General features: G+C 40.3%; 23 protein-coding genes. 11 read left to right on the top strand and 12 right to left on the bottom strand.

Annotation, left to right across the window (positions count from 1 at the left end; translation table 11 throughout):
• Nucleotides 1-148: 148 nt before the first annotated feature.
• Nucleotides 149-2,503, bottom strand: a complete 2,355-nt coding sequence (locus tag ACE1CC_RS05535) for a CHASE2 domain-containing protein (RefSeq protein WP_413269473.1) — start codon at nucleotides 2,501-2,503, stop codon at nucleotides 149-151.
• Nucleotides 2,504-2,508: 5 nt separating this feature from the next.
• A complete protein-coding gene (locus ACE1CC_RS05530; protein WP_413269472.1) occupies nucleotides 2,509-3,783 on the bottom strand; it encodes a DUF1822 family protein in 1,275 nt (424 codons plus the stop codon).
• 615 nt (nucleotides 3,784-4,398) lie between these two features.
• Between ACE1CC_RS05530 and ACE1CC_RS05525 the strand changes: the two genes are divergently transcribed.
• Entirely contained in the window at nucleotides 4,399-5,181 is a 783-nt protein-coding gene (locus ACE1CC_RS05525; RefSeq protein WP_413269471.1) for a DUF928 domain-containing protein, read from the top strand.
• Between the two features lie 4 nt (nucleotides 5,182-5,185).
• On the opposite strand, the gene ACE1CC_RS05520 is transcribed toward ACE1CC_RS05525, so the two are convergent.
• The 5 genes from ACE1CC_RS05520 to ACE1CC_RS05500 form a co-directional block, all read right to left on the bottom strand.
• Entirely contained in the window at nucleotides 5,186-10,171 is a 4,986-nt protein-coding gene (locus tag ACE1CC_RS05520; RefSeq protein WP_413269470.1) for a two-partner secretion domain-containing protein, read from the bottom strand.
• A 144-nt stretch (nucleotides 10,172-10,315) separates the two neighbouring features.
• Entirely contained in the window at nucleotides 10,316-12,805 is a 2,490-nt protein-coding gene (locus tag ACE1CC_RS05515) for a two-partner secretion domain-containing protein (protein WP_413269469.1), read from the bottom strand.
• A gap of 1,125 nt (nucleotides 12,806-13,930) precedes the next feature.
• Nucleotides 13,931-15,304 (bottom strand): pyridoxal phosphate-dependent decarboxylase family protein, encoded by a 1,374-nt coding sequence (locus tag ACE1CC_RS05510; RefSeq protein ID WP_413269468.1) that lies wholly within the window; start codon nucleotides 15,302-15,304, stop codon nucleotides 13,931-13,933.
• Nucleotides 15,305-15,407: 103 nt separating this feature from the next.
• A complete protein-coding gene (locus ACE1CC_RS05505; protein ID WP_413269467.1) occupies nucleotides 15,408-18,125 on the bottom strand; it encodes a CHAT domain-containing protein in 2,718 nt (905 codons plus the stop codon).
• Between the two features lie 397 nt (nucleotides 18,126-18,522).
• The gene (locus ACE1CC_RS05500) at nucleotides 18,523-22,953 is read right to left on the bottom strand and encodes a two-partner secretion domain-containing protein (RefSeq protein WP_413269466.1); all 4,431 of its coding nucleotides are present in this window, start codon (nucleotides 22,951-22,953) and stop codon (nucleotides 18,523-18,525) included.
• 229 nt (nucleotides 22,954-23,182) lie between these two features.
• On the opposite strand from ACE1CC_RS05500, the gene ACE1CC_RS05495 reads away from it, so the two are divergent.
• The 5 genes from ACE1CC_RS05495 (at nucleotide 23,183) to ACE1CC_RS05475 (ending at nucleotide 31,526) form a co-directional block, all read left to right on the top strand.
• The gene (locus ACE1CC_RS05495; protein ID WP_413269465.1) at nucleotides 23,183-24,748 is read left to right on the top strand and encodes a hypothetical protein; all 1,566 of its coding nucleotides are present in this window, start codon (nucleotides 23,183-23,185) and stop codon (nucleotides 24,746-24,748) included.
• A 217-nt stretch (nucleotides 24,749-24,965) separates the two neighbouring features.
• Entirely contained in the window at nucleotides 24,966-26,513 is a 1,548-nt protein-coding gene (locus tag ACE1CC_RS05490) for a protein kinase domain-containing protein (protein WP_413269464.1), read from the top strand.
• A 338-nt stretch (nucleotides 26,514-26,851) separates the two neighbouring features.
• Complete coding sequence (locus ACE1CC_RS05485) at nucleotides 26,852-27,094, top strand: hypothetical protein (protein ID WP_413269463.1); 243 nt, start codon at nucleotides 26,852-26,854, stop codon at nucleotides 27,092-27,094.
• Between the two features lie 172 nt (nucleotides 27,095-27,266).
• Entirely contained in the window at nucleotides 27,267-27,962 is a 696-nt protein-coding gene (locus ACE1CC_RS05480; RefSeq protein WP_413269462.1) for an NHLP leader peptide family RiPP precursor, read from the top strand.
• A gap of 231 nt (nucleotides 27,963-28,193) precedes the next feature.
• Entirely contained in the window at nucleotides 28,194-31,526 is a 3,333-nt protein-coding gene (locus tag ACE1CC_RS05475; protein WP_413269461.1) for a type 2 lanthipeptide synthetase LanM family protein, read from the top strand.
• 643 nt (nucleotides 31,527-32,169) lie between these two features.
• Here the strand turns inward: ACE1CC_RS05475 and ACE1CC_RS05470 are convergent.
• From ACE1CC_RS05470 to ACE1CC_RS05450, 5 genes are all read right to left on the bottom strand, one after another.
• The gene (locus tag ACE1CC_RS05470) at nucleotides 32,170-35,079 is read right to left on the bottom strand and encodes an NHLP bacteriocin export ABC transporter permease/ATPase subunit (RefSeq protein WP_413269460.1); all 2,910 of its coding nucleotides are present in this window, start codon (nucleotides 35,077-35,079) and stop codon (nucleotides 32,170-32,172) included.
• A 9-nt stretch (nucleotides 35,080-35,088) separates the two neighbouring features.
• Nucleotides 35,089-37,308, bottom strand: a complete 2,220-nt coding sequence (locus tag ACE1CC_RS05465) for an NHLP family bacteriocin export ABC transporter peptidase/permease/ATPase subunit (protein WP_413269459.1) — start codon at nucleotides 37,306-37,308, stop codon at nucleotides 35,089-35,091.
• Between the two features lie 108 nt (nucleotides 37,309-37,416).
• A complete protein-coding gene (locus ACE1CC_RS05460; protein ID WP_413269458.1) occupies nucleotides 37,417-39,036 on the bottom strand; it encodes an NHLP bacteriocin system secretion protein in 1,620 nt (539 codons plus the stop codon).
• Nucleotides 39,037-39,107: 71 nt separating this feature from the next.
• The gene (locus tag ACE1CC_RS05455) at nucleotides 39,108-40,025 is read right to left on the bottom strand and encodes a c-type heme family protein (RefSeq protein ID WP_413269457.1); all 918 of its coding nucleotides are present in this window, start codon (nucleotides 40,023-40,025) and stop codon (nucleotides 39,108-39,110) included.
• A gap of 60 nt (nucleotides 40,026-40,085) precedes the next feature.
• Entirely contained in the window at nucleotides 40,086-40,847 is a 762-nt protein-coding gene (locus ACE1CC_RS05450; RefSeq protein WP_413269456.1) for a MinD/ParA family ATP-binding protein, read from the bottom strand.
• 433 nt (nucleotides 40,848-41,280) lie between these two features.
• On the opposite strand from ACE1CC_RS05450, the gene ACE1CC_RS05445 reads away from it, so the two are divergent.
• From ACE1CC_RS05445 to ACE1CC_RS05425, 5 genes are all read left to right on the top strand, one after another.
• The gene (locus ACE1CC_RS05445) at nucleotides 41,281-42,762 is read left to right on the top strand and encodes a cache domain-containing sensor histidine kinase (protein ID WP_413269455.1); all 1,482 of its coding nucleotides are present in this window, start codon (nucleotides 41,281-41,283) and stop codon (nucleotides 42,760-42,762) included.
• 254 nt (nucleotides 42,763-43,016) lie between these two features.
• A complete protein-coding gene (locus ACE1CC_RS05440; protein ID WP_413269454.1) occupies nucleotides 43,017-43,778 on the top strand; it encodes a MinD/ParA family ATP-binding protein in 762 nt (253 codons plus the stop codon).
• A 77-nt stretch (nucleotides 43,779-43,855) separates the two neighbouring features.
• Nucleotides 43,856-45,124 carry a DUF7005 family protein gene (locus ACE1CC_RS05435; protein ID WP_413269453.1) on the top strand — a complete coding sequence of 423 codons (1,269 nt, stop codon included), beginning with the start codon at nucleotides 43,856-43,858 and terminating at the stop codon, nucleotides 45,122-45,124.
• Nucleotides 45,125-45,198: 74 nt separating this feature from the next.
• Nucleotides 45,199-46,455 carry a cyclic nucleotide-binding domain-containing protein gene (locus tag ACE1CC_RS05430; RefSeq protein ID WP_413269452.1) on the top strand — a complete coding sequence of 419 codons (1,257 nt, stop codon included), beginning with the start codon at nucleotides 45,199-45,201 and terminating at the stop codon, nucleotides 46,453-46,455.
• Nucleotides 46,456-46,879: 424 nt separating this feature from the next.
• Nucleotides 46,880-48,340: a Mu transposase C-terminal domain-containing protein gene (locus ACE1CC_RS05425; RefSeq protein ID WP_413269451.1), complete on the top strand. Its 1,461-nt coding sequence runs from the start codon at nucleotides 46,880-46,882 to the stop codon at nucleotides 48,338-48,340.
• Nucleotides 48,341-48,741 lie beyond the last annotated feature (401 nt).

The following is a 48,741-nucleotide window of genomic DNA, read 5'->3' as shown; positions in this document are numbered from 1 at the left end:
GGAATCTTTGACTTTATTGAATGAACAAACTGCTCAATTAATGTCATTAAGTCCACATAAACGACCTTATTATCAGCGAGGTCGAAGAGCCGAGATGCTTATCCGGTCTACCTTTTAGCCATAGTTGTCACCCCGTCAGGCAGTGAAGCTAAAAATTTCTCGAATAAAACCTGTAAGCCAACAGAAAAGTAGTTACAGTCAATAAAGCCAAAGCTGATGGAATCAAGGGAACCCAACCTCCTAGCATCAATAAGCCAAGGCATGATCCATATAAAAAGCAAAGAGTAAGTGTTAACGCAACCCCCAACCCCAACACCGACCTATTGCACCAAGCCAGAACACCTCCAATCAAAGACCAACACCAAACCCAAAGAAACTCGCCACCTTTAGACCAAACCCATAATAAAGGTCTGCGATCGAGAACCGCACTAATTATTTGACTTACCTTATGCGCTTGTACTACCACTCCTGGCATTGGTTTGTGGGGCCATTGACTTGGACTGTAAGGCGTATCCCAATAGTCGTGGAAGCTTTCCGCAGTCGTACCGATCAAAACAATCCGATCCTTCACTAAATGAGAAGTTAACTTATTGTTTAAAACATCCTTGAGAGTAACTATTGGAGCAACAGAAGTAGCTGAACGCCAGTTGAGTAAAACTTGATGACCATCACTATCTATCCCGTGATAACCACCGCTATCAGATTCTAAATTTTCAAAGACAATATTGCCAAATTGCCAGTTTTTTTCGGGAGTTAATTTAGCTTTTATTCCATAAGAAGCCAAATAACGAGTAGCCAGCTGAAAACTGAGAGATTTATCTGTACTGCAAGGAGAAGCTGGAGCCATTGCTAGTAAATGGCGACGCAAAATACCATCAGGATCAGGTACAACATCGCTAAAACCTAAGCGTTGTGTCGGAACTTCTGGAGGTGATGCCACACCAGAATTTTTTTCGTCTTCACTCGCTTTGCAAATAGCAATAAAACGATCGCTCTTTTTCATCCAACTAGCTAAATTTGGATAATCTGCTTTTACAGGAGCTTCGCGATAAATATCCAAACCAATGACTCGCGGTTGAAATTGTTCTAATTTTGCAATTAGCTGAGCCAAAGAACGATCTGATAAGGATGCTCCTCCTCTTTCTTGGGGAGATTGCGAGCGCACATCAGCTTCTGTCACCGTAACAATTAAAATCCTTGGATCTGGTTTTTCCTGGGGTCGCGATCGCATTAAAATATCAAAAAATTGTAATTCCCAAAATTGTAAAATTCCCTGCGATATCACTAGTATTATTCCCGAAGTTACTGCAATTGTTGTCATCAAAATCGCGCCTATAATTTGTTTATTTGGTAAAATTTTGTTATAAATATTACTTGTTTCCTTAACTTTTTCTGACCAAATAAGGGGAGATTCGGCTGGATTTTGACAAATCACTGGCAGCCAACTAGCACAGGGAAAATCACTTTCTAAACCTTGCAATCTTTCCCCCGCCTCTCGCACTGCTAAATAGAAAGATTCTCCTTCAGAAAACGCTTCGAGGAAATGTTTTAAGAATTCTTGAGCCACCAAATCTGGTACTGGCTCTCGCATGACAATCATTTGGGGAATGTGCAAAGAAATTAGTTGGCAAGCTAATCCTAATCCTTCGCAGGAGTTAAAAATTGCTAAACTCAGACCACGTTTAATTGCTGCTCTCAAACTATTTTTTAATTGAGTAATGGTTAAACTATCATTTTGGTTAATATAAAACTTTCCGGTTTCTCCATCAGCGTGTGTCGAACTATGTCCGGCAAAAAAAAGAATATCCCAACCTTTTTTATCCCAAAGCCAGCGATCTAACTCTCGACGTTGTGGCTCTACCAAAAAGATTGTTTCTGCTCCCGGTAATTGTTCTAGCATTTCCCGGTCTTTTTGCACATCAATTCCTTGACTATTACCCAAAATTGCTAAAATTCTGATTACTTTGTTAGAAGGTTTCTTTAATGATTTAATTGGTTCGTATTCTGGCGCACTTAAACAAACTACTGCATGAGGGTAATCCTCGAAAAAATTCCATAAATGCCAAGGGAGACGACGAGTGCGATCGTCTTCAGATTGGAGGACAACTTTAATTTCGTCCGTAGTTGCTAATTTTGTCCGTAATTTTTGATCTATCTTGCGAAATGATTCAGATTTAAGCCAACAATTAATACTATTTTGTAAATCATTACATAAAATACCAAATTCTATAATAGAAACATTAGTTATATCTTCTTCATCTATTTCTATTGCTTCATCAATTTCATGATTACGCCAACATCCGCTAGGATAAAGAGACTCATAAATTAATTTATAGAGCAACTGCCAACGCTTATAGAGCGCTATCAATTCTGGTGATGCGGGTAAACTCCCTGTTAATTGAAGTGCTGTAGAATTATCATCTTCAGACAACTGAACTGTAACAGAAGGAAAACCTCTGTTTAAATCTCCTTTTCCTAAATTCAATCCGACTAATTTACCCATAACTATCAGCCTAGAGAAGTTCTCAAAAATACAAAATCTTCTTTGATGCTGACATTACCTAACGCCACTTGAATAGAAAAACTTTTTCCCTGCGAAGCTTTAAATCTTTTCAATTGAATATAGTTATCATGACTCCTTGACTGAACTTCTTGTAACATTACTCCCAGTTCAGATAGCAGACTCAATTTGATATTAGGTGGTAGGTAACTTTCTCCGTTTCCCGGGTACAGTTGGACTCGGATACCAACCTTTTCATCTATCTCTTGGGTCATAGCAACTAATAGCATTACCGCTGCACCTTTTAGTTCCATTCCCAAGTCAATCAACTTAGCACCCTTAACAGGAACTTGGCTCAATACAGAATCATTTCTAAACTGAAAGGCTAGAGTTATTGGCTCTGTATTTAACAGTGTATCAATAGATTGCCAACCTGCCACAAAGATATTTTGAAGCCATAAACTTAAATTATGTATTTTTGGCTTGTTGGCTTGGTTTTGTAGAGAAATTGGGTTTTCGACATTATGGTATGAGCTCTGTTGATTTAAAAGCCTTCTTCGATATAACTGTTGGCGAGTTTCGTCATTAGCTATAATTGCCGCCCATTGTTCAAATGTTACGCTAAGTCGAGGTGAGTAATTAATTTGCTGACTCAATTGTTCCAGCAATGTTTCTGTTTGTAATGCTTCCAGGGTTGGTAATGTCTTAATTTCTAATTTTTTAGCAGTAAACATTTCTTGTGCTACCCACATTACGTTGAGGTCTTCTATTAAATCTTCTTTACCTAAAGAGTAAGTGCGATCGATCCGATCGTATATTCCTTGCTTTTTAATTTGTTCGTGGGTAGCATACCCCGACACTTGCATCCACTGTTCATCTAAATTTAGTTGAACAGCTAAATAATAGTTGGCTGCCCAATTAGGAATATCCACCCATTCTTGAGGAATACGAAATTCGGAAGAGTAGCTTTTGTCGGTGGGTATTAGTACTAATTGAGTTTTACCCAAACTTAGCTTTGTACCATTTACTACTTCCCAAAAACTTGGTAAACTAGCCTCATCCGACCAAAGTTTTAAATTTTCTTTTACTTCAGGATCTTCTCCAACCCAATTTAGAAAACTATTAAGGCATAAATAATTCAAATAAGCATTCCAACGAACAGCAGCATTAGAATATTCCTGTTGTTGTATTTGCTGCCACGCTTTTTCTTGTTTTTCAGGTAATAGCTCTATCCATATTTGTTTAGGATAAAGTGCCATTAATTCATCTAACTTAAGTATCATTTATCTTTTTCCCTTGCTCAACTTGACTTTCTTTGTCGATTAAAATCAGCCTTTGTACAATATTAGCTAATTTAGATTCTTATATGAATAGGATAATTACTGAAATATGAATTCCTATTTTCCTTATTGAATGCCCTTTAAACAGAATAATTAAAATTTTTGTATAAGGTAAAAACCTGATACAACAAAAAAATTTTATCCTCTACTAGGAAGAGCTAAATTTAGTGTTTTTCTCGTTTAACGTTACCTCCTTAAGACGTTGAAGTGATTTTTACAAGTTACCTTTCTGAAAATAAGGATCAATCTCGATCACCAATTTACCATTGCCAAACAGTTTGTAATGTCACATTTCAGACCGGAGGATGGGCTTTGGCGCTTAGAATACTATTTATCTATGGGTCGGGCAAGAGGACAATTATGCAGTGTTCTTGACTAACTGTTAGTTTAGTTTAACATCAGGGTATTTACGTAAGGTGGAACTACGAGGATGAGAAAAGCTGAGAGAGAATTATGCCGATTGCAGGAAGTGCATTGTGCATAATGCGATCGCACTTGCACCCAGTATAAAGATATAGATGGGTTTTAGCTTTAGCCTTGCCTTGCTTCTGTTAAACAATGAACAAAGAACAATACTGCTTAATCAAACTTTGCTTTACCTTTACTTTGACGTTCCTGGGTTTAATCAACTATTCCCTACTAGGACTAGCACAGCCCACTTCATCTACTGAGCGAAACTCTGAGCAGATACAAATTCGCTTTCCACAACAGAGTTCAGATGGGTCAAGCCGAGGAAGACCAGGAGGCAGAGGTGGAACAGGAAGTCGTGGCGATTGTCCTCCTGTAGATGTGCAATTAACTGCTTTAATACCAAGTAGTAATTTGGGGTCTTCTGTGGAAGCTCATCCAACTTTATGGTTTTACATTCCTTATAAGTCTAGCGAGGTAGCTGGCGCAGAATTTTCTTTGCAAGATGAACAAAATAACGATATTTACCGGACAAATTTCACCTTACCTACAACCCCTGGTACAGTCAGTTTAAGTCTGGCACAAGCACCGCCATTAGAGATCAATAAAAAGTATCAGTGGTACGTCAAAGTTTATTGTAGCCAGCAGAAATTATCTGCTCCAGTTTTTATTCGCTCTTGGGTGCAACGGGTGGCGCTTACACCTGAACTAGAGAAGCAGTTAAAGACAGCTACTACACCGCGAGAACGGATTGCGTTTTATGCTCAAAATGGAATTTGGTATTCTGCTTTGACAGAGTTGGCAAAACTCCGCGCAGCCCAACCGCAAAATACCACTATTAATAACGATTGGGCTAGTTTATTGCGAGATGTAGGTTTGGAGAATCTAATTCAACAACCTGTTTCTGGAGAAGTAAACTTACAGAAAAAATAACTGTTTAAGGGCATGATGGTTTAATAAAAGAAGTACTGTTAGTAATAACAGAAGGTGTAGAAGTTATCAGCACTACTTGACCTTTGTTATCTCTCACCCAACCAGTTGCTTCCACAATTTCACTGTTTTTTTCGGTAGTGAGTAGTGGATAATTGGTAGTAGGTGGAATGCTTCTTTGTGTTTGTGTATCTGAGCTTTTCTGTTCTTGGGTATCTCCTACCCAATACACCGATATTGTATTGTTAGGACGGAGCGGTTCATTGGGTAAGGGAGGCAAACCGCCCCGTCCAGTGACAGTAAATGAATTTCCTTGAGCAGCAGGACAACCTGTGGCAATTAATTGGGTAGGATCGACAAAATCGACGGATAATTCTAATAATCCAGAATTCGGATCAACATCGGGTGTGTTAAGCGTGATGCTACCTTCGAGTTGGGGTCCGCCCTTTTGGGAAATGGCGGTAATGTCGCTACTAAGTAGGCGTGTGGGATCTAATGGCTCATCAGGGTTTAGTAGTCTCTGTAGTTCCTCCCTTGTCCTTGTTTTTGCGCCAAAGATGGCTTGAGCATCTATATTTATCCGACCTCCTCTGCCTTCTTCAGCGTTTGCACTAATATCACTGTTTTCCAAGGCGGCTAATACACCATTGTTCAAGGTGATGTTACCGCCCTCGACGGTTCCAGAAGCATCAGTAGTAATTCTACTTTCTCGGCGTAAGATCAGGGAGCGCGATCGCAGTTCAATATTACCCTGACCTCCTTTAGTATTAGCACTTAGGGTTGCCTTATTGCTCAAAAGGATCGACCTAGCTGTGGTATTTATGTTGCCTGCTTCCCCTGTTCCTTGACTATTAACAGATATTTGAGCGCCATTACGAGTAATTAACTCTCCAGTAGTGATAAAGATGCCTCCTCCCCTACCTGTAGATTTTGTTTCTGTGCCAGCAAAAAAACCACTGGCGGCACCTGTTTCTTTGATGGCATTAGCAACAAATGAAGAAATAGGAGCGGGAAATTTAGCAATGCGGCTATTGTAATTTGGATCGCTACCAGAAATAATTACCCGGTCTTTTGCATTAACAAAGATATTACCTGCTTTTCCTTGAGCAAAAGTTGTGGTTATCAGTTGTCCACCGTTGAGTGCTTCAAATGAGGTGGCATTCACTTTAATATTGCCACCTTGCCCATCACCTTTACTACGGGCGCTCAAAGCTGCCCCATCTGCGATGCGGAATGTTCTAGCATTAACGGTAATGTCGCCAGCTTGAAAAGCGGTGTCGGTACTGGTAAATAATCCGCTGGGTAATCCACTTTCGGGAACACTGCCACTGATATCAACCAGAGCAGCCCTAATCGTGATACTACCTGCTTCACCCTGTCCCTGGCTACTGATTTTGACAATAGCGCCATCTTTGAGTATAAAAGAACCAGTATCAACAATTAGGTTGCCACCTTTCCCTATTCCGTTTGGCAGCACGCCTAAAGTAATTCTGGTTGATTCCCCAGTCTCAGCAGTCTCTCCTCCAATCAGCAAAATTGTACCTGTAACATTTAGTTTGACATCTCCCCCCTGTCCTTTTCCGGTAGGGTCTACATCCCCTATAAGTGCAGCATTTGAACTCATAGAGAACTGTTGTGCTTTGATGTTCATGCTGCCTGCATTGCCTTTTCCTGCTGTATTGACGCGCAGTTGGGCACCATTGGTTAAATTAAGCGACTCAGTTGTGATGTTGATACCACTACCATTGCCTTCTGCTCCCCTTGCCACCGAGCTTTCGGCACGACCACCATTAAAGGTGACGCTATCTTGGGCGTTAATTGTGATGCTGCCTGCATTCCCTGTTCCTTCGACGCTAACAAGCAGATTGGCATTCGTGACAGAAAGCGAACCAGTTGTGATGTTGATATTGCCACCATTACCTACTGCTTTGTCTGCTACCCTACTGGAGGCACTACCACCATTAAAGTTGATACTATCCCGAGCATTAATTGTGATGTTGCCTGCTTTTCCTGTCCCTTCGACAAGCACAAGCAGCGAGGCTTTGGTGATAGAAAGCGACCCAGTTGTGATGTTGATACTACTCCCTTCGCCCACTGCTTTTGGCCTGATTATGGCTTCCAGTACAGCGCCGTTGCTTAAGGAAAGCGACTCAGCTTTGATGTTGATGCTACCGCCCTTGCCTACACCACCGTCTTGACCTACAACTCCCGGCCCTAAACCGCTTAGAACTGAGCTGTTATCTATGGAAACTTGATCGCGGACAGTAATATTTACATTCCCAGCATTACCACGCCCAGAGAGCTGCGAATCAGAGTCGTTTCCACGAACGAAAGTTTGTATTTGAGCGCCATTGGTTACTAACAGCGATTCTGCCTGAATGTTAATATCACCACCATTACCCACTGCTCCTTCTTCTACAGTACTGGCAATTAATGAGTTGTTTAGGGAAATGTGATCGCTAGCCTTAATTATGATACTGCCTGCATTCCCTTGGTTTTCGGTGCTAGTAAATAATCCAGCATCATTTTTAGCAGAAAGCGACCTAGTTTGGATATTGATGTTACCACCCTGGCCTTTCGCTCCTGATTCTACAGAGCTATAAGCACCAGCATTATCAAAGGAAACTATATCGCTGGCAATAATATTCACATCTCCTGCATTCCCCTTGCCACGAGTCCGGGATTCTAGTAAAGCACCATTGGTCACTTCAAGGGAGGCTGCTTTAATATTCACATCGCCTGCATTACCTTTGCCTGTTTCTTCTACATTGGTTAGTGCTGCTGTTGTACCGTTATTACTCTCCCCATCAAAATAAACTTTTCCACTAGCAGTGATGTTGATACTGCCCCCCTTTCCTTCGCCGCTAATACCAGCATTCAGTCTTGACCCATTTTTGAGAGTAATAGACTTAGCAGTGATATTGATATCTCCTCCATTACCTTTTCCAGTCACATTGGTAAAGGCAAGACCATCTGTATCAAAATAAATCGAATTTCCTGCATTAATGGTTATCTTCCCAGCATCACCCGTTCCATTGGCACTAGCTGCTAAGCGAGAGTTATCTGTAATAAAAACATCGTTAGCCGTAATGTTAATATTTCCCGAATTCCCTTCACCTTCGGTGCGAGAAAATAGTCGCACTCCATTTTTGAGCGTAATCAACTCAGCGCTGATATTGATGTCACCGCCTTTACCTTTTCCAGTCACATCAGTAAAGGCGGCACCATCTGTAGTAAAGGAAACAGTATTGCGAGCATTAATGGTTATCTTCCCAGCATCACCCGTTCCGTTGCCGCTGGCTGCTAAGTGAGAGCCACCTGTAACAAAAACATCGTTAGCCGTGATGTTAATATTCCCGGAATTTCCATCACTTTTTGTCCGGGAAAATAGCTTAGCTTCATTATTTACTAAAATTGAAAGGGCTGTAATGTTGATGTTGCCACCATTCCCCTTAGCTGTTGATTCTACAGAGCTATATGCACCAGCATCATCAAAGGAAACGGTATCGCTGGCAATAATATTCACATCTCCCGCATTCCCCTTTCCACGAGTCCGGGATTCTAGTAAAGCTTTATTGGTCACTTCCAGTGATACCGCTTTGATATTCACATCGCCTGCATTGCCTTTGCCTGTTTCTTCTACATTAGTTAATGCCGCTGTGGGATTGCCATTCACACCATCAAAGGAGACATTACCACTAGCAGTAATATTTACGCTGCCCCCGTTTCCTGTTCCACTGATGTTGGCATTTAATCGCGCCCCATTGTTTGCAAAAAGAGACTTCGTTGTGATATTGATGTTGCCACCATCGCCTTTTGCTCCTTCTTTGACCGAAGTGTATGCGCTACTACCATTAAATGAGACAGTATCTCTGGCAATGATGGTGACGCTTCCTGCCTTGCCTTGTCCAAAAGTACTAGCATCTAGTTGAGCATTGTTTGTTAAATAAAGAGACTCGCCTGCGATGTTGATGCTACCGCTATTCCCGATCGCATCTGGATTAACCTTATTTTCAATCCGACTTGAATCAATTGTTATAGCTTCGATCGCATCCAGCGATATTCTCCCCGCTATACTCTCAGTTGTTCCTTTGCCCGTTGCTATACCAGTACTCAGAAGACTGTCTTGCGAAATATCTATACTTCTCCCACTGATAGTAATACTACCGCCACCAGCAGCTAATACATTAATTCCAGCTTTATTGGCGATCGATATATCTGCACGCGCCATGCCATCGGGGAAACTCAAGCTACCATCTGCATTCAGTCCTACTGTTGTCTCTCCTGCTGCTGCCCCTAACTGAATTCTACCACCCGGACTTTGTAAAATCCCACCATCAATGACTAGATTCCCGCCTACAAAAGTTAAAGTTTTTCCTGGGTTTACCTCTAAGGGATTCAAAGAGCTATCAAAACTTTCCGTCACGCCATTCAAACCAAATTCCTGGCCTTTCCCTTGGATGCGAATGTCTCCCGAATTCTTTCCATACTGTAAACCAATGGGTACATTAATACTCAGCAAGGGTGTACCTTGAGGATTGGTAGCACTAAATTCTACGCCATCTGCAAACTTAAAGCTATTAGCTGTACTTGCCAAAAATGAGCCGCCTATGTTCAACCTAGCATTAGGCCCAAAAATAATTCCGTTAGGATTAATCAAAAATAGATTAGCTATGCCGTTAGCTTTTATTAATCCATCAATATTAGAAACCGATCCCCCGGTCACTCGGCTAAAAATATTTTGGATATTAGTAGCATTATTAAAAAATGCACTGCCATTAGTAGGAACAGAGAAGGACTTAAAACTGTGAAACAGATTTGTACCTGCGGTGGTTCCTCCTTCAATTACGCTGTTATTTCCCTGTTGGATCACTGTGGAATTAATTGGTAAGGTAGCATCTGGTACGATTTGTGCTGCCGTTGGTTTGGAACTATATAGAAAAAACAGCGTGCTACCGCTACACAGCCAAAATGGACATAGGCGCAGTTTCATAAGCTTTAGATGCAACCGTAAGCTTTTTTAGTTTTTCCAGTATACAAAAATAAATAGGATAAGTTAAGCGATCGCATTTTGGCTTAAGAAGTGATAATAAAAAACAATATAAGTTAGAGCCAAACCTTTTCCGCTTAGTACTATTTAAGGACATAATGGCGAAGTGAATATACTAGGGTTAGTAATAACAGTAGGTGTAGAAGTTATCAGTAGGACTTCACCTCTGTTATTTCTTATCCAACTAGTGGCTTCTACAATTTCACTGTTGTCAATTGAAGTGGGTAGTTGATAATTGGTGGTAGATGAAATATTCCTCTGACTCTCAGAGTTACCTGTCACCCAATCAACCGATATAGTATTATTAGGGCGGAGAGGTTCATTGGGTAATGGTGGTAAACCGCCACGTCCAGTAACCATAAATGAATTGCCTCTATTAGCAGCACAACCTTGGGCAATCAAGCGCGTAGAATCAACAAGATTAACTGGTAATTTTATTAATCCAGCACTAGGGTCAATATCTGGCGTGTTAATTTGCACGCTACCATTTAACGCAGAATTTCTACCAAAGGCAGTAATGTCACTTAAGGATGTATTTTGATTGCGAAATTGAGTACCAAAAATACCGGAACTATTAATAGTAACTTTACCACCACGTCGGTCAAGAGAATTAGCACTAATATCGCTATTTTCTGTTGGAAAAGCAACGAGTAAAGGAGTAGTAATATTAATATTGCCACCATCGCCATTACTAGAAGCTGTAGCAGATATTGAACTATTGCCACGCATCAATAGTAAATTCCTTGCCCGTAATTCAATATTGCCACCAGTACCGGATGCGGTTACTGCTGTAATACTACCGCCATTATCTAAAAAAATGTAATTTGCATTAACCCGTAAGGTTCCACCATTACCTAAACCTCGATTATTAACTTGAACTTTGGCATTTTCTCTAAGTCTTAATACAGGCGTATTAATAGTCACATTTCCAGAGAAGCCACTCGCTACAGAAGGAACTCCTAAAAGCTCTGGATAAGGGTGAATTCCAGCCGATGCACCAAGGTAATTGATCCAAGGATGTTCTGGTTCAATATTATTTATATCACCTATCTCTACAAATTCTCTAGCGTTAATTACCACACCACCAGCATTACCAGTAGCGTAGGCAGAACTAGTGATTCCTCCATTCCGAATTACTAACCTAGAAGTATTAACTGTAATTGTTCTGCTGTTTCCCTCACCGAGAGAATCACTAGCAAAACCACTAGGTAAAAAAGGATATGATGTTGTTCCAAGCAGTTCTATATCAGTTGCATTTACTGTTACATTGCCTCCATCTCCACTGCCTAAAGTTACAGATGCTACCAGTCCTCCATTGACAGCAGTTAAACGCTGTGTTGATACCGTAACATTTCCGGCATTTCCAGAATTATAAGCGATCGATACAAGCACGCTAGAATTAAAAGTAGAAGTAGGTGAATGCCCACTCAATAGGATAGAATCTGCTGAAACATTCAGATTACCCGCCTTACCAGAATTATAAGAATGAGTATCTATGGACTGTCCATCCAAAATCGTCAACTCTCTAGTAGAAACAACGATATCTGCTCCGTTTCCGCTACCAATAGTTTCAGCGAGTACGCTAACACTTTGAGCTCTACTAGGTGGATTAATCCCGCTTAGTTTCACAGATTGAGCAGCATTGATGTTGATAGCTCCTCCTTGCTGTGATTCTTGATTTTGAATCCAAATTAATGAGGCATCATTTAGAAATAAATTATTAGCCTGAATTTGAATGATACCACCACCACTGGCATCTGCTAACGACCGTTGAGACAGATGAATATCTCTAAAGTTTTGTACGCCTTGATAATCGAAAGTAAAACCTTGAGGAATTAAATTAATCCTAACCTCTCCCCCATCAACGCTACCTAATTCAATCCGTCCTTGTTCAGCCATAAGAACACCGCCTACAGAGTTTATATTGCCGCCAACTAAGGCTAAAGTTTTTCCAGGTAGTACTTGCAGTCCTGTTAAATTATCACCCCTAGTAATATACGAAAAAATAGGGTCAGGATCGGATAAATCGTATCCCGTACCTTGCACTTGAATACTGGCAGGATGCTGTCCAAATTGTAAGCCAATGGGAACATTAATTGTTAGTAAAGATGAGGTTTGGGGATTAGTGGCGCTGAATTGAAAACCATCTGCAAAGTTGATACTGTTAGCTGTGGTAGCTAAAAATGAACCGCCAATATTTAATCTGGCATTCAGTCCAAAAATAATACCATTAGGGTTGAGTAGAAATAAGTTAGCAGTACCATTAGCTTTGATTATCCCATCAATATTGGATATCGACCTACCTGTAACGCGGCTGAAAATATTCTGAATATTACTGGCGTTGTTGAAGAAGGCAGTGCCACCTGTAGGGATGGAAAATGACTCAAAGCTGTGGAACAAATTTGTGCCTGCGGTTGTTCCTCCCTCTATTACATTGGTATTTCCCTGTTGTCTTACACTGGAGTTAACTGGTAGGGTAGCATCTGGAATAATTTGTGCTGCCGTTGGGATGGAGCTATCTAGAAAAAACAGTATACTACTGTTAATAAAGCAGAATACACATAGAGGTAATTTCATAGGTTTTAGATGCAACCGCAAGCTTTTTTAGCCTTTCCAGTATACAAGAATCAATGGGATGGGTTTATACGATCGCACACCACAAACACAACTTATATCCTTTTCAAGGTAATCTGATAAAATATTTCCAAAGATAGATACGTAATTTTTAGATTAATGAAATTTTAGATGGGTGCGCTCGCATTTTACCTTAAGAACTGAAAAGGAAAACAAGATTCAGTTATCAGGCAAAAGTTTTAGACTTTACTTTGCGACTGGTGTCAGCGCAAGCTATTTCCTAGCCTATACCTATAAATAACAAAAAGACCGTTACTTGTTACAGTAACGGCCTTGTTTAGGAACTTTACCCTTAGTAGAGTCAATAGGTAGCCTGAGTTTTGAGACTTTGCTAACCCTTGGTAAACCTGCTAATTTTGTAATCGCAGTTCAGTCTACTAAAGAGGTCTTTAGGAGAATTTGACCCTAATCTAGCGAGTATGCTAGTTTTTGGTCAGCACCCAATACTATCTGGGGCCGCACCAAGGGGCTTGAGGATTGCAGTACCATTCAGTATCGGTGCTAACGATGGAATGATTGGAGTTGCCTGGAACTGTAGTAGCTTTGGCTGGATTGTTAATCCAAACGACTGTGGATGCTCCTGCCGCGCAAATCGCAGCAGACACAATGGCAGATCCGAGGATTTTATGAACAGACATATTAGTCTCCTTCACATTGATTTGATTGAGTTAAGAGTAAAGACTCTTCTACTTATCTAATGGGTAAGAGTCCTATCTCTTTATGCAGTTTCTTGGTGTTTGTTTATTGGATTTCCCCTACTTGTGGTGGAAAACCCTGGTTTTAGAGGCTGGGGACTAGGGACTAGGGGCTGGGAAGCTTTGAGGAGTAAGCACTTCATTAATTAGTTAGCTTTACTTATCACCATGAGTACGGGAGAGCCAACTTATATTCTTTTTAAATATTTGATAAAAATCTTTCTAAAGATAGGTATGTAATTTTTAGATTAATAAAATCTATAATGGGTGCGATCGTATTTTAGCTTAAGAACTGAAAAGGAAAAACAAGATAAGTTAGAGCTAATCTTAACTTATCTTGTCGAGCAATTCTTACCAAAAACAAAAACTAAAGTTAAGCAGCTTCCAATTCACAGGAACAATATTTCTCAGCAACTCGCAGCATAACTGCTAAACTTTTTTCTACGTCAGCATCCGTTGTTGCCCAAGACGAAACACAAATTCGCATAGCCGTCTGCCCTTGCCAAACTGTACCACCACACCAACAAGTTCCCTCAGCTTGAAGATCGGCAATAATTCGATTAGTTGTTTGTGCATCTCCAAAGGAGACTAAAACTTGATTTAACTCCACATCGTTAAGAATTTTGTAACCAGCAGCTTTCAACTCTTTGGCAAAGTGTCTGGCATGGCGACAGGTACGTTCAATTAAATCTGCCAAACCAGAACGACCGAGCGATCGCAAAACTGCCCACACTTCAACGCCACGCGCACGTCTGGATAATTCAGGAGTATAGTCTGAAGGGTTGCGCTGGTTGCTGAGAGTGGGTAAATAGTCGGCAGTAATCGCCATTGCCGCTTGCAAGGCATGAGCATCACGAACAAACGCTAACCCACAGTCATGGGGTACGTTTAACCACTTGTGAGCATCTGTTGCCCAAGAATCTGCCTTTTCCACACCAGCAGTAAGATGTGCCAACGATGGAGCAGCAGAAGCCCAAAGTCCAAACGCACCATCTACATGAACCCAGGCTCCCATAACTTTGGCGCGATCGCAAATCTCGCCCACTGGATCGCACGCACCTGTATTTACATTTCCGACTTGTGTACAAATAATCGCTGGGTGAGTTAGAAATGGGATGGCTTCAGGACGCATCCGCCCTTGCCTGTCAACGGGTATTTTGACAACTCGATTTCGACCTAACCCCAATAATCCCAAGGCTTTGAACAAACTTGGGTGTGCTTCTTCACTGACTGCAACTGTAATGGGTGGCGCACCAAACAGCCCTTCTGCTTCAACATTCCAACCTTCTTGTTGTAGTATGGCGTGGCGGGCAGCGGCTAGTGCGGTAAAGTTAGCCATAGTTGCTCCCGTAACGAAAGCACCACCACACTGGGCGGGAAGATGTAAAATGTCAAGGAGCCAGCGCAGAGCTACCTGCTCTATAAAAGCTGTACCTGGAGTAACGCGATAAAGTACAGAATTTTGATCCCATGCAGCGGCTAGCCAGTTGGCTGCTAAGGCGACAGGCAAGGAACCACCTGTTACCATTCCGAAGAAGCGAGAGCCTGCCATTGCCATTGATGCGGGTGAGCCAACTTTATCGAGTAGTTGCAAGACGAGTTTGGGATCGACAGATTCATCGGGCAAAGGTTCATCAAATTCGGTGAGGTTTGCGATCGCTGCCTCTGTTGGTGCTACCTTACGAGTATCTAACCCTTCTAAATAGCGAATTGCGTATTCAGTCGTTGTTCCCAAAAGTTTTCGCATATTCTCTTCTTTGCATAACTTTCTTCTATTTGTTTAATGGGTACAGCCTGATTTGATTTATGCAGTTATCGCATAGCTTAAAACTATTTTGTTCAATTTTTAGTTACAACCAATTACCCACCAAAACGTAAGGAGCCCAGAAATAGGGGATTTCATACTCAGTCAATAAAGTGAGTTGTGCGCGGCGTAGTGCTTCAGCTTTGGTTACTTGGGCGTTGGCGAATTCCTGGTAAAATTGGCTCATCAATTCAGAGGTTGATCGATCATCCACTGACCACAAGGTTGCTAGTGTACTCCTTGCCCCCGCACGCACAGCTATTCCAGCTAGTCCTAAAGCTGCGCGTCTGTCACCTGCGGCTGTTTGACAAGCACTTAAAACTAGTAGTTCGATCGCTCTTGACTCACTAGGATCGCGCAGCCGCAGCAAATTATCAAAATTTCTTACTTTTAAAAGTTCGTTCCAAGTAAGAATAAAAGTCTGATCGGCATTAGAAGAAAACTGACCATGAGTTGCCAAATGTACTACCGAAAAGGGAACTGAATTAATCTGATTTTTTAGGTCATTTTCAGTGAAAGTTTGATTAATAAGTTGCTGACTGCGAGGTACTTCAGATTTAATCTCCTCCAATTCCAGTTTGACATTTTCTAGTGAAGCAAAGTTTTTCCCTTCAATTTGCCGTTCTTCACTTACTCCGCCTATTAAAGCATATAGCTGTCCCCGTTTTAAAGGTTTTGGGTCAACAAGTTGTAACCCTGGAGCCACAGCAATAGCATATTTTTGAATCAAATATTTTTGGCTTTTATTATCGTATAAAACCGCCATTGGAATATTCCGTAAGTAACCATCTAGGACAAATACTAAAGTTTTTATTTGCCTTTTTCCTAATTCATTAATCATCGGTTCGATTAACCAGCTATACACCTGTCCTGATATCTTTTTTACCTGATTAATTTGGTCTGGCTCTTTTAAGAATTGTTGTAACTTTTCCAGGGTACTTTCAAGTTCAATTTGGGATTTATAAGTTGTAAAATGACGCAGTTCGCTATCTCTTGGCAATTTTAAGATGATTTCTAAACGATCTTTCAAAATAATTGGGTAAAGAACCGCTGCTGTTGGGTCAGTTTTATCAACTATTTCGTCAATTTCTTGAGGTTTAGCTTGTAAACAAGCTTCTCGGAAAAAGTTTTCTAATTCACTTAATTGTAATGCCTCAATTACATCACGAGCTTGCTTTAAATTGTTTTGATTAACTAGATTATTATTATCAGATTTTAGCAGTAAATCAACTAATTGCCGATAAACAGGTTCGACATTATCTCGAAAGGAAAACTGCACATCTGGATTCAGTGCAACTAAGTCGCTACGTAAAGATTTGAGGGTGTTTACTGCTTCTGTGTAAGATGCGATCCCACCTCTAACATCCCCCTGGCTTTTCAATATATATCCTAACTGCCATTGCCACAAATAAGCAATATCTTCTGCTTTATTTTCTTGCGCTAATATAAGAGCTTTCCGGGTAGTTTCCTCAGCATAATTAAAGTTTTGATTCTCCAAGTAAAGTCCACCCAATGCACCAAGAGCATAAGCTTCTAAACGATAATCTTTAATACTATTTGCTTGTTGAATAGCAACTGCATAATTCTGAGCGATTTCTTTCCACGAAGGTACGTCAGCGCCAGTAGCTTGCTTGAAACATATAAGTTTTTGAGCTAAGTTAATTTGAGCAGAAATAGTCGAATGAGATAAAGGAGCATTAGATAATTTTGATTGAATTTCAGCCGATAATTTTTGGGCTTCCAGCCATTTGTTGAGTTGAATTAATACGCTTAAATGATTTAGCTGTGCTTGAGTTTTTGTAAATATTGAGGTATAATTATTAACAGCTTGTTCGTAAGATTGAGCAGCTTGCTGATAAAATTTTAAAGCGTCACCAGAGGCTGGTCTATTAATGCAGCCTAATGGCGTAGACTGTTCTTGAAGTATGTTGTTTTCGGTTGTTATCGATCGCTTTCCCAAAGCAACTTGAGTGTTTCCTAAACTAAGCAGTGTAGCACTTATTTCTGAAGGAGATTTTAGTTTTTCTGCAATGTTTCTGCTTTGCTGCAAAAATTTGAGGGAATTATCTAAATCACCGATTAATTGCAGCACATCTCCAAGACTACGCAAAGCAATTGCTTTAGTAATAGAATCAGGTTGGGTTTCAAGGGTTTTATTAACTCCTTCTAAAGTTGTTCTTGCTTGACGGTACATTCCCAAAGCTTGCTGTGCTTGAGCTATGTTTATCTGGCTACGGATTTGCCCATTTTTATCACCGAGGCGATCGTAAATATTATCAGTTTGTTTCCAAGTTTCTAAAGCTTGTTGAGCTTTTCCTAATTCTAATTGTAAATTGCCTTGAATATCTAAGGTTTGAGCTAAAACGAGTTCTGATTTCTGAACTTTAAGTTCGGAATTGGTTAATAGTTTTAAGCTTTCGGTAATATAAGAGTAAGCTTTTTCTAACTGTCCTAGTTGTTTGAAGGTGAGGGATAGATTGCTTAGTGCGATCGCTTCTCCCAATCTATCACCTTTAGCTCGAAAAGCGTCTACTGCTTGCTGCAAAACCGTTACTGCTTCAGTAAAATTTCCTACATCATAAAGTTTTCGACTTTGCTGAATTAACACTTGAGGATTTGCTTGGCTTTGAATAAATTGAGGAAAAGCTGGAATTTGAATCAACCCACAAGCGATAAAAAATGTGACTAAAAAAGCTAGTATTACTTTTATACTTTGGCGACGATGCCAACCCATTTTCCGAAAAAATTTAAAAATGTTTTTCATTTTTCAAAAAAGTTTCAAATATTTTTGGATCTCCCGGATTTATGGTGATAAAAAAATCTTATTTAGGGCTTGCTCAAAAAGTCTGTTGGTGAGGGTAGGGACACGGCATCATTAATATTTGCAACTCCTGCGTTATCTTTTGAATGCCGTGTCCCTACAATTTCTCCCAAAGGGGCAAGGTTTTTGCACTAAAAGATTGCGATAACCTTGCATTTATTGTGGGCAAAAAATGGGTAAAACCTTTGCATACCTTACCTTTTAGCTTTTTGAAGCAAGCCCTAAATAAATTCCCGTGCCTTTTCTTGAATGCCGTAGGCTATACGCACCGTTTCCCTAGTTTGTAACATTTATGAACATTTTTCCCCATTAACTCGAAAGAGCCTTAAGTTATTAACCATTATTGCGCTTCTACTGTTGTCGGGCAAGTGGCGGGAGTTAGCCAACTACCGTTTGGAATATTAGGTGCAGAAGTTATGAGTACCACTTGACCTTTGTTGTCTCTTACCCAACCAGTAGCCTCGACAATTTCAGATTTATTTTGGGTAGTGGGTAGTTGGTAATTAGTAGGAGATGAAATCATTTTTTGCGCCTGAGTATCTGAGTTTATCTGTTCTTGACTATTGCCTACCCAATCAACCGATACAGTATTATTAGGACGCAATGGTTCATTGGGTAACGGTGGCAAACCGCCACGTCCGGTAATAGCAAATGAATTGCCTTGTGCAGCCGGACAACCAGTAGCAATTAATTGAGTCGGATCGAGTAAATTAACTGATAATTCTAATAAACCAGAACTAGGGTCAATATCAGGCGTATTGACAGTAATGATTCCTTGTAGTTGTGGGCCTCCTTGTTGAGAAATCGCTGTAATATCGCTAGTGAGTAGTAATCTAGGGTTTAAGGAATTGGGATCTTTGGTATTAAGTAAAAACTGTAAATCTTCCCTGGTACGAGGTAGAGAACCAAAGATAGCGTCAGCGTTGATAGAGATTTTACCGCCTTGACTTTGTTCGGAATTAGCAGTGATGTCGCTGTTTTTGAGGGCGGCTAAGATGTTGGTGTTGAGAGTAATGTTACCGCCAGTGATTTCATTGCCAGTAGCGTTAGTGGTGATAGTACTACCGTCACGCAACTGCAAGAATTGGGAAGTTACCGAGATGTCGCCACCGCTATTTCCGCCAGAGGCATTGGTGGTGATGCTGCTGTTGCGTAAGGTGATGGTAGGGGCAAACAGTTGGATGCTACCACCGCCTGATGTAGTATTTGCATTCACAGAAGCTTGATTAGAAAGCTCAATAGAATTAGCAGAAACTTGCAGAGTGCCTGCTTTTCCAGCACCAGCACTAGAAACACTGACTGTTGCCTGATCTTTAATAGTCAACCGTCCGGTTTCAATCGTCAAGTTACCCCCTTTTCCGGTTGTTGGGCCTGGTAGTATGGCAAGAGGCTCTGTATTAGCTACTGCTGAAGCACTCAAACTGCTAGTAGACTTACCAGAAGAACCATCGATACCGATACCACTCACATCCACAGCAACGCTGGCTTTGATGCTGAGATTTCCCGCCTTCCCTTGCCCAAGTGTATCAGTACTTATCTGTGCGCCATCTTTGACAATCAACTGTCGAGTGTCAATCGTCAAATTTCCTCCATCTCCTATTGAGCTTGTAGTGGTAGCCAAGCCGCTGCCACTACCTTTAGCGCTACCTATAGTAGAAGTGCCAATCACTTCAACAGCATCTCTAGCTGTAATTGTCAGATTTCCTGACTTCCCTTGTCCACCTGTAGCAGTGACAATCGCTGCCCCATCTTTGACAATCAACCGTCCGGTTTCAATAGCCAAATTGCCCCCATCTCCGGTTGAGTAGGATGTAGCTCCAGTAATCAAAAAACTAAAAAAACGGCCTAAACCTTTCTCAGAGCTTTCGCCTATTACTTCAATGGTATGCCTAGCTTTAACTGTAAGATTTCCCGCCTTCCCTTGCCCACGAGTAGCAGTGGCTATCTGTGCTCCATCTTTGAGGGTTAACCATCCGGTGTCAATCGTTATATTGCCCGCATCTCCTGTGGCTTCTGGTAAAACCTCAGTAGATATATAACTGGTGACGTTGAGAATCGGATTGTTAGGTGATTTGCCCATCATTTCCACTGACTGTGCAGCACGCACAGTGATGTCTCCTCCTGAATTACTGCCCTCGGTGAAGTTCAAAATGTTAGAACCATCATTAACGCTAATCCGCCGTCCTTGCAATTGGATACTTCCTCCACCACTACCACTGGCATCTAGCAAGGCTGCCGCTTTTAAGCTAATATCTTGGAAATTCTGTACTCCTGCATATCCCAACTGCCAAATACTCCCCTGAATTGATGTTGGAGTCAGAGTGACAAAATTCCCTGGTGTTACACTTCCCAGTTCAATTCGTCCAAAAGGAGCAATTAAAATTCCTCCCTCCAGTTTCACCTCACCACCAACCAGAGCTAAGGTTTGATTGACTAACACCCCTAAACCAACAGGCGGATAATCAATAATACTGAGTCCTAGCGCATTTAAATCAGCAGTTATATTATGACCAGTTCCTTGCACAGTTATCGAGGCATTAGGCTGAGGAGTATTAGCGGCAAATTGCAAACCAATCGGTAGGTTAATTGCTAGTGGAGATGGGGGATTTGGATTAGTAGCACTGAAAAAGCTGCCATCAGCAAATTTAATACTATTAGCAGTAGTGACCAAAAATGAACCGCCAATGTTCAATCTGGCGTTTTGTCCCAAAATAATCCCATTCGGATTGAGCAAAAAGATGTTGGCTGTGCCATTAGCTTGAAGGAAACCATTAATATGAGAAACAGACTCACCAGTGACACGACTAATAATGTTTTTGATATCTAGAGCATTATTAAAGTACGCCGTAGTGGTTGTTGGTACAGAAAACTCGACAAAGCTATGGAACAGATTGCTACCAATTTGAGTTCCTCCCTCAACCACGTTGATGTTATTTGCTTCTTGTCTAATAGTGGAGTTGATGGGTAAAGTTTGGTCGGGAACAATTTGTGACTTGATAATAGTTGGCAGAAATTCTGAGCTAATAATAGTTAATTTTCCCACTTTTCCCTGACCCAAACTACGCAATATAGGCAATGTTCCTTCAAAGCGCCCAGTTTCAATGGTTACATTGCCCCCAGCCCCAGTAGAATTAACTGAAGTTAATCCTAATATGCCTCCCCCTGGATTAACTTTCACAAAATCCGATGCCCGAATGATTAAATCACCTGCATTAGCAACACCTTTTGTATTAGTTAAGATTTCTGTATTACCTTGAAAAGTTAACTGCCCGGTTTCGATAATCAAGTTACCACCAGTTTGAGTGGTTGCCGTATTGGTAAATAAATAACTGGGTTGAGCGATTCCTCTGAGTTCTACAGATTGGTTAGCTTTAATAATTAAACTTCCCGAACTTGCTTCACTAGCTGAAGAGGACACCTTTACACCATCTCCAACAATTAACTTTCCGGTGATCAGCTGAATATTTTCCGCAAATATATTAGCGCCTTTGTCAAGGGAAATGGTATCCCTAGCATAGATAATCACACTGCTTCCATCTCCCTTGCTGCCGCTAGAGTTTGGCAGTAGTGATCCGTTAAAGAGTGAAAACGACCCAGTAGTGATCTTGATATTGCCAGCATAGCTGCCAAATGTATCAAAGGAAACACTCTCGCGAACGTTGATGTTGATATCGCCTCCTTTTCCCTTGCTGTAAGCAGTAGCATCTAGGCTTCCACCGTTATTGAAAGAAACTGAATCAGCAGTGATGTTGATATTGCCGCTATTTCCTTCAAAATAATTGGCATTGTTTTCAATGAGACTAGATGCAATTGTCATCGCTTCAGTAATATTGAGGATAATATCTCCGGCTTTTGCATCAACTGACCCTTGTCCTCCTGCTATCCCCGCACTGAGCAAACTATATCCTGAAATATCCAAATTTCTGGCGCTGATAGTAATACTCCCACCACCACTAGCCAGCACGTTGATTCCGGCTTTATTGATCAAGGATATATCTGCTCGCGTCACATCCATTGGGAAAGTCAAACTCCCATCACTATTGAGTTTTACTGTTCCTTCTCCCGACACTCCACCTATCTCGACTCGACCACCAGGAGCTTGTAAAAGTCCACCATCAATGACAACATTGCCACCTACTAAAGTTAAGCTCTTTCCTGGCAAAACTTCTAAGGAATTCAACGAGCTATCAAAACTGCCCCCTGCTCCAGGTACACCAAATTCCTGACCTTTTCCTTGGACGCGAATTTCTCCAGCATTTTTTCCATATTGCAAACCAATGGGTACATTTATACTCAGCAAAGCTGTATTTTGTGGATTAGTAGCACTAAACTCTACCCCATCAGCAAACTTAAAACTATTCGCTGTACTCGCCAAAAATGAGCCACCAATATTTAATTTAGCATTCGGCCCAAAAATAATTCCATTAGGATTAATTAAAAATAAATTAGCTGTCCCATTAGCACGAATCAATCCATCAATATTAGATATTGACCGACCTGTTACTCGACTAAAAATATTTTGAATATTACTAGCGTTGTTAAAGAAAGCCTCGCCACCAGTAGGGACAGAAAACCGCTCAAAACTGTGGAACAGATTAACACCTGCGGCTGTCCCTCCCTCAATAATTGTTGTATTTCCTTTGGGAGTAGCGATACTGTTGACTGGTAGCGTAGTATCTGGGACAATTTGTGCTACTGCTAGGTGGGAATCCAAAAGATACATTAGAATACTACTATTAAACAGCCAAAAACAGAGTAGATGCAGCTTCATAAAATCTCCTCACTGTAAAGCCTTTTCTAAAAACAATAAAAATTTTTATACAATGACTGTACGGAAAACAGGATTATTTTTTGCCTTTTATCTTTTAACCTAACTGTCCCATCTAAAACTAAACTTAAGTATAGCTGCGAAAAAACAAATATGTTTATAATGTTTTATTAACTATGCCCAAAAAAGCTGAAACTTTTAAGCAAAATTCTTTAATAAAAAGGAGACTTCCATGAAAAAACGGGAAGATATTGTCCAAAAGTTCTCGACTTTCCTCAGCTTTGGCGATTATAACAGTAGGGGAAAATCCTTCTGGCAAGCAGATCCCCAATTAGAACGCCAGATAAAACGTTTAACCCAGTCAGATCCAGGAGCTAAAGAAGAATTTTGGGCAAAATACTTCCTAAAAACGCTCAGAGAGGTATCCCAGACGGAAAGTAGCAGAGCAGCAAGTATTTCGTCGCTCAGATTTTCTGTTACTCCTCTCCCTCTTCCCTCTCCCTCTGAAACAGTCACGAGTCCCCAAACTTTGAAAATTCCTCCTTTAATAACAGCAAGACATTTATCAGCTTATTTACAGGAAGCTTGCCTTTGGGCAGCCCAAAAAAGTCATCTTAAATATCAGTTTCTCCGTTACAAATATCCTATAGAAGAATATTTTCAAATAGCTTCTTCATTTGCTAATCTACCAGACAAACTCCTAAAAAGTTTTAATCTCGATCACCCGCGTTCTAACATTGAAGGCTATGCTAAAATAGCAATCTTCCGTTTTATAAGAGATAAAATTTACCAACATGATGTAGAAGCAAAAAGCAGAAAATTTAGCGATTATGGTTTATTGAAAGATTTAACTGCAAAAGAATTAAAAGAAGCTTTAGCATCTCAAGGAATTAATCAACAAAAAATTGACTTATATAGACTCGCTTGGCAATGCTTTAATGAAATTTACCAACCTCAACAAGAGTGTAGCACCCGTAAATTAGAACCTCCTACTCAAGAAATTTTAAACCAAATTGCGGATTATTACAATCAGCGGCTTAATCAGCTAGATTTACCAAAGCTAGCAGCTAATGAAGACAAAGTTCAAGAAATATTGGAATTTTGTATAAAAGCAGCGCGAAATTATCGAACAAAGCAGTTTCTTCCTCTTGAAGAGTACGATAATATATCCGACACCACTCCTACTCCTTGGGATATTGCGGTTTACGAAGAAGAAAATCAACAGGTGCAGTTACTCGTTGCTAAAGTGTTTGCAACTATACCCGAAGCTGGGCAAGTTATGCTGATACTTTGGCAAGGTTTAGACTTAACTCAAAGTGAAATTGCTACAGTAATTAAAGCTAAATATCCTGAATTACAAAAGCAGTATCAAGTAGCTCGACATTTAGCGAGATATACTAAGAATATTTTAAAAGATTTTGTTGATGAATGGAATCTAGCTAATCCGAGTTGTGCGATCGCTGATGAACAAGATTTAGCGAAAATTAAAGAAGCTTTAGATGAGTGCTTGCAGTCCCATTGTAAGCGATCGATCGACTCAATCCTTGAACAAGCTAGTCAGGAAGTTAACATTGCAGACAAATCATTAGTTTTGAGCAACACACTAAATATGAATCAACCAACCACAACTGAAGTGTCTCCTGAAGCTTTAAACGCAAAACAATCATTAACAAAAGCTTTTATCTCTAAACTAGAAACAGAATTAAATCTTCCAATAGATGCAATTTTACCAATGTTTAACAAGGTAGTTGTTTATGTAGAAGAATGGCTAGTTTATGCTCAATTAAGTCTAAGATAAAATGAATTTAGATCCCCGACTTCTTCAAGAAGTCGGGGATCTGAGCAGCAAGTTTTGCTTAAATTAGTGCCATTAGGGTAAAATTTAGGTATTATATTGTCATTACTGGAATAGCGCTCTAGAAAAGCACAGATGGCGAGAATGAAAAAAGTTCTTTTTAGCCAAACTAGTGTTGTACGCTGTTTTTGTAGCCTAATCATCAAAGAGCAAGGCAGTCATGCTACCAGAAATTACTCCGGGAACTGCGATCGGCGATCGATATCAGATTCAAAAAGTTATTGGACAGGGAAGCTTCGGACGAACATATTTAGCATCTGACACTCAGCGTTTTGGTGATGCTTGTGTTCTCAAAGAGTTTGTACCTTCAAGCAAAGCAGAATATACAATTCAAAAAGCGCGTCAGCTATTTGAGCGAGAAGCCAAAGTATTGTACCAAATTGATCATCCCCAAATCCCTAAATTTTTAGCTTGGTTTGCTGCCAATGAGCGGTTGTTTCTCGTACAAGAATATATTAATGGAAAAACTTACTCTCAAATTTTATCAGAACGTCAACAACAAGGTCAGCTATTTTCGGAAGCAGAAGTCACTCAATGGCTAAAAGATTTATTACCAGTTTTAGAATATTTGCATAAGCTCAATATTATTCATCGGGATATATCTTTAGAAAATATGATGCTTCCTCATAACAAATCTCAAGCTGTACTGATAGATTTTGGCTTAGTTAAAGAAGCAATTACTAAGATTGAATTTGGTGCAGGCAATACTCAACAACATTATTCCCAAGCTTCGATTGTGGGAAAATACGGTTATGCTCCACCAGAACAAATTCGTTTGGGACAATGCTATCCTTGTAGCGATATTTATGCTTTGGGTGTTTGCGCTGTAGTACTTTTGACAGGAAAAAAACCGGAATTATTAGTGGATGAATCTTTGGAGTGGCAGTGGCATTCTTACGTTAATATCAGTGACAGTCTGACTCAAATACTAGATAAAATGTTGGCGGAGAAACCCAAACAACGCTATCAATCAGCAAGAGAAGTTCTTACCGACATTGAGCCTTTAATTTTACCTCGAAGAACAAATGAAGCTTTGTCACTGAAAAAAGTAGAAATTAACATTAACAAAGCTCAGAAAGAGCGCGAGGTTATTGAAATCACTGAGTCAGAAGAGTTTAAGCTATTGGAGCAACGGGCGAATCAACTGAGAAAGAAAAGAGAAACTTCTGAATCTGAAGAGACAAAAATTTCTCAGGTCAATGATGCAGTAGAGGTTGTTTTTGAACCTCAAACAAAACCAAAAAGTTATGAGATTTGGCAGCCTGAATTTTTAGAGCATTGTCGTCAAGAATTAATTCGTTGTATGGGACCAATGGCTAGTTTGATTATCGAAGAAACTTTGGCTCAATCTCCACATTTAACGCCTGTGCAATTGGTGGAAGCACTGATAGCAGAAATTCCTAATCCTCAAAGAGCCGAAGATTTTAGAAAGCGTATTCAAATTTCTATTAAGCCTGAGAAAGTTCTCTCTTCTGAGAATCCTGTAAATACTCGCTCTGTTCTTTTGTACCCAAAATTTTTAGAACACTGTCAGCAAGAAATGAGCCTTTGTGTCGGGCCAATGGGTATGTTTGTATTAGAAGAGATTTTAGCTCAATTTCCTTATTTGACTCCTGTGGAACTAGTGGAAGCGTTAGCAGCGGAGATTCCTGACGCGAGGCGGGCTGAAGAGTTTAGAAAAAACATTAAAACTCATTTTCCAGCTTAGTCTCGTAGCCAAAGAAAACATAATCTCTCTTGATGGAAAAAGTAAATATATAATCCATCTTTGGACAGATGCGTGAATTTATTCAAGGTTTACGGTAATAGTTTTGTATTTTTGGAATTTTTAGCGGTAAGTTTTCTAACTGCTGCATAAAGCGATCGCAGTCGTACCCATTAGATAAGTAGAAGAGTTGGTTATTGCCAAATTCAATTTGCAAATGGCTGCATAAAACGATCGCACTCTTACCCATTAGATAAGTAAGAGAGTTGATTGACCGAAGTTTTGGTGACAATACAACTCGAAAAAACAAACTTACAGACTATAAAAGGAGAAAACATATCATGGAAAGCAACAATTCATTTATTCCAGATATGAAAAGAACCATAGTTGAGCCGAAAAGCGCAACCAACCAAGAATTAAACGAGTCAGAACTTGATGCGATCGCAGGTGGCTGTAGCAGCGTGACATCAGATACCTCAGATAAGACTACTGCTAGTGGCCTTCGTATTATAAACGCTGCTAACTCACCAGGGCTAGATTTTGATCCCTATGGCATTACTGGTCTTTTTCGGAAAATTGCTTAGCACCCCAGATTTTAAGCCTCAATTTGCCCAGCACCAGCATAAAGCGATCGCAATCGTACCCATTACATAAGTAGAAGAGTTGGTTGCCTGAAGTTTTGGTAGCAACGCACTTGGAAAAAAGAGATCGGATCTCAAAGGAAATCCGAATTATATCTACATAGGAGATTGAACAATGGTTGAAATTAAAGCACAGCTAATTAAATTAGCCTTACAAGACTCAGAGTTTCGTAATCGCTTGATTGTTGACCCCAAGGGGGCGATAGCAAAAGCAGGATTGGATGTTCCGACTGAAACCCAAATTACTGTGATGAAGGAAACACCAAATCATCACTATCTGGTGCTGCCACCTTTGGAACTCCTGGAAGGAAAATTGGAAGAAGACTTTTCACATGAACAGCTGAAAATCAATGAAGAAGTGCAAACGCCTGCAAGTTTTTCCTCTACAGATCCAACCGGACACATACTGGAAACTCAAGTTCAGTTGCTCACACGGATATTACGTGATTCAGAGTTTCGCAATCGTTTAATTGCCGATCCCAAGGGGGTGATGGCTGAAAAGGGATTGAATGTTCCTGCTGATGTTCAAGTCACTGTATTGCAGGAAACTCCAAGCCATTACTATCTGGTGCTGCCAGCCTTTGATTTCCCAGAATTAGAAGCTGGTAGAGAGTTGTCGGATGAAGAACTGGAATTTGTTGCAGGAGGAATGAGCAATGAAGCTTTCGACTTGCTAATGTCAACTGTTTCACTTGCGTCTGACATAGCAGCGGTAGCAAACCCATTTACTGCAATACCAGCCTTCTATTGCATGGTTTACGACGTAGGAGAGAGAGTGGCGCATTGGAAGAACGCACAAACGCCGAAGTAACTTCCTTAAAAGTTATATTCTCAAACACTGTATTTCTTTTAATTTGAGTTAGTGACAGCAATACATTATGTTGCCATTAACTCATTTTACTAGTAACTCTACTTTAATTTTGTGCCTTAATTATTCAGAATAATTGCGAATAAGCGAGATCTCTGGTTTTATAAATGCACTATTTAATAGTATGTATATAAGTGTTACAAACTCTACATATAAGGAATTTATCGAACTGAAATGAACACAGATCAAGTCTATATTTCTACAATTGACTTACATAGCATCGTTGCTAAAGCCAGCACCCTCTACGAACGGCTAAATGCAGAAATATTTTCACCGTCCCTTGAAGTTGATGAACAACTGATGCGATCTCGTCTTGATGATTGGTGTCAAACAGTTACCAAAGGAAATTTTCAGCGTTTTCAGCAATACCTGGATTGGGATGGATTGACCTTAGAAACAGCTAAACAGGCGATCGCTCCTGTTTACTTACTACAGGATGCTCCCTTACCTAATTGGGCAAAAACGCTCAGTGCAGTTCTCCAGATAATCCCTGCAACTCTTGTATCGGAAACAAATGAAAAAACTACGGCAATACGCCGTTTCTTAAGTTTGCACATACCTCTACCTTTTGAAGAAATAATTACTCCATTTGTCATTTTTGCTCAAAAAGAATTAGCTATAAAGGCAGGAGATTCTTACCATAAATTAACGGATGAAGCTCACGCCGTCTGCGAACGTGCTTTACTTTGTCAGCTAATAGATATAGCTGCACAACCATTACAGCTAACTTTTTACAATTGGCAAATTGCTCATCAATCTTCTTTCGCCCGTTTTGTCACCCTAACTCAAGAGCAGGAAAGCAAAAGTTTTTATCTTCAGTTTATCCAGGAAATGTTGCAATGTAAACTAGTTGCTTTTTTTCTAGAATATGCTGCTTTAGCAAGATTGCTAGCTACTGCAACAGAGCTTTGGGTACAATCTCAATACGAATTTCTTCAGCAATTAAATGCCGACTGGTCAAAGATTGAGGCTACCTTTAGCAACGGTGTTTCCCTCAATCAAGTTACAAATATAAGACCTCTTTTATCAGACCCTCATCAAGGTAGACGTTCTGTAATAGCACTTCAGATCGATTCAAACCTACGTTTAGTATATAAACCCAAGCATTTAGGTATTGAGCAAGCGTATAATCAACTCTTGCAATGGTTAAATGAACAAGGTTGCCCTCTACCTCTAAAAACCTTACAAGTAGTTAGCAGCCACACTAATGGCTGGGTGGAGTTCGTCGAACCATTACCCTGTGAAAATACCGCCCAACTAGAACGCCATTATCGACGGGCAGGGATGTTACTCTGCCTAGTTTATCTACTGGAAGCCACCGATTGCCACTTTGAAAATCTTATTGCCAACGGTGAACATCTAGTTCTAATTGATGCTGAAACTCTAATGCAGCATCGGCCTAAGATAGAATTGCAGCAAGGTACACAATCGGCTCAACAAATAGCATTCAATCAGGTTAACAATTCTGTCTGTCGTACTGCCCTACTCCCTCGTTGGCAATTGAATGCTAACTCTGACTTTGATTTAAGTGGGTTAGGTAGCCATGCTCAACAGACTATACTTTATCAAGGGCTTCAGTGGTCTAGCATCAATACAGATCGAATGGCGTTAAAGCTTCAACAGATCCCAATTCCTTCATCTTCGGATAATGTACCGACTGTAAACGGACAGCCTGCCAATTTATCTGACTGGATTGAAGTAATAGCAGAAGGATTTGAACAAATGTACCGCTTTATGCTGGATAAACAGGAGGCTCTACTTTTCCAGGATAGTCCCCTATGGGCAATGGCAAAACATCCCGTCCGCTTTGTATTTCGCCCTACGATCACTTATTTCAAAATTTTGAATAAGTTGAATCATCCGAAGTATTTACGGGATGGAATCGATCGCAGTATCGAACTAGAGATCCTCAAACGGGCAGCATCTGGAGCGACTAAAAAGCCTAAATTCTGGTCACTTTTCCAGGCCGAGCGACAACAGATGGAACAGTTAGATATTCCCTTCTTCCCAATTTCTCCTGAAACAGATGCGCTGGAGTTGTCGCCGGACAATCGAGTTGAGGAATTTTTTCAATGTCCGAGTTTTCAGTCGGTGATAGAGCGTATTAAGACATTGGGCGAAGCGGATTTGGCAATGCAAATTCAGTTTATTAAAGCGACTTTGTACCTGCGGATGATTCCCGCTCAAGAGTTTATCGCACCTGAAAAACTAGCCTCTGATGCCTCCATACATCTCCAGAAAGAGCATAAAATAATCCTAGATGAAAAAGCTTTGGTTGCTGAGGTGATATCTATTGCCCAAAGATTACGAGAACGAGCAATTTATGCGCCTGATGGCAGTGTAACCTGGCTCGCTCCCCAGTTTTCTACTCGCCAAGAGCGATGCGAGTTTCAACCAACTGCTTTCACTCTTTATAATGGCAAATTAGGAATAGCATTGTTTCTGGGAGCAGTAGAGCATATCAGAGCAGATGGAGAATTTCGCCAATTATGTTTAAGTGCTTTGCAAGAGTTTCGTCAGACTATACCCCGCTCTGAACAGGAAAAGCACAAACTCCCTTCCGACCTAAATCTTGGTATGGAAGTTGGAGTAGGAGGATCGATTTACAGCTTAACTCGAATCAGCCAATTTCTGGCTGAAGACAGTTTGTTGGTGGATGCTGTTTATCTGGCAAGGATGGTCACACCAAAGGTAATTGCAAGCGATCGGCAGTTAGATATCCTGGGTGGTTCAGCAGGAGCAATTCTTGGTTTACTAGGATTGTACCGAATTGTTCAAGATTCAACTATTTTGGACTCTGCCGTTGCTTGCGGTCGTTATTTATTAGAGCAGAGTGTCATAACTTCTCAAGGCAGAGCTTGGAAAAGCCTAGATGGTAGATTATTAACAGGCTTTTCTCACGGAGCAGCTGGAATTGCCTACGCTCTGCTGAAGCTAGCACAAGTCACAAATGATACTAAATTCCAACAAGCTGCACAAGAAGCTATCTCCTATGAACAGAGCGTCTTTTTGCCAGAAGTAGGTAACTGGCCAGATCTAAGAGATTTCTCTAAATTCCTTCAAGCTACAGGCAGATCCGAACTTCCTCCACTCATGTCCAGTTGGTGTCATGGTGCAACTGGGATCGGCTTAGCCCGCCTTGCGGGGTTGGAGATATTAGAAACCGAAGCAATTCATCAAGATATCCAAGTAGCCATTCAAACTACCCAAAAGCAACTAACCCAGAGACAGGGGATAGTAGACCAGCTATGCTGTGGCACTATGGGACAAATTGAATTGCTGCTATGTGCCGCCCACCGACTTGGCAGACCTGAATTATTGGCAAACGCTAAAGTCTATGCTTCACAAGTCGTGTGGCAGGCAAGGCAGAAAGGATATTATCTTGAACCTGCTTTGCACTCAAGTGTATACGTTCCTGGCTTTTTCCGGGGCGAGGCTGGTATCGGCTATACTCTGCTGCGCTTGAGTTATCCAGACCAACTGCCTTCAGTTCTTCTCTGGGAATAATCAGACGAGATTGCTCACGGGCAATAGGATCTTTCAGAATTGAAATAATTTTCAATTTGATGAAGTGAATAAGGGTTTTAAGGTAAAGGGAAGAAATGTTTTTTCCCTTTGCTTATGTCCTTTAACTTTTTTGTTCTACTTTATCTCAGCAACATTCGGCTCTGGTAGACAAGGAAAATCCTGATTAAGAGCCTCCTATCGAAAGTGACGTATTTTGAGGAAAGTTTTCTATGTTCAAAGCACTTTATCTTTTGCAAACATCTACCGATATGAATGATGCTATGCCATTTAGCGTTGGTTTAGTTGTCATTTGCTTAATGGTGCTGCTTTTACTGTGGTTGCCCGATATAATCAAAAAACAATAAAAAATTTGTAGCAGTTGTTAAATTATAATACTTCGCGCTGGTGTATCCACAATTATTTAATTTGCTGCTTGGTGGGTATTAAATACCTAATTAAGCAGTTTTTTCTAATTCCTATTTTCGCTTTCTGCTACCAATATTCTACCCGGGCGAAGCGCTATAATTAGTAAAATTCTACTATTTTATGGGGAAGTTTAATATTTTCTAATCAACAAAAGGCTGGACATTAGTAAATTATATCTCCAGCCTTTTGTTATTTAGAGAAAAAATTATTTTATATGTCACTCCAATTGTCGTGCTGACAATCGAGCAAATAATCCTTTTTGATTCACCAATTCCTCAAATGTGCCAACCTCTATCAAACGACCCAATTCAATTACATAAATCCGATCAGCATTGCGAATCGTACTCAGTCGGTGAGCAATAACTACTCTGGTAGCATTCAACTTATCTAAACTTTCAGTAACGATCGCTTGCGTGTGATTATCCAAAGCGCTGGTAGCTTCATCCATCAATACGATTTTTGGTTTCAAAACCATAGCACGAGCAATTAATAATCTCTGTCTTTGCCCTCCAGAAAGATTCGTACCACCTTCACTAATAACAGTGTGCATTCCCATCGGCATTTGCTCGATATCAGCAGCTAATCCTGCCATTCGTGCTGCTTCCCAAGCTTCATCAATAGTCACTAACGCGCCGCAGGTGATATTGTCAAACATTGAACCAGAGTTAATTCGACCATTTTGTAACACCACTCCTAACTGCCGTCGAACGGCTTGAACATCTAGCCCTGCTAAATCTTGACCATCATAATAAATGGTGCCGCTTGCAGGTGTTTCAAATCCCAACAACAGACGAAATAAGGTTGATTTCCCGCTTCCTGATGGGCCAACAATTGCGATAAATTCTCCTGGTTCTGCATGAATACTGACATCATCTAAAATTAAAGACCCGTCTTTCCTGTAACGAAAAATAACGCGATCGATAACTATTTTGCCTTTTAAGCGACCGGGATCGGCTTTTGTTGAGTCAGATTCTGGCGTTCCCTGTAAAATCGGTTTAGCTCTTTCCCATAGAGGCACGATTCCTAAAATATCCGTCAGGGTATTACTTAGGTCAGTTATACCAGAAATAAAAGTTCCAAAAGCTGAATTGAAAGCCAGAAATGTACCCATGTTCAGTCCGATGCCACCACCTGCTTGAGCCGTTTGCATGGACACCACAGCAAACCAGAAGATTAGTATAGAACTTATTAAAGGCAATGCCTCATTAAATACCGCCACGCTGTCATCAATTCGTTTGATATCAGCCTTAAGTTTGATACGTTGACTGTACTTTTTCGCCCAAGCTGCAAATGCTAGTCCTTCTGCTGCCGCTACTCGTAACTTTGATACTCCGTTAATTAATTCTACCGTCAGGCCGTTAATTTCTCCATCGGTTGTTTCTTGCTGTCGATTTTTACGAATCAAGAGCGTGCTTGATGTTACTGTTACAATTACTGCTACCAAAGTTAACCCTATTCCCACTAATGCAAGTTGCCCACTATATAAAAACATTAGTACCAGGTTTAACAGGGAAAAAATTGCACTTAAAAGGGTGCGTTGCGTTGCACCACTAAGGAGAGAGCGGATTTGACTCACTGCCATTAAACGAGTCAGTAAGTCGCCTGATAAGTAGCTGCGAAAAAAAGCTGGTTTTAAATTGAGCAGTCGATCCCAAACGGCAGGCTGTAAGGCACCATCAGCAGCATTTTCTACTCGCAATGAAAGAATTGCTTGTGCCATACCAAAGGCAGATTTACCAATAGCGGTGGCAACTAAAACTAATCCAATTTGCCATAATAAAAGGCGATTACTATCAGGAATCGCATCGTTTACTAAAATAGCTGTTGCTTGGGGTGTCACCATCCCTAATAATGTTCCAATGATTCCCAAAGCAACGATCGCAATAATATTTTTTTCGTAACCTTTTGTGCCAAATCGAAACAATTCAACAGCGTGGCGAACGAATGACGGTAACGGTCGATAAAACATGAAACTCTCTGGTGAGAGTGTCTGCGCCACTGCTTTTGTTACTCGCGTTCTAGTTCGTTCAACTGGATCGAATAAAACATAACGATCGCCTTTTTCTGGTAATAACGCAACTGGCTTTTTATCCGAGTTAGTATAAGCTAATAAAGGGCCATATTCCCGTTTCCACCAATCTCCTACTAGTAAAACGCGACGAGTCCGAAATTGAGAAGCACGAGCGATCGCTTCCAACGGCTCTTTTACCCGACTGAGGTCTTCAGATTTCGCCGGAGGATTGATTGTAATTCCCATTGCTCGACCTACCGCACCAGCTGCAATTAACAGTGGTGTTCCTTCTAGAAAAAGTTCGGCTGGTCGAGGATGCAACACCCCAGTTAACTCTCCCAAGGCAGTTTCCCTGACTTGGCGGTTAAGATCTTCGCGCTCTTTAAATTTGCGAAATTGTTCTTCTTTTTTCTGGATTTCTCGTAAGTTTAAATACTGTAATAAAAATTCATGAAATTGAGTGATTGTTGCTGGGGAAATCTCTGCAAAATTTTGCCTTGAGCTATCAATTTGAAAATGCCTAATTCCTAGCTGTAACTCTACTTGTTCTTTTGCTAGAATCCACATTCTAGATCCCAGAGGAAATATTGGAGAAGCTGGGTTTAGTTTAAGTTCTTCAATACCCATCCAATAAACTTCACCCTGTTGTAACTTTATCCAAGCGATCGTTTCTGGGGGTGAGCGCCATGCTTGACCCTTTTGCAAAGACAGATATTGCGAAGTATCTGCTATCAACATATTATCTGGTGTGGTTAGTCTTTGTGTTAACAGCCAATCTCCCCAATGGTGTATCCAAGTTGATAAAATAGCCATATCAGAGCGATCGCCCGCTCTAATTTGAGCAATTAAATCATCAATATTCACAGGGATTAATTCTGTTTCTTCCAGAGCTACCGCTAGAATACCCCGTCGATTTTTGGGAGTTGCACCAAATAATGCTTCTCCTGCATTAACACCAAACAAATATCTACGGTTACCTTTTGGTTCTTTGCCTTCAAAAAGAGTGGTAAACACGGCTAAAGAACCAGATTGAACTATCCATATTGTTTGCGGATCGTTCAACAATAATAGTTCATTTCCTTTGATTCGATTTACTTTTTGAATTAAATTAACCATCGCTTTTCCTCATCCTTCCATAGTGCCAATTAAACTAGCGTAAGTTCCTTCTTGTTGGCGTAATTCTTCGTGGGTTCCGCGCTGAACAACCTTGCCTCTTTCTAAGACAATAATTTCATCGCAATCGCGAATCGTACTGAGGCGGTGAGCAACTACAATGCAAGAACAACCACGTCGTCGCAAGTTGCGATCGATAATTAATTCAGTTTCCGCATCTAAGGCGCTAGTTGCTTCATCTAACACCAAAACTGCCGGATTTTTCACTAAAGCTCTAGCAATTTCTAAACGTTGTCTTTGTCCGCCACTCATGTTCATCCCACCTTCACTTAAAACAGCATCATATCCCCCCGGCATATTTAAAATGAGGTCGTGAATAGCTGCATCTAAGCAAGCTTGAACTAAATCTGCTTCCGGTACAGTTGCATCCCAAAGTGTTAGATTTTCCCGCACTGTTCCAGCAAATAGAAATATATCTTGTTCGACCATTGCCAGTGAATTAGCGAGAATAGAACGGGGATAATTTGAGCGCGGAATACCATCAAACAAAATTTGTCCCGACCAAGGTGTATAGAGTCCTGTTACCAACTTTGCAACGGTAGATTTCCCAGAACCACTACCACCTACTAACGCTACTCTTTGACCTGGTTTTAAACTTAAACTCAAATTTTCAATCAAGGGTGAATCTAAACGACTGTAGCCAAAAGTTACATTACGTAATTCAACATAACCGTTGAGTTGAAAGGAGTCTTGACTAATAGAAAATAATTGGCGATTGGGAACTTCCCCTGCATCATCTTTCTTATCTACTTCCGAATCAACGGGGTTTTGCAACACATCATCAAGTCGATTTAAATCTGCCTCTAATTCCTGCAAGGTACTGCCAAAATTAACAAGATTGTTAACTGGTCTCAAAAATTCACCCGTTAAAGTTTGATATGCGACCAACATCCCAATACTCAAGCTGCCATTCATCACTCGTAAGCCACCAATAATTAAGATACAGGCAGTAGCCAAAGCTGTTAAAAATGTTGGTAATATTGATAGCATTTGAGTGGGTAATGCTAACTCTTGTTGGGCGTTAAGCATCTTGGCATAGTACCCGGCAAACTTAGAAAATAAGTCAAATTCTAAACCACTAGCTTTGACGGTTTCAATTGATTGAATGCCTCCAACTGCCACACCGCCAACTTTTCCACTTTCTTGTGCGAGTCTGGTGTTTGTATCGACGCGACTGCGGGATAAAGATTGCAAAGCGAAGAAGTTTAAGGCTGCAAAAAGAATTGCTACGCTAGTCAACACCCAGTCATAAAGCAACATAATTGCAGCATAAAAAATTATCATTACAGAATCGATTACCGTAGTTGCTAATCTTCCCGATAAAATATCTGCAACTTTGTCATTCAATTGACTACGGCTGCTAATTTCCCCAGCAAATCTTTGGGCATAAAATCCTACTGGTAAGCGCAAAGTATGCCAAAGAAATTGTCCTGACATAGAAACAGAAAGTTTAAGTAAAAGTCGCCGCAAATAAAACAGTCGTAACTTAGCTAGTAAGCCTTGGGAAATGGCAGCAAATAACATTACCAGTATCAGTGGACGCAGCCAATCAATTCGGTTTTCAACCAGGATTTCATCAACGAAAACTTGACTAAATGCTGGGATAGCTAAACGGGGAATTGTGAGTAGTAATCCTGCGATTAAACAATATGCGATCGCCCAGCCAGAACTTTTCAGCCGTAAACTTAAAGTCCGAATAATACTTTGTTTTTTACCAAGCTTTTGAAACTGTGCCCCTCGTTCAAAAATTAGGACAACTCCCGTATAAGCTTGTCTAAATTCTTCCAGGGAAACAGTTCTCCTGCCTGAAGCCGGATCGTTGAGATAAACGCGATTTTTACTGAAACCTTCTACTACTAAAAAGTGGTTAAAATTCCAGAAAACGATATAGGGAGGAAAAACAGTTTTCAGTTCTTCAAAAGGCTTTTTAAATCCTTTGGCTTCCAAGTTATAAAGTCGGGCAGCTTTCAAAACATTAGAAGCTTTGCTGCCATCTCGTGAAACCCCACACTCTCGCCGCAGTTCGGCTAAAGGTACAATTCGACCGTAATAACTGAGGATAATTCCTAAAGACGCAGCACCACATTCGACGGCTTCCATTTGTAGTACTACGGGAGTACGAACGCGGCTAGATCGGTGTTTTGATGGTAATTTAATGAAGCCTAAAGTCATGGTATTTTTGATTTTTGATTTTGTATTTTGTATTAAAGCTCTAATATTTGGAGAATTTAATTTTTTTGTATTAAAAATTACCAATTAACCGAGCTTTTTTTAGGCATTTTAATGAATACCTGTCAAAGATCTAAAGATAGGAATCACGTAAGAGATAGGTGCTAATTCTCCGATTTGTACTCGGATTTGTGTAGTAGTACCAGAGGAAATTTTTAACGAAGGCCCATTAGAAGAAGACCATTTGTAGCCGCTAAAAGTATTTGAATCCTTTTCTAATTCCACAAAAATTTGTACTAAAGCACCGCTTTTGGATACGCCTTCAGCGAGGGTATTTGCTAACTGTTCATTCCCAATAATTGTCGATATATCTTGGCTGGTGACCGGGAAAGGAGAAACTTGCGTTACTTTGCCAACAATACCACCATAGCGTTCGCGTTTAACTATACTGGGAGTAACTTGTACAGTCATTCCAGGTTTAATTTGCTTGCCATCTTTGTCTGCTAAATAAACTAAACTGATCATTTTGGCATTTGGATCTTCTGCTTCCAATGTCCCCAGACGCATCCCCGGATTAAGAACTTGACCCCGAGCAACGCTAACTTCTAAAATTCGACCATCATATTGGCTAATAATTCTGCTTTCGCCTGATAATTGTAGTTCTAGCTGGGCAATTTTGCGTTTTACTTCTTGAAGTTGATTAGTTTGGTTAAGCGATCGTTCTAAATCTTGTTGAGTTAGTTTTGCTGCTTGAGCTTCTAGGTTTTTAATTTTGGTTTTTATTTCATCAATTTTGTTAAGGTTTTGCAAGTAATCTCTTTCAGTATTAGTTTTTTGAACTTCAATTTCTTGGATATTATTTCTGATCTCGTTTACCTTATTAAGATTTTGGAAATAGTCTCGTTCGCTATTAGTTTTTTGTACGTCTAGTTCTTTCAATTGGCTTTCGATATCGGATACTTGTGTTTGAGCATCTAATACTTCCCGTTTGGCTTGGAGAAGTACATCCTGGCTAATTGCCCTTTCCTGCTCAAAAAGACGATTTCGAGTTTCAAAACGCTGTTGTAAAGTCTGCAATAGGTTCTCAATTTGTTGCTTACGCTGGATAAGACTTTGGCGTTTTTCTGCGATCGCTACCAGAGTTTGTTGCCGCAGTAATGGTGTAATCTTTTCTCGTCGCAGACTTTCTTCAAGACTTTGGCGTTTTTGTTCTAGTGCTGCTAAAGTCTTTTGGTGCAATATCGGTGTTACTGATTCTCGATTCAAAGTTTCTTCCAGGTCTTTTTGTTGTTGCATTAACGTTTTTAATTCAAGTTCTATCTGCTGCTTTTGTAATTTATTAGTATCTTGATTTTGTACTTGCAATTCGGCTAATTTTGCCTTTTCTAACTCTAGTTGCTTTTTGATATCGTATTTATCGATGATGCCGATTTCTTGACCTTTTTTGATAACATCACCAGGTTGAATATTTAGCTTCATTAATTGACCATTACTAGGTGCTTGAAATTGTACTACACGACGAGGTTGAATTAACACGCCTTGACCGTTTACACTAACTGGAATTCGTCCTACTACACTCCAAGTTCCAGCTACAGTAACTAAAAGACCAATTGTACTTAGAGGCAACCAAGCTTTTGGACTGACCACTTGCATCATTTGGTCGAGTCTTTCTGGAGAAGATAAACGTTCTATGGCTTCTTGACTAAAAATTTGATTGCTTTTTGTTGGCATATACTAATCCTTTTTTACAACTTCAAAAATTTTCTCTGCATTTTAAGCAATAAACTAAACAAGACACTATCCTATTCTCGTAGATGTGGCGTAATGTTACCAGAATCGAGTTTTTTTGAACTATCTGACTTGCGGCTTTTAATTCTATACTGTTCAAACTTTTCAATTGCCATTACCAAACTCATTTTCATACGTGTAAATGCTTCTACTAAACTTCCGATTTCATCATTAGATTCTTTCTCAAAGTCGGCCTCCATGTTACCAGTACTCACGGCTTCTGCAACTTTAACAATCTTTTTTATTGACCTAATAATACTTCGTCTTAGCCAAAGATTAATTATTAAGATAATAAAAATCAAAATTACAGCTATAATTCCCCAAAGACTAACAAATAATAAAGCATAGTCTTGGGCTGTTTCTCTAATTGGTATAGAGACAATTTGAGTACCAACTATCTCATTAGCATTGTTGGCTAATTTGGATTTTGCTAATGTTAATGGACGTGCAATATAAAAAAAATACTCGTTATTCATAGAATGAAAGCCTTCTAGTTGCTTAACCTCTCTGCTTTGACGAAAATTTTCTACAATATTTCTTTCAAATTTATCTGCATTGTCTTGAGTATTATTAGGATTAAGTATTACATTTTTATAAAAAAAGTTATTATAAAATTCGTCAGATTGGCGTAATCTCTCGAATACTCTGCCTGCTGCATAACTAGGAACAGTTTGTGGCAAAACTTCCTTGTTTTTTAAACGTTGCTGAACCTGTGGTTTTACTTCCTTAGTTGTATAATATTGAACAGCATCCAACGAGTTCATAATTAACAAAGCTTTAGAAAGAGTTTGTTTATAAGCTTCATAACTTATCAAAGTAGCCAAAGTTACCCCACTTAAAGCCATGCCTAAACAAAAAATAAAAAATAGCGTGATATTCAGTTTTTTGGCTAAAGTAGATTTTTTAGGTTGTGATGATTGGTTCATTGCCATAAAATAGTTTTCTGAGTAGAAGTAAAAAAGATTGTTAATGCGATCGCCAAAATGCCTGTTTTAACAGACAATCTTTTGAGCAATTTTCTCCACTGCCTGACTTACGGGATGCTCAGGATATTTAAGACAGAAAATGCTGCTGCTAGCAAGTTTCAGCATATCCTCTGATTCAGGAAGTATACCTACAACTGGAGCTTTGTAAGTTTGTTCAACTTGCTGGCGAAGATCCTCAAAGTCATATTCTTTAAGTACTTTATTAATTATTAATAGTAACTTAGTTACTTTAAGTTTCCGTGCTACATCTACAGTGACAGCAGTACCCTGAAAATCTTGCTGGTCAGGTCGAAGTATGAACAAAACAATATCAGAAGTTGTTAGAGATATTAGAGTTTCTTGATTTAGACCAGGATGGGTATCAATAAACAAGTAGTCAAGATTGAGATCTTTGATTAAACTTTGAAAACCATCTAACAGTAATTCAACGTTAAAACGTTCGCGCAATATACGGGAAATATCGTTTACTTTAATACTAGAAGGAATTAAATAGATACTGCTATTAGCATTCGCTTGCTCTTTGAGTACAGAAGTGACATCATAGGCAGCATCTGCGATCGCACAACGACCCCACAGAAAGTCATTCAACGTGCGATCGATCTTTTCTGGATTGAGTCCAAATAAAATATGAATGCCAGGGGATTGGATATCAGCATCAACAATGCCCACCCGATAACCTCTGCGGGCAATAGCAGTGGCAATGTTTGCGGTTGAGTTGGATTTGCCAGTACCGCCTCGATAGGAGTGAATAGAAACAATTTTGCACATAATCAACGCTTCCCTGAGAATTTATAGTTATTTGGGTTCACTCTCCTCTATTTATCTAATGGGTGAAGCATGAGTTGATTTATGCAGCGAGTGAGAAAGTTTCACCTAAAAATCAGCAGAAACAATTCAAAGACCTACAGCTTTATAGTTTTCATTAGTTACGCATCTATCTATAGATAGGTTTACTGAACACGATTGACTAAAGGGCAAACGTCTCTCATAAATCCGGCGATAATTTTTTCTAATCAACCAAAGATGGGAATTTCAGGCTCAACTTGCCCAACATCTGCATAAACCGATCCAAGTTTTACCCATGAGTAAATAGAAGGATTGATTAACTGATCAACAACAGCGAACTCACTCAACCGATTTTAGATTTTAGATTTTAGATTTTAGATTTACTGCACCCATTGCAAAAAACATAACATCACTCATGAAGTTGCTAACCAATAAAGTTGCCCAAGTTACCAAAAAGGTTTCCCTCCGAACTTTGCTTATAGTTCCCTTTCTCATCCAAATATCAGTAGCAGTTGGGTTGACGGGATGGCTTTCATTACGGAACGGAGAAAAGGCAGTTAATGATATTGCCGATCAACTGCGTAACGAAGTTAAGAATCGCATCCAAGAACACCTCACAGTTTATTTAGAAACAGCAAAGAAAATTAATCGGATTAATGCAGCTGCGGTGATTCGCGGTCAACTTAATATTGAAGGTCACTTAAACGAACGTTACTTGTGGCAGCAAGGTCAAGTTTTTAATTCAGTAAGTGCGATTTATCTTGGTTCTCCACAGGCAGGAGAAATTTTGGAAATTGAGCGGTCCGGCGATCAATCTTTATGGAGGTTAATAATTGCTAATGAGACTACAGGTTCTTTGATGTATTTTTATAGCACTGATAGTGAGGGAAATCGAGCTAATTTGCTTAAAGTGGATACCAGAAAGTATGATGCCCGAATTCGACCTTGGTATAACAATGCTGTGACAGCAGGTAAAAACGTATGGAATGAGATTTACATAGGGTTTTCTAGTAAAAAGCTTTTGCTCACAAATAGCCAACCTGCCTATGACCTAAATGGAAATCTTATAGCTGTATGTGCTGTTAATCTTTATGTTGAAGACATCAGCAAATTTTTGAGACAAATAGAAGCTGTGCGATCGGGGAAAATCTATATAGTCGATCGCTCTGGACTGCTGGTAGCCAATTCAACTTTAGAGCAGCCATTTATTTTTAATAGCAATCGAGAACCGGAACGCATTAAAGCATTAAATAGTAGCGATGCTTTGATTCGTTCTGCGACCCAGTATTTGACCGAACATTTTGGCAATTTCAGTCAAATTAAGGAAGCACAGCAGCTGGAATTCACAGTGGATGGGAAGCGACAATTTTTGGAAGTTTTCCCGTTTCAGGACGAACAAGGCTTAGATTGGCTAACTGTTATAGTCGTTCCCGAATCTGCCTTTATGGAGCGAATTAACGCCAATACCAGTGCTACAATCCTGTTGTGTTTGGCAGCCTTAGCTGTAGCAACGGTGTTAGGAATACTTTCTTCTCGGTGGATTATTCAGCCTATTTTAGTTTTGAGTAAAGCATCGGAAGTAATTTCCCAAGGAGAATTAACTCCACAAGCAGCAGACAAGACTTATGACTGCGATCGCTTAAAAGTAGTAGCACAAAGAGGTGATGAATTAGGGCAACTTGGGCGAGTATTCCAGCAGATGGCTGAACAAGTAAAAGCTCGTGAACAAACTCTTACTCATCAGGTAAAGCAGTTGCGAATTGAAATTGACCAGGTTAAGCGAGCGCGTCAAGTAAATGAAATTACTCAAAGTGACTATTTTCAAGAATTGGAGGCACAAATCACAATTCAGCGATTGAGTGAAGATAACAATCCCAATGGAAAAGCTAAATCCTAGCTAGGCATGGGGATGGAAATTGTTATGTACAAATCAATTGCACACACTGTACCCATTAGTTTCTTCATTGTAGTGGCTCTTATCAAACCCTTTTTCTAAATTTTTTAATAGCAACTTGTGCGATCTCTGCATAATTCAACCAAAGCTCAACCCATTAGATAGATAGAAAGAAACCAACTTAACTTTTGACCGACTTAGACATAGACGCAAATCCTTTTAATGTTTAGTTTCCAAATCTTGCAGCAGTAATAATTATGTCAAAAATTGTCTCAATTCACTCTTATAGAGGCGGCACTGGCAAATCAAACTCAACAGCCAATATTGCTGTAGCCGTTGCCCGTAAAGGCAATCGGGTTGGCATTATTGACACCGACATCCAATCACCAGGCATTCACATTTTATTTGGACTTGACGAAGAACAAATGGAACGCACTCTCAATGATTTTCTTTGGGGTCGTTGTGCGCTTGCCGATGCTGCCTATGATGTCACTTCTGTACTCAAAGACCAAGCATCTGCTCGTAGTCGTATTTACTTAATTCCCTCAAGTGTGAAATTGAATGATATTTCTCGTGTATTACGAGAACGATTCGACGTTCAGCTACTATTACAAGGCTTTAAAGAGTTAATCAACAGTCTCAATCTCGACTATCTGTTTATTGACACCCATCCTGGTCTTAACCAAGAGACTCTAATCTCACTAACAACCTCTGATATTGTTTTATTCATACTCCGACCCGATCAGCAAGATTTTCAGGGTACTGCCGTAAGTGTAGATGTAGCACGCAGGTTAAAGGTACCCAAGTTACTATTAGTAGTCAATAAAGCGCTAACAGAATACAACTTCGACGATCTGCGTCAGCAAATTGAACAAACTTACGAAGTTCCGGTTGCAAGTATCATTCCTGAATCCAATGATATGCTTCGGCTTGCTAGTACGGGCATCTTTTGCCTCAATTATCCGAATCACGCTATTAGTCAGGCGATCGAGAAAGTTTCCAAACACATTATAGGTTAAGAAAACCTCAATTCTTGAGAACACCATAATCAGGTTGATATTGGGGAAAAACTATAGAACCTACACAAAAAAACCTTATGTTTCCAAATTTGAACCAGCAATTAGCTACTAAATATATGGCGAAAATAGCACCGGATAGTCAAGATACTCATCCTACAACAGTTAACTTTTCTGGTGGGGTAGGAAACCTGAAAACTCGCACAAATGTTCTCATAGACTTGGGCGCTAGCGACTTTGAAATTAAAGAATTGCTTGCTTACAACCAAAATATGTTCGATCGCAACAACTTTAAGTTTCCCCAAACCTTTCCACCAACCCCAGAACCCCATGTCGCTATTTGGGAACAATACGCAGCCGAAGCCGAAATAGTTGGAGCTTATGCTGTCTTGAAACAGCGCTTGGTACAGTTTCAATTTCCCATACTTGCTGGCATTAGTGAAACTGAAGAATATCGCGCTGCCACTCGTAAAGGAAAGTCAGTTGATGGTATGGCAAACGCCACTGGATTAATTCTTATCGAACCCGAAAAATTACAAATTTGTATACATCAATCTCTTGCTGGCGCTATTCCAGCGTTAATTGCTGGCAACCGTAATGATTTTGTCACTTTGGTGCAAGCACTTACTAAACGCAATGAACCACAACCAATACCCAATTCTATGGGAGCTTGTATTGTGAGTGGTTATAACAATTGGAATCGCATCCATCAATATCAGAAGCAGTGGGTTACTCAACAAAGTAAATACTCTGATAATGACTGGGCTGTTGAATTTAAACGCTTGATTTCTTGCCAAGAATTGTATCAGGACAAATTTATTATTCTTAGTTCTGGTTCCTATAGCAATGTTGCAGCAAGTGAACTGGGATTGGCTAATGATGGGTGGGAGCAACTTTCCTTTAAAATTCGCTTGGAACATGAATGCACCCATTATTTTACTCGTCGCTTCTTTGGATTAATGCGGAATAATCTTTTTGATGAGCTAATTGCTGATTACAGAGGTATTGTTGCTGCCTTGGGGTACTACCGAGCCGATTGGTTCCTACATTTTCTTGGGTTAGAATCATTTCCAACTTACCGCGAAGGTGGCAGGTTACAAAACTATAAAGGTGAATCTTCTTTGTCGAAAGGTGCCTTTAAAATTTTACAGACACTGGTGAAAAGATCAGCAGAGAACATTGAGAACTTCGATAAAAAGTATTCAGGGCAACTAAGAGGCTTAGCAGGACAAGTTTCTGTGCTGGTAGCTTTAACAACCTTGACTTTAGAAGAATTAGCCTCTGAGTCAGGTAATGCACTACTAGAAGTTGCCTACCTTAGCCAACGTCAGCTGTTATTCTGCGATTGAATCAGTTACCAGTTAAAAATCACGTACAAGCTAATTGCAACAAAACCATAACACCAGTTCTAATCAAGGTTACTATGTTCAGAAAAATTCAACTGCTTTTAGAACATTTATTGAAAAAGAATGCTGAAGTTCTGCCGATTAAACAGCAGAATGATGATACTTTCATACAATCGATTAAACAACCGAACTCGAATGTTAATTTTGCAAAAATTCCAAATAATAATAATGAAATTTTGCTCAAAGAATTGAGTAATAGTGACATTAATTGGATATTTGCAAATGGTTATCAACAGCAAATTATTTCTGGCAGTGTTCTGATTAGGCAGCAAAGTCAAGTTGACAGTTTATACATTGTTATGAAAGGAACTTTCAGTGCCAGCATTAAAAGAAATCAACACAGTACTTTAGCTAGCGTATTTGCTGCACTTGAAGATAATGATGACTTACAGCAGGAAATTGCCCATTTCTCAACTAGCGAAGTGTTTGGGGAAACGTCTTTTCTGAATATCAGTACTTCAGCTATTACTGTAAAGGCACTAGAAAATTCGGTTGTTCTCACTTTACCACGTCAAAAATTGTTAACAAAATTACAGGAAGATTTAGATTTTGCTTCTCGATTTTATCGAGTGATCGCAATTATCTTATGGGAGCGCTTTGAATATTTGGTCAAACAGTTTGTTCATCGCCAAAATTTGCAAATTAGATCCCTGCAAGATATTCCCTTGATCTTTGGAGAATTGAGCGACAGCGACGTTGAATGGATGATTGAATACAGTCAAATTGAAGAATTTACCCAAGGTACTGTTTTAATCCAAGCGGGTCGATCGGTGGAAAACCTTTATCTACTACTACAAGGCAGCGTATCAGTTTTCTTTAAAGAATCTAAAACTAACGCTCTTAGTAGCGTTTTTGCAAGTCTGGAAAATAAGGATCAAACTGACGAGTTACCTGGATATGAAATTGCTCAACTGATAAGGGGGGAACTTATTGGCGAAATGGCTCTGCTCGATGGTCGTTTGCCAGCCTATAACTTTAAAGCTTTGGAAGATTTACGAGTTTTGGTGATTCCCAGACAACTATTATCCATTAAACTCTTACAAAACCCTAGTATGGGCAATCGCTTCTATCGAGTGATTGCTATGCTACTTCTAGCTAGACTCCAAGCGCTAATTAGCCGTTTAATATATGACACAAGCAGCTATCAAATAGGACAAACATTATTGCAAGATTTGGGATACGAAAATGAAATTAATTTGGAAACTATGGACAAGATCAGTCTGGGTGGTGCCAGATTTGATTGGATGCTCAGACGCTTGAGAATTCTGTCTTAGTGTCGCGTACTACAATAATTGTAGCGGCTTGCAAACAAGAAGGGTTCTTGGCAACTTTTGGTGATCTAGGTTGGGGTAAGGCAGAAGGCAGAGGGCTTTTATGCTGTCGAGTGTCACAGTAAGTGTCGGAAATCTCACGATAAATGTCGGGTAAAAAATAGGGATGAAAAGAAAGCACAGTAAGGGTTTGAGGGATGTAGTACGGGAGTAATTGGCTGAGAAGAAGCGAAAATAAGAGAAAAAGTATCGAGAAAAATGTCGCCCCAGAAGGAACTGATGTAGGTGAAAGAGAAAAAAAGTAGAGGAAAACAGAGAGATAGAGGGTGAAAAAAAGAAACAAAAAGTAACACAATAAATGTCGCTTTTGAAGCCAAGGAAGACTTAGAATTCAAAGCAGAGCCGGGATTGGAGAGAGAGAGAGATCATGTACCCTTGCCAGCCGAGTAAAAAGCGAGAGGATAATATGGCCCCAGAAGCGGAAAACTCACTGGTGTTAAGGGAAAACGTGGCAGGAGAATGGGAAATAATAAATGCTCCGTTAGAGTTGCCAGGAGAGGTGCAGCAACAGATTGAGGCAATACAGAAATTGCTCGCAGTGCAGGGAACAGAACGCTATGGGCGAGTGCAGCAACAGGTAGCCCAGCAACTAGGGATAAGTGTTCGGAGCGTGCAAAGACTGCTCAAGAGATGGCGAGAACAAGGAATAGCGAGCTTACCCAGACAAAAGCGATCGGATCGGGGAGCAGCGAAGACCAGCCGGGAGTGGCAGGAATTTATTCAGAAGACCTACCAGGACGGGAATCGGGGCAGCCGGAAAATGAGTCGGGCACAAGTGTACCTGAGAGTGCAGGCACAGGCAGAAGCGAACGGAGTCAAAGAGTATCCAAGCCGTCCCACAGTATATCGAATTCTACGTCCCCTTCTAAAACAACAGCAGCAACAGAAACGCACGTTAGGCTGGCGAGGAGAGCAGTTAAAAGTGAACAGTCGAGAGGGATTAGAGATAGATATCGAATGGTCAAATCAAGTGTGGCAGATAGATCACACGCAAATAGATCTACTGGTAGTAGACATGAGCGGAGAGATTCTGGGAAGACCCTGGTTAACCATAGTAGTAGACACATACTCGCGGTGCATCATGGGAATGCACATAGGATTTGATGCCCCAAGTGCCGCAGTAGTGTGTTTAGCATTGCGTCATGCCATACTGCCCAAACAGTACAGCAGTGCATACGAATTGAAGCAAAGTTGGGGAACATTTGGATTACCCCAGTACTTGTATACCGATGGAGGCAAAGACTTTCGCTCACAACATTTAGAACAAGTAGCCACCGAACTAGGGATAGTCCTGTGCCTGCGACGAAAACCGTCAGATGGAGGAATAGTAGAGCGACCGTTTGGGACATTCAATCGAGAATTCTTCTGCACAGTACCAGGATACACAGGAAGTAATGTGAAAGAGCGATCGGATAAAGCCGAATCAGAAGCTTGTGTGACACTAGTACAACTAGAGCAGATGTTAGTGCGTTACATAGTAGACCACTACAATCAAGCACTAGATGCGAGGATGGCAACGCAGAGTCGGATTGCTCGGTGGGAAGCCGGAAGGATGGCACAACTACCCTTATTGGGCGAAAGAGAGTTAGATATATGTCTGATGCGACGAGATCGGCGAGTAGTCTACCGGAGTGGCTACATTCAGTTTGCCAACCTCACCTATCAAGGAGAACATCTAGCCGCGTATGCCGGAGAATCAGTCATCATCCGATACAATCCCCGTGACATCACCACCATATATATTTACCAACTACTAGAGAGCAAAGAAGTGTTTCTCACCCGTGCTCATGCGATGGGATGGGAAACAGAAATCTTGTCCTACCTGTAGCGGCTTGCAAACAAGAAGGTGCGGGCTTGCAAACAAGGCTTTCTCAGGCTCAGATTAAAATGCAAATAAACTGGGTTCTGGCTCAGATTAAAATGCAAACAGCTTGCAAACAAGAGCTTCGGCTCAAATTAAAGTGCAAATAGCTTGCAAACAGGACTCGGACTCTTTCTTAAAATGCAAATAGAGACAAGTAGAGTAAGATAGTAAAAAAGTCAGTGGTAGGAAAAAAATGGCCACTAGACGGATACCAGTAGAAGCAATAATAGAGTTAAGACAGCGCTTAGGGAACTTACCAGCAAGAAGTCCCGAAAGAAGAAAAGTGCTGCAACAGGTAGCGCAATTGTACGGAGTATCAGAAGATACGATGTACCGGGCAATGCGACAGGAGAGAATACTGCCAG

This window comes from Floridaenema aerugineum BLCC-F46 (genome assembly GCF_041929345.1).
In the GTDB taxonomy this organism is placed as follows: Bacteria; Cyanobacteriota; Cyanobacteriia; order Cyanobacteriales; family Aerosakkonemataceae; genus Floridanema; species Floridanema aerugineum.
This window is presented reverse-complemented; position numbering and strand designations above follow the sequence as displayed.

Excerpts from the sequence above, each read along its gene's own strand:
- ACE1CC_RS05495 (WP_413269465.1), top strand. The coding sequence starts at position 23,183 with ATGAAAAAACGGGAAGATATTGTCCAAAAGTTCTCGACTTTCCTCAGC.
- ACE1CC_RS05425 (WP_413269451.1), top strand. The coding sequence starts at position 46,880 with ATGTACCCTTGCCAGCCGAGTAAAAAGCGAGAGGATAATATGGCCCCA.
- ACE1CC_RS05440 (WP_413269454.1), top strand. The coding sequence starts at position 43,017 with ATGTCAAAAATTGTCTCAATTCACTCTTATAGAGGCGGCACTGGCAAA.
- ACE1CC_RS05530 (WP_413269472.1), bottom strand. The coding sequence starts at position 3,783 with ATGATACTTAAGTTAGATGAATTAATGGCACTTTATCCTAAACAAATA.
- ACE1CC_RS05490 (WP_413269464.1), top strand. The coding sequence starts at position 24,966 with ATGCTACCAGAAATTACTCCGGGAACTGCGATCGGCGATCGATATCAG.
- ACE1CC_RS05485 (WP_413269463.1), top strand. The coding sequence starts at position 26,852 with ATGGAAAGCAACAATTCATTTATTCCAGATATGAAAAGAACCATAGTT.
- ACE1CC_RS05525 (WP_413269471.1), top strand. The coding sequence starts at position 4,399 with ATGAACAAAGAACAATACTGCTTAATCAAACTTTGCTTTACCTTTACT.
- ACE1CC_RS05475 (WP_413269461.1), top strand. The coding sequence starts at position 28,194 with ATGAACACAGATCAAGTCTATATTTCTACAATTGACTTACATAGCATC.
- ACE1CC_RS05480 (WP_413269462.1), top strand. The coding sequence starts at position 27,267 with ATGGTTGAAATTAAAGCACAGCTAATTAAATTAGCCTTACAAGACTCA.
- ACE1CC_RS05430 (WP_413269452.1), top strand. The coding sequence starts at position 45,199 with ATGTTCAGAAAAATTCAACTGCTTTTAGAACATTTATTGAAAAAGAAT.
- ACE1CC_RS05535 (WP_413269473.1), bottom strand. The coding sequence starts at position 2,503 with ATGGGTAAATTAGTCGGATTGAATTTAGGAAAAGGAGATTTAAACAGA.
- ACE1CC_RS05505 (WP_413269467.1), bottom strand. The coding sequence starts at position 18,125 with ATGAAAAACATTTTTAAATTTTTTCGGAAAATGGGTTGGCATCGTCGC.
- ACE1CC_RS05450 (WP_413269456.1), bottom strand. The coding sequence starts at position 40,847 with ATGTGCAAAATTGTTTCTATTCACTCCTATCGAGGCGGTACTGGCAAA.
- ACE1CC_RS05455 (WP_413269457.1), bottom strand. The coding sequence starts at position 40,025 with ATGGCAATGAACCAATCATCACAACCTAAAAAATCTACTTTAGCCAAA.
- ACE1CC_RS05500 (WP_413269466.1), bottom strand. The coding sequence starts at position 22,953 with ATGAAGCTGCATCTACTCTGTTTTTGGCTGTTTAATAGTAGTATTCTA.
- ACE1CC_RS05510 (WP_413269468.1), bottom strand. The coding sequence starts at position 15,304 with ATGCGAAAACTTTTGGGAACAACGACTGAATACGCAATTCGCTATTTA.
- ACE1CC_RS05460 (WP_413269458.1), bottom strand. The coding sequence starts at position 39,036 with ATGCCAACAAAAAGCAATCAAATTTTTAGTCAAGAAGCCATAGAACGT.
- ACE1CC_RS05470 (WP_413269460.1), bottom strand. The coding sequence starts at position 35,079 with ATGGTTAATTTAATTCAAAAAGTAAATCGAATCAAAGGAAATGAACTA.
- ACE1CC_RS05465 (WP_413269459.1), bottom strand. The coding sequence starts at position 37,308 with ATGACTTTAGGCTTCATTAAATTACCATCAAAACACCGATCTAGCCGC.
- ACE1CC_RS05520 (WP_413269470.1), bottom strand. The coding sequence starts at position 10,171 with ATGAAACTGCGCCTATGTCCATTTTGGCTGTGTAGCGGTAGCACGCTG.
- ACE1CC_RS05435 (WP_413269453.1), top strand. The coding sequence starts at position 43,856 with ATGTTTCCAAATTTGAACCAGCAATTAGCTACTAAATATATGGCGAAA.
- ACE1CC_RS05445 (WP_413269455.1), top strand. The coding sequence starts at position 41,281 with ATGAAGTTGCTAACCAATAAAGTTGCCCAAGTTACCAAAAAGGTTTCC.
- ACE1CC_RS05515 (WP_413269469.1), bottom strand. The coding sequence starts at position 12,805 with ATGAAATTACCTCTATGTGTATTCTGCTTTATTAACAGTAGTATACTG.